Origin of the sequence: Vibrio sp. B1ASS3, from assembly GCF_905175355.1 — a bacterium.
Taxonomy (GTDB): domain Bacteria; phylum Pseudomonadota; class Gammaproteobacteria; order Enterobacterales; family Vibrionaceae; genus Vibrio; species Vibrio owensii.
Window position 1 is genome coordinate 2,133,843 of sequence record NZ_HG992743.1, and the last position, 57,671, is coordinate 2,191,513.

At 46.9% G+C, this 57,671-nt stretch carries 49 protein-coding genes and 1 pseudogene (1 of these 50 only partly in view); 22 read left to right on the top strand and 28 right to left on the bottom strand.

The window, feature by feature from the left end; translation table 11 throughout:
* Window positions 1-77 precede the first annotated feature (77 nt).
* On the top strand, window positions 78-785 hold the full coding sequence (locus tag KJB05_RS27730) for a DUF445 domain-containing protein (protein WP_208444772.1): 708 nt from the start codon (window positions 78-80) through the stop codon (window positions 783-785).
* Between the two features lie 83 nt (window positions 786-868).
* Here KJB05_RS27730 and KJB05_RS27735 read toward each other — a convergent pair whose 3' ends face one another.
* Window positions 869-1,345 carry an Lrp/AsnC ligand binding domain-containing protein gene (locus tag KJB05_RS27735; protein ID WP_033005158.1) on the bottom strand — a complete coding sequence of 159 codons (477 nt, stop codon included), beginning with the start codon at window positions 1,343-1,345 and terminating at the stop codon, window positions 869-871.
* A gap of 322 nt (window positions 1,346-1,667) precedes the next feature.
* Here KJB05_RS27735 and KJB05_RS27740 point away from each other — a divergent pair, with 322 nt between their 5' ends.
* Entirely contained in the window at window positions 1,668-1,835 is a 168-nt protein-coding gene (locus KJB05_RS27740; RefSeq protein WP_009706656.1) for a hypothetical protein, read from the top strand.
* Between the two features lie 7 nt (window positions 1,836-1,842).
* Here KJB05_RS27740 and KJB05_RS27745 read toward each other — a convergent pair whose 3' ends face one another.
* On the bottom strand, window positions 1,843-2,091 hold the full coding sequence (locus KJB05_RS27745) for a hypothetical protein (protein WP_020194154.1): 249 nt from the start codon (window positions 2,089-2,091) through the stop codon (window positions 1,843-1,845).
* Between the two features lie 403 nt (window positions 2,092-2,494).
* On the opposite strand from KJB05_RS27745, the gene KJB05_RS27750 reads away from it, so the two are divergent.
* A complete protein-coding gene (locus KJB05_RS27750) occupies window positions 2,495-3,100 on the top strand; it encodes a histidine phosphatase family protein (RefSeq protein WP_208444771.1) in 606 nt (201 codons plus the stop codon).
* A 7-nt stretch (window positions 3,101-3,107) separates the two neighbouring features.
* Window positions 3,108-3,632: a GNAT family N-acetyltransferase gene (locus KJB05_RS27755; protein ID WP_208444770.1), complete on the top strand. Its 525-nt coding sequence runs from the start codon at window positions 3,108-3,110 to the stop codon at window positions 3,630-3,632.
* 41 nt (window positions 3,633-3,673) lie between these two features.
* Here the strand turns inward: KJB05_RS27755 and KJB05_RS27760 are convergent, their stop codons facing one another.
* Entirely contained in the window at window positions 3,674-3,913 is a 240-nt protein-coding gene (locus KJB05_RS27760) for an RNA recognition motif family protein (protein ID WP_009706659.1), read from the bottom strand.
* 148 nt (window positions 3,914-4,061) lie between these two features.
* On the opposite strand from KJB05_RS27760, the gene KJB05_RS27765 reads away from it, so the two are divergent.
* The gene (locus KJB05_RS27765) at window positions 4,062-4,592 is read left to right on the top strand and encodes a GNAT family N-acetyltransferase (RefSeq protein WP_199481794.1); all 531 of its coding nucleotides are present in this window, start codon (window positions 4,062-4,064) and stop codon (window positions 4,590-4,592) included.
* A gap of 96 nt (window positions 4,593-4,688) precedes the next feature.
* Here KJB05_RS27765 and KJB05_RS27770 read toward each other — a convergent pair whose 3' ends face one another.
* The 5 genes and pseudogenes from KJB05_RS27770 to KJB05_RS27790 form a co-directional block, all read right to left on the bottom strand.
* On the bottom strand, window positions 4,689-5,198 hold the full coding sequence (locus KJB05_RS27770) for a MerR family transcriptional regulator (protein ID WP_038895068.1): 510 nt from the start codon (window positions 5,196-5,198) through the stop codon (window positions 4,689-4,691).
* Window positions 5,199-5,377: 179 nt separating this feature from the next.
* Complete coding sequence (putP, locus tag KJB05_RS27775; RefSeq protein ID WP_208444769.1) at window positions 5,378-6,871, bottom strand: sodium/proline symporter PutP; 1,494 nt, start codon at window positions 6,869-6,871, stop codon at window positions 5,378-5,380.
* Window positions 6,872-7,008: 137 nt separating this feature from the next.
* Entirely contained in the window at window positions 7,009-7,716 is a 708-nt protein-coding gene (locus KJB05_RS27780) for a 1-pyrroline-5-carboxylate dehydrogenase (protein ID WP_009706663.1), read from the bottom strand.
* An 11-nt stretch (window positions 7,717-7,727) separates the two neighbouring features.
* A pseudogene (gene putA, locus KJB05_RS27785) lies at window positions 7,728-10,858 on the bottom strand (bifunctional proline dehydrogenase/L-glutamate gamma-semialdehyde dehydrogenase PutA).
* Between the two features lie 400 nt (window positions 10,859-11,258).
* On the bottom strand, window positions 11,259-12,071 hold the full coding sequence (locus KJB05_RS27790; protein WP_005435788.1) for an AraC family transcriptional regulator: 813 nt from the start codon (window positions 12,069-12,071) through the stop codon (window positions 11,259-11,261).
* 744 nt (window positions 12,072-12,815) lie between these two features.
* On the opposite strand from KJB05_RS27790, the gene KJB05_RS27795 reads away from it, so the two are divergent.
* Window positions 12,816-13,568, top strand: coding sequence for a helix-turn-helix transcriptional regulator (locus KJB05_RS27795; RefSeq protein ID WP_005435790.1), 753 nt, complete (start codon window positions 12,816-12,818; stop codon window positions 13,566-13,568).
* 69 nt (window positions 13,569-13,637) lie between these two features.
* Here the strand turns inward: KJB05_RS27795 and pdxH are convergent, their stop codons facing one another.
* Window positions 13,638-14,273 (bottom strand): pyridoxamine 5'-phosphate oxidase, encoded by a 636-nt coding sequence (gene pdxH, locus KJB05_RS27800; RefSeq protein ID WP_009706666.1) that lies wholly within the window; start codon window positions 14,271-14,273, stop codon window positions 13,638-13,640.
* Window positions 14,274-14,749: 476 nt separating this feature from the next.
* Between pdxH and KJB05_RS27805 the strand changes: the two genes are divergently transcribed.
* Complete coding sequence (locus KJB05_RS27805) at window positions 14,750-15,427, top strand: helix-turn-helix domain-containing protein (RefSeq protein ID WP_005435794.1); 678 nt, start codon at window positions 14,750-14,752, stop codon at window positions 15,425-15,427.
* A gap of 57 nt (window positions 15,428-15,484) precedes the next feature.
* On the opposite strand, the gene KJB05_RS27810 is transcribed toward KJB05_RS27805, so the two are convergent.
* The 3 genes from KJB05_RS27810 to KJB05_RS27820 are packed head-to-tail and all read right to left on the bottom strand — an operon-like array spanning window position 15,485 to window position 19,520.
* Window positions 15,485-17,791, bottom strand: a complete 2,307-nt coding sequence (locus tag KJB05_RS27810; RefSeq protein WP_208444768.1) for an MMPL family transporter — start codon at window positions 17,789-17,791, stop codon at window positions 15,485-15,487.
* Between the two features lie 20 nt (window positions 17,792-17,811).
* Window positions 17,812-18,534: an ATP-binding protein gene (locus KJB05_RS27815; RefSeq protein ID WP_078610127.1), complete on the bottom strand. Its 723-nt coding sequence runs from the start codon at window positions 18,532-18,534 to the stop codon at window positions 17,812-17,814.
* Window positions 18,531-19,520: an AvrD family protein gene (locus KJB05_RS27820; protein WP_038895062.1), complete on the bottom strand. Its 990-nt coding sequence runs from the start codon at window positions 19,518-19,520 to the stop codon at window positions 18,531-18,533. Before KJB05_RS27820 ends, KJB05_RS27815 begins: the two co-directional genes overlap by 4 nt.
* A gap of 184 nt (window positions 19,521-19,704) precedes the next feature.
* Here KJB05_RS27820 and KJB05_RS27825 point away from each other — a divergent pair, with 184 nt between their 5' ends.
* From KJB05_RS27825 to KJB05_RS27865, 9 genes are all read left to right on the top strand, one after another.
* Window positions 19,705-20,475 carry an outer membrane lipoprotein-sorting protein gene (locus KJB05_RS27825; protein ID WP_208444797.1) on the top strand — a complete coding sequence of 257 codons (771 nt, stop codon included), beginning with the start codon at window positions 19,705-19,707 and terminating at the stop codon, window positions 20,473-20,475.
* The gene (locus KJB05_RS27830; protein ID WP_208444767.1) at window positions 20,475-21,647 is read left to right on the top strand and encodes a malate transporter; all 1,173 of its coding nucleotides are present in this window, start codon (window positions 20,475-20,477) and stop codon (window positions 21,645-21,647) included. Before KJB05_RS27825 ends, KJB05_RS27830 begins: the two co-directional genes overlap by 1 nt.
* 47 nt (window positions 21,648-21,694) lie before the next feature.
* The gene (locus tag KJB05_RS27835; RefSeq protein WP_208444766.1) at window positions 21,695-23,593 is read left to right on the top strand and encodes an ATP-binding protein; all 1,899 of its coding nucleotides are present in this window, start codon (window positions 21,695-21,697) and stop codon (window positions 23,591-23,593) included.
* Window positions 23,586-24,812 carry a response regulator gene (locus tag KJB05_RS27840; RefSeq protein WP_208444765.1) on the top strand — a complete coding sequence of 409 codons (1,227 nt, stop codon included), beginning with the start codon at window positions 23,586-23,588 and terminating at the stop codon, window positions 24,810-24,812. The genes KJB05_RS27835 and KJB05_RS27840 overlap by 8 nt, the downstream gene beginning before the upstream one ends.
* 111 nt (window positions 24,813-24,923) lie before the next feature.
* Window positions 24,924-26,315 (top strand): HlyD family type I secretion periplasmic adaptor subunit, encoded by a 1,392-nt coding sequence (locus KJB05_RS27845; protein ID WP_005435811.1) that lies wholly within the window; start codon window positions 24,924-24,926, stop codon window positions 26,313-26,315.
* A 115-nt stretch (window positions 26,316-26,430) separates the two neighbouring features.
* Window positions 26,431-27,114, top strand: coding sequence for a transglutaminase-like cysteine peptidase (locus tag KJB05_RS27850; protein ID WP_020197833.1), 684 nt, complete (start codon window positions 26,431-26,433; stop codon window positions 27,112-27,114).
* A gap of 5 nt (window positions 27,115-27,119) precedes the next feature.
* Window positions 27,120-29,033 (top strand): LapD/MoxY N-terminal periplasmic domain-containing protein, encoded by a 1,914-nt coding sequence (locus KJB05_RS27855; protein ID WP_208444764.1) that lies wholly within the window; start codon window positions 27,120-27,122, stop codon window positions 29,031-29,033.
* 17 nt (window positions 29,034-29,050) lie between these two features.
* Entirely contained in the window at window positions 29,051-31,165 is a 2,115-nt protein-coding gene (locus tag KJB05_RS27860) for a type I secretion system permease/ATPase (protein WP_208444763.1), read from the top strand.
* A gap of 120 nt (window positions 31,166-31,285) precedes the next feature.
* Complete coding sequence (locus tag KJB05_RS27865) at window positions 31,286-32,299, top strand: IS110 family transposase (protein ID WP_213053086.1); 1,014 nt, start codon at window positions 31,286-31,288, stop codon at window positions 32,297-32,299.
* Window positions 32,300-32,565: 266 nt separating this feature from the next.
* Here the strand turns inward: KJB05_RS27865 and KJB05_RS27870 are convergent, their stop codons facing one another.
* The 3 genes from KJB05_RS27870 to yidD form a co-directional block, all read right to left on the bottom strand.
* Window positions 32,566-33,363 (bottom strand): Cof-type HAD-IIB family hydrolase, encoded by a 798-nt coding sequence (locus tag KJB05_RS27870; protein WP_005434797.1) that lies wholly within the window; start codon window positions 33,361-33,363, stop codon window positions 32,566-32,568.
* Between the two features lie 150 nt (window positions 33,364-33,513).
* Complete coding sequence (locus tag KJB05_RS27875) at window positions 33,514-34,488, bottom strand: DUF3137 domain-containing protein (protein ID WP_208444572.1); 975 nt, start codon at window positions 34,486-34,488, stop codon at window positions 33,514-33,516.
* Between the two features lie 31 nt (window positions 34,489-34,519).
* Entirely contained in the window at window positions 34,520-34,870 is a 351-nt protein-coding gene (gene yidD, locus KJB05_RS27880) for a membrane protein insertion efficiency factor YidD (protein ID WP_208444571.1), read from the bottom strand.
* Window positions 34,871-35,115: 245 nt separating this feature from the next.
* Between yidD and KJB05_RS27885 the strand changes: the two genes are divergently transcribed.
* Window positions 35,116-36,795 carry a pseudouridine synthase gene (locus tag KJB05_RS27885; RefSeq protein ID WP_208444570.1) on the top strand — a complete coding sequence of 560 codons (1,680 nt, stop codon included), beginning with the start codon at window positions 35,116-35,118 and terminating at the stop codon, window positions 36,793-36,795.
* Between the two features lie 82 nt (window positions 36,796-36,877).
* Here the strand turns inward: KJB05_RS27885 and KJB05_RS27890 are convergent, their stop codons facing one another.
* The 9 genes from KJB05_RS27890 to KJB05_RS27930 all read right to left on the bottom strand — a co-directional run bounded on the left by KJB05_RS27890 (window position 36,878) and on the right by KJB05_RS27930 (window position 48,011).
* Window positions 36,878-38,218, bottom strand: coding sequence for an MATE family efflux transporter (locus KJB05_RS27890; RefSeq protein ID WP_005434790.1), 1,341 nt, complete (start codon window positions 38,216-38,218; stop codon window positions 36,878-36,880).
* A 210-nt stretch (window positions 38,219-38,428) separates the two neighbouring features.
* Window positions 38,429-39,451 (bottom strand): substrate-binding domain-containing protein, encoded by a 1,023-nt coding sequence (locus KJB05_RS27895; RefSeq protein ID WP_208444569.1) that lies wholly within the window; start codon window positions 39,449-39,451, stop codon window positions 38,429-38,431.
* Window positions 39,452-39,585: 134 nt separating this feature from the next.
* Window positions 39,586-40,680, bottom strand: a complete 1,095-nt coding sequence (gene ugpC / locus KJB05_RS27900) for a sn-glycerol-3-phosphate ABC transporter ATP-binding protein UgpC (protein ID WP_005434785.1) — start codon at window positions 40,678-40,680, stop codon at window positions 39,586-39,588.
* Window positions 40,680-42,029: a GH1 family beta-glucosidase gene (locus tag KJB05_RS27905; protein ID WP_208444568.1), complete on the bottom strand. Its 1,350-nt coding sequence runs from the start codon at window positions 42,027-42,029 to the stop codon at window positions 40,680-40,682. Before KJB05_RS27905 ends, ugpC begins: the two co-directional genes overlap by 1 nt.
* Window positions 42,030-42,052: 23 nt before the next feature.
* Window positions 42,053-42,937: a carbohydrate ABC transporter permease gene (locus KJB05_RS27910; RefSeq protein WP_005434781.1), complete on the bottom strand. Its 885-nt coding sequence runs from the start codon at window positions 42,935-42,937 to the stop codon at window positions 42,053-42,055.
* A 1-nt stretch (window position 42,938) separates the two neighbouring features.
* On the bottom strand, window positions 42,939-43,928 hold the full coding sequence (locus tag KJB05_RS27915) for a sugar ABC transporter permease (RefSeq protein ID WP_208444567.1): 990 nt from the start codon (window positions 43,926-43,928) through the stop codon (window positions 42,939-42,941).
* 60 nt (window positions 43,929-43,988) lie between these two features.
* On the bottom strand, window positions 43,989-45,236 hold the full coding sequence (locus KJB05_RS27920) for an extracellular solute-binding protein (RefSeq protein ID WP_005434765.1): 1,248 nt from the start codon (window positions 45,234-45,236) through the stop codon (window positions 43,989-43,991).
* A gap of 22 nt (window positions 45,237-45,258) precedes the next feature.
* Window positions 45,259-46,263 carry a LacI family DNA-binding transcriptional regulator gene (locus KJB05_RS27925; RefSeq protein ID WP_208444566.1) on the bottom strand — a complete coding sequence of 335 codons (1,005 nt, stop codon included), beginning with the start codon at window positions 46,261-46,263 and terminating at the stop codon, window positions 45,259-45,261.
* 422 nt (window positions 46,264-46,685) lie between these two features.
* A complete protein-coding gene (locus KJB05_RS27930) occupies window positions 46,686-48,011 on the bottom strand; it encodes a carbohydrate porin (protein WP_208444565.1) in 1,326 nt (441 codons plus the stop codon).
* Window positions 48,012-48,458: 447 nt separating this feature from the next.
* On the opposite strand from KJB05_RS27930, the gene KJB05_RS27935 reads away from it, so the two are divergent.
* Complete coding sequence (locus KJB05_RS27935; RefSeq protein WP_208444564.1) at window positions 48,459-49,649, top strand: GGDEF domain-containing protein; 1,191 nt, start codon at window positions 48,459-48,461, stop codon at window positions 49,647-49,649.
* 72 nt (window positions 49,650-49,721) lie between these two features.
* Here KJB05_RS27935 and KJB05_RS27940 read toward each other — a convergent pair whose 3' ends face one another.
* Window positions 49,722-50,003: a hypothetical protein gene (locus KJB05_RS27940; RefSeq protein WP_038894988.1), complete on the bottom strand. Its 282-nt coding sequence runs from the start codon at window positions 50,001-50,003 to the stop codon at window positions 49,722-49,724.
* 139 nt (window positions 50,004-50,142) lie between these two features.
* Window positions 50,143-50,427, bottom strand: coding sequence for a pyrimidine/purine nucleoside phosphorylase (locus KJB05_RS27945; protein ID WP_005434752.1), 285 nt, complete (start codon window positions 50,425-50,427; stop codon window positions 50,143-50,145).
* Between the two features lie 220 nt (window positions 50,428-50,647).
* Here KJB05_RS27945 and KJB05_RS27950 point away from each other — a divergent pair, with 220 nt between their 5' ends.
* On the top strand, window positions 50,648-51,151 hold the full coding sequence (locus KJB05_RS27950; RefSeq protein WP_208444563.1) for a DUF2850 domain-containing protein: 504 nt from the start codon (window positions 50,648-50,650) through the stop codon (window positions 51,149-51,151).
* A gap of 404 nt (window positions 51,152-51,555) precedes the next feature.
* Window positions 51,556-54,096 carry a glycosyl hydrolase family 18 protein gene (locus KJB05_RS27955; protein ID WP_208444562.1) on the top strand — a complete coding sequence of 847 codons (2,541 nt, stop codon included), beginning with the start codon at window positions 51,556-51,558 and terminating at the stop codon, window positions 54,094-54,096.
* 118 nt (window positions 54,097-54,214) lie between these two features.
* On the opposite strand, the gene KJB05_RS27960 is transcribed toward KJB05_RS27955, so the two are convergent.
* Both KJB05_RS27960 and KJB05_RS27965 read right to left on the bottom strand, forming a co-directional pair.
* A complete protein-coding gene (locus tag KJB05_RS27960; RefSeq protein WP_199453065.1) occupies window positions 54,215-55,069 on the bottom strand; it encodes an alpha/beta hydrolase in 855 nt (284 codons plus the stop codon).
* A 122-nt stretch (window positions 55,070-55,191) separates the two neighbouring features.
* Window positions 55,192-55,782: a TetR/AcrR family transcriptional regulator gene (locus tag KJB05_RS27965; RefSeq protein ID WP_199481746.1), complete on the bottom strand. Its 591-nt coding sequence runs from the start codon at window positions 55,780-55,782 to the stop codon at window positions 55,192-55,194.
* 254 nt (window positions 55,783-56,036) lie between these two features.
* Between KJB05_RS27965 and KJB05_RS27970 the strand changes: the two genes are divergently transcribed.
* Entirely contained in the window at window positions 56,037-57,062 is a 1,026-nt protein-coding gene (locus tag KJB05_RS27970; protein WP_208444561.1) for an acyltransferase family protein, read from the top strand.
* Between the two features lie 420 nt (window positions 57,063-57,482).
* Window positions 57,483-57,671, top strand: the 5' portion of a protein-coding gene (gene nhaD / locus KJB05_RS27975; protein WP_005434712.1) for a sodium:proton antiporter NhaD. Its footprint extends 1,242 nt past the window's final position; the window shows 189 of its 1,431 coding nt (coding positions 1-189); the start codon lies at window positions 57,483-57,485; its stop codon lies off the right edge, out of view.

Genomic DNA, 57,671 nt, shown 5'->3' on the forward strand with positions numbered 1-57,671 from the left:
ACCTAGCATCTAGCTGTCGGTTGGGTATAAAATCATGCCCACTTATTACTTCATCAACTCATACATAATCGGTCACTATGAACAAAAGTTTGCTGACTAATATCCTCGCGATCGCCATGATGGGCGCGGGATATCACATTCAAAATGATTACCTTTGGTACGCGGGTCTGTTCGCTTTTTCTGGCGCGATCACCAACTGGCTAGCTATTCACATGCTGTTTGAAAAAGTACCCGGCTTATATGGCTCAGGCGTTATTCCAGCGCGCTTCGAAGAGTTCAAGCTGGCCATCAAAAACCTGATGATGGAGCAGTTCTTTACTGAAGCAAACATCGATCGTTTCTTAAACAAAGAAATGGCAGGGGGTGTGAACATCAATCTTGAACCCGTGATTGAGAAAGTCGACCTAAACCCAGCGTTCGACTCATTGGTTGAAGTCATTGAAGGATCTCAGTTTGGTGGCATGCTAGCAATGTTTGGCGGAGCAGAAGCGCTGCAACCTATGCGCCAACCATTCGTAGAGAAGATGCAAGAATCCATTATCGATCTGAGTAAGAGCGACAGCATCAAAGAAGCGCTAAAAGAACAGATGGAATCGCCAGCAATGATGGATGAAATCAAGCAGAACATCGAAAGCATTATCGATCAGCGCCTTAGCGAACTGACACCAGCTTTGGTGAAAGAAATCGTACAAAAGATGATTAAAGAACATCTTGGCTGGCTCGTAGTTTGGGGTGGCGTATTTGGTGCCCTAATCGGCATATTGACCACTTTCGTCAGCGCTTAATTGATACAAGCTAGATACGAGAATTGAAAAGGAGCCTCCATGGCTCCTTTTTTGTGTCTGTCATGTGAACCCAAACGTGGGTATTAACCAAGCAGCTCTGGATTGACACCAAATCCAGTCTTGTGTTCTTCAATGACCACTTCACTACGAGTTTGTATCACACCTGGTAGCGTCCCTAGCTTACTCGACATAAATTCCTGATAAGCCTTCATATTCTTCACTCGCACTTTGATCATGGTATCGAAGTCACCCGACAGCGAGTAGCACTCTTCAATTTCAGGCATCAACTCGACCGCTTTAGCAAATTTCTCGAAAATCGAGAAGCTAGTTTGATCAAGACGAATATGAATAAAGACCTGCACATCCAACCCAAGCTTTTCGGCATTGAGCTCTGCGTGATAGCCATTGATGAAGCCTTCTTTTTCCAACCGTTTTACGCGTTCAGAGCATGGTGATGTGGTTAAGTTAACCTGCTTCGCCAATTCCACCACTGGAATTCGACCTCGAGAATGTAACACTCTCAAAATCTGTAAATCAATTCTGTCTAGTTGATAACTCATTAACCACATCCTTGTAACAACTCAGGAATCACCAGATTAATAGTTACTATTCAGTTTGCAAATAGTGAAATGAGCAACGTGTGAAACTCGCAGGCATTTAACGTTTGCCCTGAACAAAAAGTCGTCAAATATTCTAAAAATGAAAACATTCATGCGTCTAATTTATAAATAGGACAAACAATATAGGTGACTTTATTAATAAGATAATTTTGTTAACGAAAAAATGGAATGATGAACTTTGAATAGAAAAACATGAGCTTTTAAGAAAAGAAATGAGCCAAATGGTAAGGCAATAATAGGCAAAAATAATGAGGAGAAAGCAATGTTAACCCTACAACTCGCGTACAAGCCATTTGGTGTTGGTGAATGGACGTACACGACCGTTTCACACGAAGTGGCAAAATCTCTGGCGTCTGAATATGCCTCTTACGGCTGGCCAGTTATGATCGATGGAATGCCATTTGCAGCAGAGAAAGAACTGGCTGCTTAAACATCGATTACATGATTGCTGATGTCTGTCGCGCTGGATGTTGAACCACTTCACCGATAGCGCGATGGTTACAGCAACGGCAGTAGTACTGCGGTTCCATTTCGTAGTAATGCTCACCTGATACAAACTTTGCCATCAACTGAGTAAAACTCACGACTTTGCCAGTTAGCGTAGCGATATGCTCTGGTTCACAACGCTTCATGATCACTTTATGCTGCGTTGTTCTTTTGCAAACTGAGCAATAAATATTAGGCATTTCCTTTCTCCCTGATTTCCTGTGCTACTGACAATTGACATATTTTGTTCAAAATAATTCCACAATAAAAAAGCCCCTTTGCTTTTTTGTGTTCCACATCCAAAAAATGACACCCAAGAACTCAAAAACTGAGACCTTGGTCAGACCTCAATTTTTCGACCAAATTATGAAAAATAACACCTATGTATGTAATACTACGAGACATCATACATAACTGATTGTACGTACTTATTTTTTACATTCGGTATTGCCCATATTGCTCTGCTTGCCTACGAGAGAAGACGGATTTATCTCTCCAAAACGGCTTCAATTTACAGTGTGAATTGTGTGCAAAATAAGCAGTGGAGCTGACTCCCTCTTCGTACAGAACATGCCGTTCCAAAGAGATAAACAAGGAAGTAAGATGATTCATATAACCTTCGTCCGCCATGGACGTTCACTTGCAGATGATTTGCGCGTTCATGAAGGACGATTCGACAGTCCACTCACCGAAATTGGGATTCGACAAGCCAAAAATCGCGCGAAACAATTTGCTGAAGAAGGGCGAAAGTACGATGCGATTTTGAGTAGCTCAATGCAGCGTGCACGTCATGTTGGAGAGATATTTTCTACACACCTAAATGTCCCTATGACCACGCATGATGAATTGATGGAGCGTGATAACGGCCCGTTGCAAGGGCTACCTTTTAGCGAATCTCAACACAAATACCCTATGGCTGATTTCGTCAACCCGTACCAACCTTGCGTCGTCTCTGCCAATGAAGGGGAAAGCGGTGTTGAGCTTTACGCCCGAGCAAGCCTTGCCCTTCAATCTATCATCAGACGTGGCAGTGGCCGCTACTTGGTGGTCTCCCACGGACGCTTCCTCAGCACGATGTTTAATGTGATTTGTGGCAACCAACCAAGAGCCAACGAAACTGGCGTCCGATTTGCGTTCGATGATTTGGGCTACTTCGACACAACTTACCGACCTGATCTCGATGTGTGGGTCATTCAATCTGTAAGGTGATTCCGTTATGCCAACACAACCAAAACTCTTTACTGAGCGACTCATTCTGCGCCCTTTCCAGCATGAAGATAGCGAACGCGTCGCTTTACTCGCGGGTGAAAAAATCATCGCAGATATGACCGCGAACATTCCGCATCCTTATGAGCTGCCTATGGCGAAATCATGGATTGACGGACATGCGCCAATGTACGAAGAGCGCAGAGGTGTCGTCTACGCGATTACCTTGCGTGAGTCAGGGGAGTTATTAGGTTCCGTGAGCATACCAAGAGTTGAGGATGGCTATGGCACTTTAGGTTATTGGCTCGGTGTCCCTTACTGGGGGAAGGGTTACGCGTTTGAAGCAACGAGCGCCCTCATCGATTTCGCACGTGTCGACTTTGAGTTAGCCGGAATTAAGGTACTGCACTTAGTGGAAAACCAACGTTCCAAATCGGTGATAAATAAACTCAATGTACCTTACGTCGAAAACACTTGGGTTGGTCCTAAAGGGGCAGAGCGTGAAGTTTGTGTTTATCAAAAAACGTTCGTTTGAAGGGACAAAAAAGCCAGCGATGATGCTGGCTTTTCTCTCTCTTAGTCTTGAGCGACTTTCACGCGAATCTTGCTTTTCGCTACGCTGGTCAAGTTCAGCGCTTCCAGTGCAGCAATCGCCTCTGCTTCATCTGGCATGATCACAAAGCCGAAGCCTTTCGATAAACCGGTTTCTTGATCAAGAACCAGAGTACAAAGTTCTACTTTGCCGTGCGCTGAGAAGAGTTTACGCATCTCTTGCTCGGTTGTTTCACGAGCCAAGTTTCTTACTAAAAGTTTCATAATGAACCTAGTTGGTTTAATAACCGTACGATTCTCTCAGGTTCTTCCAAGCAAACCAAGCGAATAATATTGTACGAACGACTAGATCATTCTAAGTACATCTGATTAAATGATTTTTCGTTCATTTTTCACCCAAAGGAGAGCCGATATGGAAACGAAACGTCTAAAGCTAATCCCCGCTTGTTTGGAACGTGCAGAGGAAGCACATCAAGTCGTGGTACGTTGCCAGAAGACGCTCGAAACGTACCTTCCTTGGGTGCCACATGTGCTCACACTAGAAGCCATGATTGAGGGAACAGAAAAAGCCATCGCCAACTTTGAAAACTTCGAAGAGGAATTGCGTTACTTCATTATCGAGAAGGAAAGCGATCGCTTAATTGGTGCCGTTGGCTTGATGATTAGAGACCAAGAAGTACCAGTATTTGAGATTGGCTACTGGTTAGATGATATCGCTGTTGGTAACGGCTACATTTCCGAAGCGGTGTTAGAACTAGAGCGCTACGCGTTTGAAGATCTTGGTGCGAGGCGCATTGCGATTACGGCAGATTCAACCAACCTAAAAAGCCGTGCCGTCGCAGAGCGTTGTGGTTATGATTTTGAAGGTGAGTTGAGACACGACCGCCTCTCTACCTCAGGGGAATTGAGTAACACTGTGGTTTACTCAAAAATCCGTAACTAGGCCGTTTATGATTAAGTAAACTGCTATAAAAAAATAAGCCTCACGAAGAGGCTTATTTTTATTTAACCGGTTTTTAATACGCTGCTTAGGCGCTAATTATAGAGCACGAATGCGCACAATTTCGTCTTGCTCAATCCCCAAAGATTCAAGGAATTTTTGGTGCTCAGCAGGCTCCATCTCTTCAAATTTCTGGTGCCATGTCACCATATCGTTTTCAGAGAAACCCGCAGCTTGCATGATTTGTACCCAACGTTCTTTAGTCACAATATTATCCTCTATCAGTTGTGGTTCTTGTAATAGCACCACGATCGCTTTTTGCTGCGCTCGTAGGTTTTGAATCTCACGTTCGAGTTCATTGAAATGGTCTTTCAAGATCTCCGCTTGAGATTTGCCTTTCTGTGCCAACAAAGTGCGTATGCTGGAAATCGGTAACCCATAAGAACGATAGGACGAGATGGTTTTTAAACGCTGAATCTCTTTTTCTCCATACCAGCGATAACCGTTTTCTGAACGATGTGCAGGTGCTAACAAGCCTTCACGTTCATAGTAAAGAATCGTAGTACGAGAGAGTCCACACTCTCTGGCCAGTTGGGTTACGGTTAGCATAGTGGCTCCTTTTGTCGGTACAGACATAGCATCAGCCCTACACTGATAGACGGGTCAACACGTTTTTCACTATACCTCAGAAATTCTCTAATTGAGGTATTACGGGTCATTCAAATCACCATCGAGTAAGCACAAAAAAGCCCGCGACGAACGCGGGCTTTGTTTGCACTTGAGAATGATTAGTCTAGCTCAACCAATTTCTTCTCGTATTCTTTGTGTTGCTCAAGCACTTCTGCTGCTGCACCACCAGTCATTTTGCTCACTACCACGATAGCGATAGTAGAGAAGATGATGCCCGGTACGATTTCGTACACATCGAACCAACCGCCTGTTAGCTGTTTCCAAACCACGATAGTCACACCACCGATTAGGATACCTGCTAGTGCGCCGTTACGGTTCATGCCGCTCCAGTAAAGGCTAAGTACAACTGCTGGACCAAACGCAGCGCCAAAGCCAGCCCAAGCGTAAGATACAAGACCTAGAACAGAGCTGTCTGGCGTCATTGCTAGGAATAGCGCGATAAGAGAAATCACGATAACGCCTACACGACCAATCATTACCACTTCTTCAGACGTTGCATCTGGCTTAATCACTTGCTTGTAGAAGTCTTCTGCAAGAGCTGATGAAGATACTAGAAGCTGTGAATCCGCAGTACTCATTACCGCCGCTAGGATTGCCGCCAATAGGATACCTGCAATCACTGGGTGGAATACTGTGTTCACCAATAGCATGAAGATTTTCTCACCGTCATCTAGCTGTGTACCAGGGTGACCTGTTACCCACACTAGACCAACAAGACCAACTAGCATTGCACCTGCCATAGAAAGCGCAGTCCAACCCACAGCGATACGACGCGCTGTTGTTAGGTCTTTGTTTGAACGAGAAGCTTTAAAACGCGCTAGGATGTGTGGCTGACCGAAGTAACCTAGACCCCATGCTACCAAAGAGATGATCGCGATAGCCGATAGAGGCTCGCCTTTCACGTCGCTCCATAGCGTTAGTAGCTCTGGGTTAATGTTGTGCATGTCCGTCGCTAGTTGACCTAGACCGCCGTCCATTACTGCAACAGGTACAATCATAAGTGCTGCCGCCATCAATAGGCCTTGCACCAAGTCCGTCCAAGATACCGCTAAGAAACCACCGAATAGCGTGTACGAAACCACACACACCGTGCCAATGATAACGGCAATGCTGTAATCCAAGCCGAATACGGTCTCAAACAGTTTACCCCCTGCTACCAAGCCTGAGCTGGTGTAGAAAAGGAAGAATAGAAGAATGAAGAACGCAGAGATTGTCTGAATCAGTTTCGACTTATCGTTAAAGCGACGCGACAGGAACTCAGGCAGCGTTAGCGCATCAGTTTGGATGCTGTACGTGCGTAGGCGTTTTGCACTGATTAACCAGTTTAGCCATGTACCTACAAGCAGACCACCTGCTAGCCAAAACGCTTCAATACCTGCTGCATACGCATACCCCGGAAGACCAAGTAGCAACCAGCCACTCATGTCTGATGCGCCTGCAGATAATGCCGCTGGCCATGGACCAAGGCTACGACCACCTAGGAAGTAGTCAGATGAATTGGAAGTCCTCTTATACGCGTAAACGCCAATGGCAACCATAATTAGTAAGTACGCCACAAAAGTGGTCGTGATAGCAAAGCTATTTTCTATCATTTGATAGTCCTCGTTATAATTATTTCCTTCCTTGCCCGCTTTGATATTTTGCCATCGCAGCAATACATCAAAGTAAGAGATACCAACCCGAGTAAGCTCTCAGGCTCTTTTGATTCAGATTGGTATCACAAGTCAGGTTAGTGGGAGTCGCTTCCCAACTCGAGTAGAGTCGCGTTACCGCCCACTGCTGTAATATTTATCGTTCGAGTACGCTCGGTAATGAAGCGCAACGACAGATGAGGATCATGAGTCAATGTCGGTGACTCTAAATCCGTTTCAGAAACTAAGCCGACGATGGCACCGTCACGCTTAGCCAGTTGCAGGTTAAGCGCATGCTCAACCTGTGAATGCCCAACATAACCCACACTACGTACGTCGCTGTCTAACAACGGGGAAGACGCATCGTACGCAACCACTTGGACTAAGTTAGATGGGAAGTTTGCTGACGCTACAGCCTGCTTAACCAATTGAGTAAGCTCTGTATTGTCACTGCAAATCACCACGCTGTTGCCTGCAATCAGAGCACAGGTGATCATTGCAAATGTGCTGTACAGAGCGTTCTCGGTATTTGCTAGGTTGTTTTCACAAACGACCAAAGCCACACCGCGACCCGCTGCGTACAGCTCGTTAGTTTCGCCCGTAGGCCCCACTAACTGATGAGTTTCTGCCAGCAGAGCAGACGCTTGCTGCAAGTGGTAAGACACCACTTTGCCCACCACGCTATGCTGCTCTTCAATCGCAGACTTAAATGCCAGCAAATGCTCACATTTGTAATCAAAATCGGTCAGATTCCACTGCTCCCACGCAGAGAATGCATCTTTAAAATACGTGATCTGATGAACCATAATGCGACTCCTTACGCCTTCTCTGCTTGAACAAGATGTTGTTTAGTAAAGCGGTATAGGTAGTGAGGACCACCTGCCTTCGGACCTGTACCAGACAAACCTTGACCACCGAATGGCTGAACGCCAACCACCGCACCAACCTGATCGCGGTTGATGTAGCAGTTACCCACGCGAGCGTGTTTTTCAATCCAACGATAAGTGGTTTCGTTACGGCTGTGGATGCCCATTGTGAGACCAAAACCAGTTTGGTTGATTTGCTCAACCACGTTTGGCAACTCAGACGCTTTAAAGCGAACAATGTGCAAGATAGGACCAAATTGCTCTTCTTTCAGAACATCAATGCCCGAGATTTCGAACGCACTTGGCGACACAAAATCACCGTGCTGACACGCTTCATCCAATTGCAACTGAGCAACTTTGGTTTGCGTGCTTGTCATGTGCTCTAGGTGAGCAAGGAGTTTATTCTTTGCATTGCTGTCGATAACCGGACCCACATCGGTTTTGTGTAGGTAAGGAATACCAACATGCAGTTCATTCATCGCACCTTGGATAAGGTTGATGATGCGATCCGCAACATCTTCTTGAACAAATAGAACGCGCAGAGCGGAACAGCGTTGACCTGCAGAAGCAAAAGCGGAACGAATCACGTCACGCACAACTTGTTCTGGTAGTGCCGTACTATCCACAATCATGGCGTTTTGACCGCCAGTTTCAGCGATAAACGGTACTGGCTTCGCGCCACGCTCGGCAAGCGTCACATTGATGCGCTGCGCTGTTGCTGTCGAACCAGTAAATGCCACGCCTGCAATCGCATCGTGAGACGTTAATGCATGACCAATTTCACCACCACGACCCGGCAATAGCTGAATCACACCCGCAGGGAAGCCGGCTTCTAACATCAATTCAATCGCGCGCGCCGCAATTAAGCTGGTTTGTTCAGCAGGCTTAGCCACAACGGTGTTACCTGCAACCAATGCAGCAGTTACTTGACCAAGGAAAATCGCGAGTGGGAAGTTCCATGGGCTGATACAAACGAATACACCCAAACCTTCACGGCTTGAAATGCGCTTCACACCATCAAAACCTTCTAGCTCAAACGGCTGAAGATTTTGTGCTTGTTTCGCGTAGTAACGACAGAAGTCGACCGCTTCACGCACTTCATCAATGCTGTCATGGATAGTCTTGCCCGCTTCTTGGTGACAAATCGCCACCAGCTCAGCCAAGTTCTCTTCCATCAGATCCGCAAGCTTGTCTAGGCACGCCGCTTTTTGTTCAATTGCGGTGCCTTTCCACTCTGGGAATGCAGCATCAGCCGCTTCGATTGCAGCGGAAACATGATCAAGGCTTGCGAAAGCCACCTGACCCACTTCAATACGACGATCGTAAGGGGCAGTAATGATCTCTGCTGAGTTTTCCTTGATCATGCTTTCGGCATGTTTCACGCCGTTGATGATCGGACCCGCAGTCCACTTCTGGTTTAGGAAACTTTCTACCTGCGCTTCAAACGGCTTCGCTTCGCTGTCGATATCAACGTTCACACCGTATGAGTTTTTACGCTCTGGGAAAATGCCAGTTGGCATTGGAATTTGACCGTTGTGCAAGGTATCAAAAGAGGTCAACACATCAACAGGGTGATGCGTCAGCTCTGAAATTGGACAACGCGCATCGACCAAACGGTGCACAAACGAGCTGTTCGCGCCGTTTTCTAGTAAGCGACGAACCAAGTAAGGCAGTAGATCCGCATGGCTACCGACTGGCGCGTAAATACGTACTGGCTGACCATAAGTGTCCATTACATGGTTATAAAGCGAATCGCCCATACCATGCAGACGTTGGAATTCGTAATCTTTGTGCTCTGCCATTACAGCAATAGCCGTAACAGTGTGCGCGTTGTGACTAGCAAACTGCGAGAAGATATTACCGCGCACGCCTTCACTCAGTAGGAAGCGCGCACACGCTAGGTAAGCAACATCCGTCGCTTCTTTGCGCGTGTAAACTGGGTAGTTCTCGTAACCCGCTTGTTGTGACCACTTGATTTCGCTGTCCCAGTACGCGCCTTTTACTAGACGCAGTGGGATCAGATCGCCCTGCTCTTTCGCTAGACCGTTTAGCCACACGAGCACAGGTAGTGCACGTTTCGAGTAGGCTTGAACTACTAGACCAAACTTGCCCAACCTTTCACTAGGTCGCTGCGGTACAGTTTTTCAAACAGTTTGAGTGACAGCTCAAGACGGTCCGCTTCTTCTGCGTCAATCGTGATTGCAACATCGACTTCGATAGCGCGTTTGAGCAGCTGCGTTAAAGTGTCATAAAGCTCTGTCATCACGCGTTCTTCATTCGCCACTTCGTAACGTGGGTGAAGTGCAGAAAGCTTGATAGAAACCGAAGGCGCAGGGCTCGTATCACTGCCGTAGGTTTCACGACCTACGGCTTCAATCGCCATTAGGTAGTCTTTGAAGTACTTGCTTGCGTCTGCCGTAGTCAGCGCCGCTTCACCCAACATATCGAATGAGTAAGTGAAACCTTTGTCGCGCATTGGACGACCATTCTTCTGCGCTTCTTCAATCGTACGACCACGTACAAACTGATGACCCATGATCTTCATTGCCTGATACATGGCTTTACGAATCACAGGTTCTGAGAATTTGTTTACCAGACGGTTTACAGCCTGACCTGGGCTCTGGGTTTCTTGCTCACCAAGACCAATCACTTTACCCGTTAGCATTAAGCCCCAAGTTGAAGCGTTAACGAACACGGAATCAGAACTCTTAAGATGAGATTTCCAATCCGCTACGCTTAACTTATCTTTAATCAGTGCATCCGCCGTTGCTGAATCAGGAATACGCATCAATGCTTCTGCAAGACACATCAGCAAGATACCTTCTTGGGTATCAAGGCTGTATTCCAGCAATAGCGCATCAATCATCTGGATTGACTTCTTATCCGCACGGATAGCTTCGATAAGCTGGGTTGTTTGGGTCGTGATTGCCGATTTTTCTTCCGCTGTCGGCGTTGCTAGTGGCAATAGTTGCTCTAGCCATTGAGACTCGTCCACCATGTACAATGGCGAGATCAGTGACCATAACTTATCAAGCGGCTGCTCGATAAATTCTGGTGTTAACACGTTCGTTGCAGTAAACATGCGTTTTCCTCAATCTCTCTCCTCGAAAACCGCTTCGAGGATCATCAATGGTTGGCAGTGTATTTTGAGGGCGAGAAGAATACTTGTCAAAAACTCCGAGCTTTTTGCTAAAAACTCGCTTTTATAACAAAACATCTACATAGTCACATGCAAATAGATAATATATTGTGTTGTAAAAATTCATCTTTGCATGTCATTTACAACAAAAGTAGACAGGTTTTCGACAGATTTTGTTTGAATAAGAAGGATTTAGATTGTGCTTTTGTGAGAAACGAACAAAAACGCTGAAAACTTTCGGAGAATTACGCAAAAAAATTTGATTTTCCTGTGCAAAATGCAAGCACAAAAAAACCGCGACTCATGCGCGGCTCTTTCCAAATAAGCAACTAAATGAATAAGATTAACCAACCTGTTTCTTATACTGAGAAGGTGATAATCCTTGTAAACGAGTAAAAGTATGCGTGAAGGTACTTTGGCTCGAAAAGCCAGTGAATTCGGCAATTTGCCCCAAGGTTAAGTGGCCTTGTTCAATCAAATCGCGCGCCATGTCGATGCGTTTGCCTAGCACGTACTGATGCGGCGTAATGCCCATCTGATCTTTGAACAAGCTATGGAATTGGCTTTCACCCAAAAACACACTGCCTGCCAACTGCGCCACACTGATTTTATGACTCAAATGCTGTTCGATGTAGCGGTCAATGGCGTCCAAATCAAAGCGAGATTCTTTCTTCGACGTTTCAAATGCAGAGATATGACGCTGCATAAGAGCGATCACGGTATCGTTACATGCGCGGCTAAGCAGTAAATCGTCTGGGTGATTACGCATCTCTTGCACCAACATTTGAATCAGCTTTTGGATTTGACCGTCCAATTGGAAATAAAGATGAGAGCGCTCTAGATTGTTGATTTTCTGCAGCATCTCGGGATCATCGTTGGCAGGCTTTGGCATGTTGAGCACCAAAATGTCTGATTGATGAATCACGCCACCGAAAGCATGATCAGAAGACGCTGTTACGATGCAACCTTGCCCTGGCCCCACTAAATTTCCCTGACCACGAACCTCAAATTCGGCCTGTCCTTTCAAGCCGATCACGATCTGCGTGTAAGCATGATCATGGCAATCCATATAAGACGGAAGCGTGATCAACTCTGCTGGTTTAGGCAGCATGATCTCTTTATATGGCGGGGCTTTCGGGTTATCTGAATCACTCATTTCGAACAGTCGTCTTTATACAGTCGGCTTACACCTTGGCATCATATACCTTCTCGGTTGGGTTGCAAATCTTCCCCCTTCCAATCGCACAAGATCAAACCAACACGATCAAGGCGTTCTACATGATCATAGTTCCGGAACGATGATCATGTAAGAGTAACTTACGGTCAATGTGCAACCAATTTTTTTAACAAAAACGGACAGATAGCCAAAATTACCAAAGATGAGACAAGCCGTTCACAAAGATCCTTGCCGTTGAAATGCAAACCAATGTAAGCCACGAGGTCAAAATTACGATCAAAAGCGTGTGAAATGCCCGAAAAACAGGGAGATAGAGGGATTTCCCCCCTTACCAATATGCTCACAATTCAATACATTAGACCTCGAGCTCTAGGATGCATACGACCCTGAGCTCAACGGTATCTACTTGATACCTCTAACTTACTTAGCAGACCCTCGCTATGTAATTTAGAACCTCTTCTACACGTCGACAAGATTATATCTTGTGTTGCCAGCCCGTCTTCAGGCTGGCTTTTTTTTGCCTATCGCCAATGAAAACAATGGCATAAGCTGATAATATATCGGCCATCTCACCGTATCCTGACGTTAATCATCACGCTGAGTTATCTTGCTCGACCTTCTCTCTTCCAGTTCTATCTGGCGCGATTCTCGAAAGCATGATCAAGGTGGTGGTTGTGATTCAAAAACGTAGGATAAACGAAGTGAGAATACCGACCTGCAATCATGCAGGCGATGAGTAGCAGTAGTGAGTCCATTGTGAATATTCCAGTCAATACCATAGAACAGTCGCTCCTTCGACAGCTACCGGGTTGTTGGGGGTGCAAAGATAAAGATTCGGTATTCCGCTATGTGAATCAGGAATACGCAGAGTTAATTGGGTACGATTCACCTGAAGCCTGTATCGGTAAAACAGACTTTGAAATGGCTAGCCCTACCACGGAGTGCGCGCAAGAGTTTCGAGAACAAGATAAACACGTGATTGAAACTGGCGAGTCGCTAAAGATCCTTGATATACACCCTTATCCAGATGGTCATTGGCGCGCGCATATCTTTACCAAGACGCCTTGGCGAGATGACGATGGCAACATCATTGGCACCATATTTTATGGTCGTGAACTGACTGATACTGCCGTCATCGAAGTAGGCTATTGGGTTTGCCGAGCCATTGGCGGCTCACCGAATCAGCAGTCGATCTTCCGATTCGCTAACCTTAAGCCCGAGCCAGAGAAACTAACCTGCCGTGAGCAAGAAACTTTGTTCTTGTTGCTGTATGGCAAGAAGCCGCAATTCATCTCTCAGGTGATGGGGATTTCAACCAAAACCGTAGAAGGGCATGTGGCTCGTCTACGTACTAAGTTTGAAGCCAACAGTAAAAACGAGCTCATCGATAAAGCGATGGAAGCTGGTTATGGCTCTATTGTACCAAAGACGTTGCTGAAACATCAGCTTTCAGTCGTGCTTAACGGTGAACGCTGATTCTTGATTCTGTTCAAACAAAAACACCGCCAATTTCGGCGGTGTTTTTTTATCTCTTCATCGAAGTGGCTACGGCGCAAGGCGGTCGATGTCCCATTCACCTTCTTGATTTGAGAACAAGAAACGATCATGCAGACGATGTTCACCACCTTGCCAAAATTCAATGCTTTGTGGCTTAACGCGGAAACCACCCCAGAAAGTCGGCATCGGGATTTCACCTTTGGCAAACTTCTGCTTCAGTTCGAGGAATTTACCCTCTAGTACACCACGCGCTGAAATACGGCTACTTTGTTTGCTCGCAATCGCAGCCAGTTGGCTGTCTTTCGGGCGAGAAGTGAAGTATTTCATGTTTTCCATGGCGGTGAGTTTTTCAGCCACACCTGTAATGTGAACCTGACGCTCAAGCGGGTGCCATGGGAAATGCAGGCTGATGTTGCTGTTGTGCTCAAGCTGCTGCGCTTTACGGCTGCCCAAGTTGGTGTAGAACACAAAACCATCTTTATCGACGCTTTTTAGCAACACAATACGTTGAAACGGCATGCCATTTTCGTCGACTGTCGCGACTGTCATCGCCGTCGGGTCAGTCAGACCAGCTTGTACCGCTTGTTCTAACCACAGGTTAAATTGATCAATCGGATCTGCTTTTAAATCTTTACGACGCAGGCCACCTTTTGTGTACTCACGACGAATATCAGCAAGTTCCATCTTCACTCCTTCACTCGTTTTTGTCGATTGTGCGCCCGATAATTTCGAAATACAAGGACAGCACACATGGATGTTTAAAGACCTAGTACGACTCTTACGGTTGGAGTACTACAAAGATCCATCGCATGGGATGCCGAAGCGTAACAAACAAGCCCAGACTTCACTGTGATTTATGTCGTTAGGTTGATGAAAGTAGGGTGAAAACCAACAATGTGAAGTCATTCCAAAATAATATTGCTCGTTTTTGCTCCACTAAAGACAATAATTGCTACCCAGTGGCCTCAAAAAACTCAGTATTTCAGGTACTAATGCTGGTGAGTCGTAAGTTTATTAGCTTATTCACCTACCTCAATTCGCTCTGAAAACCGGACTCTCAATCCCTTTTTTGAGGCCGCTTGGGTATACTAAAAGACATGCATAATAAAAGTGGATAACCACAACACATTAAACAACGTTGCTAGGAAAGACATTTGCTTATGGACAAGCTAAGACTGTTCGAACTCTCCAACCAGCTCAGATGCGCCGAAAGCTCTGACGCTATTCACGCTTGGTTTGGAGAACTACAAAACGAAATTGATTTTGAATTCAGTATCCTCGGTTTATTCGGTGATGATTACGCTCCAGACCCTGTCTGTTATGGTTTCTCTCCCGATCAATTTGCCAACTGCTTTAGCAAAAAAACCGCCGAAAGTGACCCATTAATCGCGGCATTACAGCAATCCAATCACGGCATCATGGCTCTGATGGACTCACATACCCATCCAGATTACGGTAAGCGCTTACTGCTGGCCGGATATCATGGCGACAAGAAGGCCATTTACCTCACCTCCTTTGGTGACCGCCAACCTTCCAGCGAAGAAATCGACGCGTTGTATCTTTTAACGCCCCACCTCTATATGGCTTCGAGCTACGTTTGTGATCGTAACATCCGAGTGGAAACGCTCCCTGCTCCAGAGAGCCAACTAACGACTCGAGAATGTGAATTGCTTCCTTGGTTAAAACTGGGCAAGAGTAATTGGGAAATCAGCCGCTTACTCAACATCAGTGAACGTACTGTCAAATACCACCTACAAAATATTTACCGTAAGTTGGACGTACATAACCGAACACATGCCGTGTCAAAAGCGATCGAGTTAGGCTGGTACGAGGATTAAAAAAGGCTTAGGACGAATATCCTAAGCCAAGTGGTACAAGCCAAGAGTGTCAGTAAATTAGGCGGTTTGTGGTTTGTGTTGTGCTGCTTTGGCAGATTTCCCTGTCACTTTGAGCAAGGCGGGAATCAACAACAAATCAAGCACAAGCGCGATAATGATGGTGATTGCGGTCATCAGGCCCATGTCCGCATTCATCTTGAAGGAACTGCTCGCCAACACAAAGAAGCCTGCACTGAGCACTATTGTAGTACCTATGATTGCCACGCCAGTCTCTCGAACGGCGGTAACAATCGATTCTTCTTCCGACTTCCCTTCCTTACGAGACGTGTGATAACGATAGAGCAAGTGAATGGTGTCATCCACGACGATACCTAGCGTCATACTCGCAATGACGGAAAGACTCAAGCCAACTTCACCAATGCTCAGTCCCCACAAACCAAAGGCAATGGAGGCCGGCAAGATGTTTGGCAAGATGCTAATCACACCAAGGCGAACGGAACGCAGAATCAAACCAATAAGGAAGGAAATCACCAATAGTGCCGCGGCAGACGCCGTCAACATGCTCACGTTGTTGCGATAACCAATGTGCGCAAACATGATGTCAGCGCTCACTCCAGGACTAACACTACTTTCAGGAAATAAGCCTAACAACTGGCTGCGTAACGTCGACTCCAGAGCAATCAAATCATTGGACGACATCTTCTTCGCCGTCACGATAACGCGCAGTTCTTTTTTATCCAACGCGACTTGGTTGCTGAGGTTCAATCCGTATGGAAGCGACATGTCATAAAGCAAAAGTGTTTGAGCAGACAACTCAGGATCACTGGTGAGACGATATTCACCCGCTTCATCGTTATGCAAGCTGCTGTTCAAGCGCTTCATGATGTCAGTCAGCGATTGAATGTGATACACGCCTTCGGTTTGGCGAGCCTGTTGAACAAACTGATCCAACTTATGCAGGAAATCAGGAGAGGTAATCAGTTCACCTTGTTCTGGTCGAATCGCATATTGAATACTCGCCACACCCGTTAAGTTCGCGTAGGTGAAGTCGTTCGCTTGGCGCACCGCATAGGATTCATCGAAATATTCAAACAAGGTGTCATCTATATCGTTTCGAACCAAGTTTGCAGCAATGACGCCACCACCAAGTACAACGACAGCGATCTTTAATCCAGGCTTCACCATTGCCCAGCGAGCGATGGCTTCAAGTGGCTTGGCAAGCCCTGAGCGCTTCACTACTTTACTCTTTCTTGCTGGTAACACGGCCAAAAGCGCAGGTACGAAGAACAACGTCAGGAACATAGCAGCAATCACGCCCATCGCGGTGATGTTGCCCAAATCGTTAAACGGAGGAGAGTCACTGAAGTTCATCGACAAGAAACCAACCGCAGTAGTCAAACTGGTCAGAATAATGGGTAGACGATGCTTCTCCATCGATTGCTGCAACGCCACCAGCTTGGTTTCGCCTTTGTTTAGCGCATGTTTATAGCCTTGCAAATAGTGAATGCAATCGGCAACCGCCATGGTCAGAATGATAAGCGGTGCAGATGCAGACGGAGAGGTAATTGCCATGCCGAGCCAACCTGCAGCACCAAGCGCGATGAAGATTGAAGAGATGATGGTTAACGTCACTACAACCGAACTCCACAAGCTACGCAGATAGATGCCCGTGCCGATGACAATCAGCAGCAATGCGCCCGGCACCAAACTGCCCATATCTCGCTGTGTCGCCTCACCAAACGCGTCGTTTTGCATCACCTGACCAGTGAGATAAAACTGCACGTCAGGGTAACGTGTCTGAGTTTCAGCGATCTTGTCTTGCCAGAACTGTGCGATTTCACGCACTTCTTCGGACTGACCCTCCGTCGTCAAACGCACCAACACATTAATCGCCGTCGATTTCGCGTCTTGAGCTAAGTAACGATTAACCAGCTCAGGTTGTTTAAGCGCATAGGCTTTCTTCTCCGCAAGTAACTGGGTATTGCTCAGTTGGTTTGCGTTCACAAAATCTTCGACGATCAGATCATCATTTTGAGCATGGGTATATTGATAGTTGGTCAAAGAATCTACACGGTATGAGTGAGGTGTTTGCCACGCATATTCCGTCAGTTCCATGACTGCTTTCAGCACATTTTCCTGAAAGACATCGCCCGATTTCGGGTGCAAGACAATCAATACGCTGTCATTGCTGTTGTATTTTTCTTCGATGCTCTCAAACGCGATCAAATCTGGATTGTCGTCGCTAAAGAACACTTTATAGTCATTGTTTAAGCCGAGTTTCCCTAAGCCAACAAACGCTAGGGCCATGATGCAGAGCCACCCCACAAGGGCGAGCAAGGCTCTGGGTTTTGTCCATTTTTTCATTATTCGAGACTTCCTTTGAATTAAGCCTGCTGAGTCGCCAGCACAGACAGGCGGTGGTTTTCTATTTCTATCGCCTCTGCTTTCACCTTGTTCACCGCTTTTTCGATCGCCTCATCTGGATCAACATATAAAGGCAACTCAAAGTGTTCCGCGATGGTAATCAATCGGTGACGCAAATCACCGCCAACCGTGATGTAAGGGATGTTGAGTTCTTTCACAGTAGAGAGCAGAAGATCATTGGAGAGCGTTCTAAAACTTTCAGACACAGGACGGTGGCCATCTTCCACCAAATCAAATTCAATCGGCAGGTGCACAAACTTGCTGTAAGTCTTTTTCGCATGACGCTTTGCAACGTTGCCAAAAGCATCAATGTAACCACGGTGAATTGACGCATACGGTTTGCCTATCAGTCTTTTCATAGTCAAAACCAAGTCGCTGTCATTTGGGTTAATCCCAGTTTCCAAGCGCGCAGCCCCATACACCCATTCATGCAAACAAGAACCATCAGAGAAAAAGCGATCACCACATCGCTCTTCATTCACAACACGCTCACTCAAACGACTAAGCCCCAAGTTCAGTAGCTCCGCAGGATTACACTGCTCTAAGGTTTTACCCGGCACCGCATCAGGCAGAATCTCACGCATGGTGCGCGCTTGTGTTCTTGGAACTTGAGTCGCGATCGCCAGCGCTTCTGTTAATGTCGTTTTTCCGGTTGAGTAAGTTCCTGAAATGGCAATTTTCACGCTGGTTCTCCTTGTGGTAATTGATGGCATAGTTTTGCAGTTAGATTGAATTCTGGATGGCCGGAAACCGAGCCGTTTACGGTGGCAAGTCGCCATGAGGAGTCTTTCTTTTTCACTAAAGAATTCTTCATGCTGCGAAGTGTGAGTGTGTGTTTACGACGAGGGATGATTGGATACGGCGTTGTGACCGTGACAGAGCGCATCCACAAGTTGTGAGTCTCATTACGATCCAACTTATCGAGGCGATACATCACCAACTGCGACAGCTGAGCAAAACACGTCAGCCAATCGACCATCATCAATGCATTGGGGTAATGCCCCATCGCGCCCGTTGATGGTTTGCCTGGGCATTGAAACAGCAAGTCACTGGAGACAGCACAAATGGCGTCACAAAAGGTGTTGTTCGCAAGGTGGCAATGACGCAAACGGAAATCGCTGTTGAAGTACTCATCGTCATCCGAAAATGACACGACAGATTGGGAGTGATCCGCTTCCGCCTCATGATCGATGATCACTTCAATTTCCATACTATCTAGCTTGGTTTTGACGCGAGTTAAGGTGCCAAACAAACTGTCTTGTGAACTGCTGGTATCAAGTAACTGGGCGGAAAGGCGTACCGCATCAAGATCCTCTAACGCTTCTGCGCCAGCTTTAATAGATACATGTCGGATCCACGCTTGAGACGACTGGTGGGCTGACAACTGATAATGGCGTTTGATGATCGCGTAGGAGACACGACCAGCAATAAGAAACGCATCAATCGTACTGAGATGAGGACGACGAGATTGCGTCTTCTTTTGTGACCAATCTGTTCGATACGCAACACTTACTAATCCTTGTGCGGAATCCGTGTCGTAATTGATGTTGCATTCATATTGAGTGCGCTTGTAGCCTTCACCGAAGTAGCGCTGTTCCGAGGGACCCAAAATGTCATCAATACTGGTGACCACCTCGTTAATTTCCTTACCTGAAAGATTAAGCTCCATAAAAACAAATACTCCTTGTGCGAATCACATTGGTTGCGGAGTTTTTTATGCTACCTCCTGTGTTTCTATTTTTATCCTGTCCGAATACCCGCTGAAACTGTCCACTCGTACAGGTTCAACCCTGTCTAATTTCTTGTAACTTGCACAACAAAACTCGTCCTTCAACAAGGAGTTAACTATGAGGATGTTTTTCGGATTGCTCATGACACTCTCAGCAACGGCCGCCGCTGAGGGTGTCTCCGGGTTCGATGTAGCAAAGGAAATGATCAGTCGAGATACCGGATATATTTCCTATACATCAGACGTGGAAATGTCGATCGTCGCAGCCAATGGCGACACAGTGCGCAGACAATTGACGATCAAAGGTATCGAGCAAGAAAACGATGGCGATAAGATCATCACTTACTTCCAAGCGCCACGAGATATTGCAGGAACCGCCCTTCTTACGTTTAGCCACGCCATTGAAGCGGATGATCAATGGCTGTTTTTACCTTCCATCAAAAGGGTTAAACGCATTTCTTCGAACAACCGTTCAGGGCCATTTATGGGCAGTGAGTTTGCTTATGAAGACATGAGTTCGTGGGAATTGGACAAATATCGCTATGAACTCATCGAAGAAAAAACACAAGATGGGCAAAGTTACTGGCTGTTGGCTTGCTTCCCTCGCTACGAAAATTCGGGCTACTCGAAACTTGTCGCTTGGATTGATCAAGACATTTACCAACCACGAAAAATCGAATACTACGACCGAAAAGGCACCTTGTTTAAGCAACTCACCCTCTCCGATTATGAGCAGCATAACCAGCGCTACTGGCGTCCGAAGTTCGCTCAAATGGACAACTTAAAAAGCAAGCGATCCTCTTCATTGTCATGGAAAAACATGACGTTAGGTGTGGATGTTCCACAAAGCCAGTTTGAGCCCAAACAACTCCGTAACGCATACAGGCACAACTGATGAGGAAAGCGCGCACCTTACTATTCACCAGTTTGTCTCTTTCCTTCTCATCGGCAGGATTTGCCGATTGGCAAACGGAAGGTTTTGTTGGGTTAACCGCAGACCTCTACAAAGACGAGGCACAAACGGGGCAATGCTGTGACACACTCGCCAATCGAGCTCTTATTGCTCCTCGTCTACTGTGGTGGAACGATTCTGGCTGGGCAGCAACCTTCAGTCCTTATGCGGAATATGAGTTTCAGTCCGCACAAGGGTTCATCAATCTGCGCGAAGCCAATATCATTTATGCAGGAGAAACGATCGAATGGCTGCTTGGCTATGGTGTGGTTTACTGGGGTGTCACTGAAGTCTACCAACCCGTCAACGTAGTGAATCAATATGATGGACGCATCGCTTTGGGGTATGAAGAGAAAATGGGTCAACCCATGCTTCAAGCGCGTTGGTTGCCTGACTGGGGAGATGTGCAAATGCTGTTATTGCCATTCCACCAGCCTCGTAAGTTTAGAGAACCAGATCAACGGCGAACCCTGATTAAGCCTGTCGACGATGATGCGATCTATTCTGATGGGGAGAACGCACTCGATAGCGCGATACGGATTGGCTTTTGGCAGGATGCATTAGACGTTGGCATTAGCGCTTTTTACGGCAATAGCCGAGAACCTTTGCTCGTCGAACGTCCTAATGACTGGCAAGCCTCATACGCACGAATATTCCAGCTCGGCACCGAGTTACAATGGACGCAAGATGACCTCTTGCTCAAATGGGAAGGGACGTTTAAATCTGGGGAGGGCAGTGACTACTTTACCTTAGTCACAGGGTTTGAATATTCGGTGTACGGTTTTTCCTTTAGCCAAGGCACTCTCGGTTTAATTGCCGAATACGCATGGGATAATAGGGATACATACGCACCACCGACTATCTACAACAACGATGCTTTTCTTGGTTTGCGTTGGCAAGCGAATGATGTCCAAGATACCGAGTTTTTGCTGTCTGGATTGTTCGACTTAGAGCAGACTTCACCCATCTACAAACTGACCGCCTCTGGGCGCATCAATGAACACTGGAAATGGATAGCAGAAGGTTACTATCTTTCCTCCATGTCCAGTAACGAACCCATTGCTTACCTAGAAAACGACAGTTACTTCTCTATAGGCGCAGAATACTACTTCTAAAAAGCGGATCGATTTCTCGTTGTCGCGGCGGCTCACAACATCGTTAAATGCCTTTTGATAACATGGCGTTAAAAACTGGTGAGCCAATCGTGAACTTACTGAACCCTAAAGCCCTGCGCCATTTTCTATTGATACTGTTTGCCATCGGTATGGTCGGGCTTGTTTTAACTCATCATTACGCGACAAAGTACCAACATCAGCAATGGCAATCGGATCTCAAACAGCAAGCCTCTCAGGTAGCACAAGAGATCGACTATGAGTTGGCTAAGTTTGAACAAATTCCTAATCTACTCAGTCACGATCCAAGATTGCTTGAAGCCGTTAAAGTGGGCAAGCGTTCTGAGTCCCTCAATAAATTGCTTGCCGAATGGCTAACGCAGAGCCTTGCTGACACCATTTATGTGCACGACAGCACCGGCTTAGTTATCGCATCGAGCAACTACCAGCAAGACGACAGCTTTGTAGGTTCTAACTTTGCCTTTCGCCCTTACTTTCAGCACGCCCTAAATGGAGAGAAAGCTCAGTATGTTGCACTCGGCGTACGCTCAAATAAGCGCGGCTATTTCTTCTCGTCCCCTCTTTGGGTTGAAGGCAAAGTCGCAGGCGTGATTACCGTTAAAGTGAACCTAGAGCAGTTAGAACAAAGATTGGCACAAAACGATGGCGGCTTGCTAGTTACAGGTGTGCACGATGTCGTCTTCATGAGTAACTTGCCCGATTGGCGTTATCGTGCACTTTTCCCGTTATCCGAAGCTGCGAAAGAAGAACTCAATCAAACTCAACAATATGGCGATACCCTGCCGCAATACCGAGGCGAGTTAACCGGACAAAGTGGCGCAACGCAGTTTGAGAACAATCAGCTACTGGTTTCCCCTAACTACCTTGCTTACGCGACCAACTTATTCGACAAAGGCTTTCGTGTCGTCGCACTGATTAGCCAACAAGAAGTCCTTACCGCGGTATTGCAGGCGGACGTGGTTTACCTGTTGCTCTACGCGCTCGTGGGTTTAATTGCTTTGGCGTGGTTTCAAATGCTCGTCAACAAGGCACGCCTCGCGAATGTGAATGCCAATTTGGAAGAAAAGGTGACAGAGAGAACCTTAGTCCTCAGCCAAGCCAACCACAAATTACAGCAAACCGTGCATCAATATGAACAGAGCCAACAAGAGCTCAAACAGACTCAACAAGAACTGACTCAAGCGGCCAAACTCGCGCTGCTTGGTGAGCTATCCGCTAGCATCAATCACGAAATCAACCAGCCGCTTGCAGCGCTGCGCACTTACACCGAAAACTCTCAACGCTTGATGGTGATGGAGCGCTACCCGATGGTGACAGACAACCTCGATAAAATGCTCTCTCTCAACAACACCATCGCCGAAGTGATTGCACGCTTAAAGGTGTTTACACGCAAAACGGACGACAACCCACACAACGAAGTGGCGGTCTTACACGATGCTGTGCACAACGCGACGAGAATCCTAAGCAGCAAACTCATCAAACAAGGCGTCACACTGAAAGTGCCAACCATCGAGTACAACGTGAGATTAGCGATTCACAGCGTGGAGCTTGAACAAGTGCTGATCAACCTCTTCCACAACGCTGCTCAAGCAATGGAAGGGCATTGTATCGATCCACAAATTTCAATTGCCGTGCAATGCGACGAAACCAACTGCGATATTTTAGTTTCCGACAATGGACCAGGCATGTCAGAACAAGCATTAGCAAGAATATTTGACCCATTTTTCACCACAAAACCGGAAGGACTCGGATTAGGTTTGACCATTTCAAAACGGATTTTGGAAAGCTACCAAGGCTCACTCAGTGCTTACAATCATAGCGCTAACCATTCCATGGATACGCACTCTCAACCATCTGGCGGCATGACTTTTGTCGTCAGCGTGCCTTTAGTGTCATCTCATAGCACAGAGGAAAATTCACATGCATAGTCCTGTTTTCTTTGTCGATGATGAACCACACATCCGTGATGCCGTGACTCAAGCCTTGTTGATTGAGGGCATCGACGTGACTTGCTTTCCTAATGCAGTCGAAGCCTTACATGTGATTGACCCAAACTCGCCAGCACTGATCATCACTGATATTCACATGCCAGTGATGAACGGTTTGGAGTTCATGAGGAACCTGCTTGGCAAAAATAGTCACTTTCAATTTATTGTATTAACCGGCCATGGCGATGTGAAGACGGCAGTTGAGGCGATGAAGAGCGGTGCGTATGACTTTCTTGAAAAGCCGTTTTCGACAGAGCAACTACTCAAGTCCCTCAATAACGCAGGTGACAAGCTGACCTTGCTGCAAGAAAACGTCTGGTTAAAGAAAGAACTCGACATGCAAACCCATGTCGGACCGAAAATGATTGGTCACAGTCAAGCCATGGTCGACATTCGCCGTGCGCTAATCAGCGCCCCACTCCACCAGCCGCTGATTTTCGTTGGTGAGGACGGTACTGGACGAAGGCTTGCTGCTCAATTCGCACACGACATTCATGCCACACCAGAAAGTGAGCTGATTGTCGCATCTGGTGAGGACTTATATGAACTCTCACTCGATGCCTTAGACAAAGCCATACATCATCTTACAGACGGCAAAAGCCAATGTAGTTTGTACTTACACAGCGCAGAGCACATCTCGACGAAGCAATGGCAATGCTTATTTCAGCATACCAAGTTACAACGTGTATTTGGCGCGGCCAATAGCGTCGATAAAGGAATAGAAGAACGGGTGATGCTGATTCGCATGCCAAATTTGAATGAACGCAAAGAAGATATCGGTCCTTTATACAAACACTTTGTGCGCCACTCCGCCAGTCGTTACCAACTGCAACCACCACAGATAAGCCTTGATGAGGTGAGAATGGTCACGGAACTCGATTGGCCAGAGAATATCAAACAGCTGCGACAGTTTGCGGAATTGAGAGCATTAAAACCCGATGCGTTTCGTATGGAAGATTGGAACAATGAGAAAAGTATTGAAATCCAAAGTATGACTCAACGCACAGAACACTTTGAATATTGCTTGTTGTTTGACGCCTTGCAACGACATAGAGGCAGACTCAAAGAGGTTCAACTAGAATTACAAGTGTCGCGCAAAACCTTGTACGACAAACTAAAAAAACATCAGTTGGACAAAACAAAGTTCAAGGCACAGTAAATAAGGGGCACTTACCCCTTTCACACATTTTTATTCACCGAGCATGCTGACATGGTTGGCTAATAATAATAAGATCAAAAAGATAAACCGTCTTTATAAACAAGGAATGTGATGAGCCGAGACAACTACAACAAACTTAGCAACGATGAGTTGGACTTTGTCGATGACAAGACCGCCGCATTGCTCCTAAACACGCCGAGTAGCGCCCGCTTAATGCTGTGGGTCATGGTGCTGTTTTTTGTTGCAGCCATTGGTTGGGCGTCTTGGGCGCAAATCGACAAAGTCACCGTCGGCCAAGGCAAAGTCATTCCATCTTCTCAAATCCAAGTGGTACAAAACCTTGAAGGTGGCTTGGTCAAAGAGATCTTAGTTAAAGAAGGCCAACAAGTTGAAAAAGGTCAGCAACTATTGCTGATTGATGACACACGCTTTCGTTCTGACTTCCGTGAACGTGAACAACAAGTAGCGAACTTAACCGCTTCTGTATTGCAACTTTCCGCCTCAATCAGCAGTGTGGAAGTTAACCGCGAGTTTGATAATAGCAACTGGGAACAAAACGTGGTGCTGGATTACGGCAAACTGACTTTCCCACCAACTCTAGAAGAAAACCAACCTCGCCTAACCCAACGTCAAAAAGCGGAATACCGTGAAGACTTGGACAATTTGCGTAGCCAAATTTCGGTTATCGACCAACAGGTAAAACAGAAACAACAAGATTTAGTAGAAATCCAAGCGCGTGTAAGCAACCTGCGCCAGAGCTACCGTTACGCGAAGAAAGAGCTGGATATCACCAAACCGCTCGCAGATGAAGGTGTGGTACCTCGTATCGAACTGCTGAAACTTCAACGCCAAGTTAACGATACCCGCCGTGAAATGACTTCTAGCGAACTGAAGATTCCTGTGCTCAAATCCGCCATTCGCGAATCCATGCTTAATCGTATTGATGCTGCATTGAAGTTCCGCTCTGAACAACAAGAGAAACTGAATAGTACTCAAGACCAACTCTCTTCTTTAGTTGAATCGGCGGTTGGCCTAGAAGACCGTGTAAATCGTACTGTTGTCGTATCTCCGGTAACAGGCACCATCAAAACATTGAACGTCAACACGGTAGGTGGCGTTATCCAACCCGGTATGGACATTGTCGAAATCGTTCCGACCGAAGACACCTTATTAGTTGAAGCGAAGATCGCACCGAAGGACATCGCCTTCTTGCGCCCAGATCTTCACGCCATCGTGAAATTTACCGCTTACGACTTTACGAAGTACGGCGGACTTGAAGGGGAATTGGAACACATCAGTGCCGATACTACGCAAGATGAAGAAGGCAACAGCTTCTACATTGTTCGCGTGCGCACCGATAAAACCAATTTTGGACAAGATGCAGACTTGCCAATCATCCCAGGTATGACGGCATCAGTCGATATCATCACAGGGAAGCGAACCGTTTTGGAATACTTACTCAAGCCAATTTTGAGTGCCAAAACCAACGCACTGAAGGAGTAAGTGTCAGCAAGGTATGCCCGATGTGTCGTTTAGCGTTGATAAGTGGTTAAATAGAAAGCACTTATTTCTCACTGACGAGCCCGTTGGAAGAGTACACTTGTGATGTGAGTCGAATATGCCACCCAGATTGAAGCGTAAAGTTACATTATTAATCAGCATCGGTTGTCTTTCGTTCCAAATCGGTGCGTTAAACAGCAAAGAACAACGATGGGTCGATACGGTCACTTCAGTCTATGGTGAGCGCGCAGGGATGCGCGTGAAAACTTGGCGAGACAACATCGACTTTTTCAAAACATTGGAGACTCATGAGAAGCTTGCAGGCGTTAACGACTTTTTCAACCAACTTTACTTCGTTGACGATATAGACCTGTGGGGTAAAAAAGACTACTGGGCAACACCACTCGAGTTCTTGGGCAGTAATGCCGGCGACTGTGAAGACTTTACCATCGCCAAATACTTTTCCCTACTTGAGCTCGGTATACCGGATTCAAAGATGCGTTTGATCTACGTTAAAGCCATCGAACTGAATCAATTTCACATGGTATTGGCCTACTACCCAACCCCAAGTTCGGAGCCTCTCATCCTCGACAACCTCAACCCAGAGATTGTTCGAGCCTCCAGACGTAGCGACTTGCTACCGATATACAGTTTTAACGGTTCAAACCTATGGCTTATGAAGTCTTCTGCTGGCGTTGGAGAGCTAGCAGGAAAAGCCTCACGTTTGAGCCTTTGGAATGACTTACGCTCGCGCGAACGTAAGTTGCAGTTAAAAAAACCTAAAATTAACTATGACGAGTGAAAAACATGACCCTATATAAGAAGCTTGTAGTGGGAATGGTTACGGTCTTTATACTCTTGATGGCATCAGTATTCGTAATCCAGTTCAACACTACTCGAGACAGCTTAGAGCAGCAGCAACGTTCAGAGGTCAACAACACCATTAATACCGTTGGTTTGGCGCTAGCACCTTATTTGAAAGACAAAGATAAGGTCGCGGTCGAATCTGTGATTAATGCGTTGTTCGATGGCAGTACTTATTCTGTCGTACGTCTCACCGCGTTAGATTCGGATTACCAAATCGTACGCTCGTACCCAGTCAAGCCAAGTAACGTTCCGCAATGGTTTATCGACTTGAATCTATTCAAGGCAATTCACGACAAACGCGTGGTAACCAGTGGTTGGATGCAGCTTGCAGAGGTGGAAATCATCAGCCACCCAGGCGCAGCCTACGAGCAATTGTGGCAAGGCTTTATTCGCCTGCTATCGGCATTTGGCGTTATCTTCCTAGCCGGTCTAGTGGCAATTTCTTACATCCTACGTCGCTCACTCAAACCTCTAGCGGCCATCGTGAAGAAAATGCACGAGATTGCCAACAACCAGTTTGGTGACCCACTGGCTCGTCCTAAAACGAAAGACTTGATTGCAGTTGTTGACGGCATTAACTCGATGTCGGCACAAATCGAACTGTCATTTAAAGAACAGGCAAAAGAGGCGCAGCGTCTGCGTGCTCAAGCTTACCTAGATCCAATCTCCAAGCTAGGTAACCGCTCGTTCTACATCAACCAAGTTGACCAATGGCTAGCAGAACAAACGCAAGGGGGTATCGCGCTACTCCATGCTGAATACATTGGTGATATCTACGAGACAAAAGACTACCAACGCGCTGATGCCCACGTGAAAGAGTTGTCTCAACGTTTGAAAAACACCATCGATGTTCCGGGAGCAACCATTGCTCGTCTATCAAGCGACGAATTTGGTCTTCTATTCCCGCACATGGATGAGAGCGAACTGCGCATTCTGGCAGACAGCATCGTCAACTGTGTAAACGGTTTGAATACCGACCCAACCGGCCTTGCTAAGCCAAAAGCATCACTGGGTGTGGCACACAGTAAAGATCAGAAAACGCGAACTGAAGTCCTATCGATGGTGGACAACGCGCTATCGAAAGCGAAAGCGCAACCTGACAAAGCGTACGGCTTCGTGGGTGGTGAAAACACTTCTAACCTTATGGGTAAACAGCAATGGAAAGCGCTGGTTGAAGAAGCGATTCACAGCGATTGGATTAAATTCCGCTTCCAGTCTGCGAAGAATACTTGGGGTAAAGTGTTCCACAACGAGGTGTTCTCAAGCATCGAAAAAGATGGCGAGACCTACCGTGCGAACCAATACCTGTTTGCTCTTGAGCAGCTAGACGCAACCAACATCTTCGACCAATACGTTATTGAGTCGATGATCAAGATGCTAGAAAGCGGCGAGCTAAAAGAGCCAGTGGCAATCAACATTGCGCAAAGCAGCTTGTCTCAACCATCGTTCATTCGTTGGACCACCAGCATGCTAGAGAAGCATTCGAAAGTTTCCCCAATGCTGCACTTCGAGCTTCCAGAAGCGTGTTTCATTGACCACCCGCATCACACAGCGCTGTTGTGTAACGCGATTCGTCAAGCAGGTGCGGAATTCGGTGTTGATAACTACGGTCGTAACTTCCAGTCACTTGAGTACATTCAGGAATTCCGCCCGAATTACGTGAAGTTGGATTACCTATTTACGCACAACTTGCACGATGAGAAACAGAAATTCACCCTGACTTCAATCTCTCGTACCGCTCACAACTTGGGTATTACGACGATTGCATCGCGTGTTGAAACACAGATTCAGTTGGATTTCCTCACCGAGCACTTTGTTGAAGTCTTCCAAGGCTTCATCGTCGACAAGGAATAAGAAAAGGTATACCAAGGATGAAAGACCCTTTACTGAACTCGCTTATTTACGTTAGCCGATACTACGGGCTAGCCAACTCACCGGAAGCGCTGATCAACGGCCTTCCGCTCTCTGATGGCAAGCTTACCCCGTTTCTGCTACCAAGAGCGGCGGAAAGGGCCGGATTGGTTGCCAAGGAAAACCGTGCAGAGTTAGACCAGATCTCGAGTCTGATTCTGCCGGCTATCTTACTTCTAAAAGGTGGCGATTCTTGCGTTCTCAACAGCATCAACGTTAAGAAAAAAGAAGCTGAAATCACCACCCTAGAAAGCGGAATGGTACCTATCTCCATTCCTCTAGAAGACCTACTTGAGCAGTACACTGGTCGCTATTTTTTAGTTAAAAAACAATTCCGTTATGACGAGCGCTCTCCCGAAGTGCTCAAAACCAAAGAAGGTCACTGGTTTTGGTCAACCTTGTGGCAATCGAAACGCATCTACCGCGATGTGCTTATCGCTTCTATCCTCATCAATATCTTCGCTATTGCTGCACCAATGTTCACTCGCTTGGTGTACGACAAAGTAGTCCCTAACCTCGCGTTTGAAACCCTATGGGTGCTGGCAAGCGGTATCTTCGTGGTGTTCTTATTTGATTTCTTGCTCAAATCACTGCGTAACTACTTTATCGATGTCGCGGGTAAGAAATCCGACATCCTGATTTCTTCAAAGCTGTTTAGCAAAGTCATGGGCATCCGAATGGAGTCCAAACCACCTTCAGTGGGTGCGTTTGCTCGCCACTTGCAAGAGTTCGAATCGATTCGTGAGTTTTTCACCTCTGCAACCGTGAGTGCGCTGATCGACTTACCTTTCGCGATTTTGTTCCTAGTCATCATCTGGCTGATGGCGGGCGATCTGGTTTACGTACCAATGATTGGTGTGGTGATTCTGATGATTCACTCGGCGCTGATTCAAGGTCCACTGCGCCGCTCGATTGTAGAAGGTTCTCGCCTTGCTTCACAAAAGTACGCCAACTTGATTGAGAGCTTATCTGGCTTAGAAACGGTGAAAATGCTGAGTGCACAAAGCCAATTCCAATACCGTTGGGAAGAGGCAGTGGCGCACATGGCAAACTGGAACATCAAGAGCCGTCGTATCACCGACAGCATTCAAAATGCAGCGGGCTTTGTTCAGCAAAGTAGTAACGTCGGCATGATCATTCTGGGGGTGTATCTCATCTCTAATGGTGATTTGACGATGGGTGGCTTGATTGCAGCAACCATGTTGAGTGGCCGCGCTATTGGCCCTATGGTTCAGCTTTCATTGTTGTCTACACGCTATAACCAAGCTAACTCTTCAATGACCATCATTAACCAAGTGATGGAAATGCCAGACGAGCAAGAAGAAGGGAAACGCTACATTCACCGCCCTATCGTGCAAGGTAAGATTGAGATTGACCGTGTGACCTTCCATTACCCAGATGCGCCAGTGGCATCGATTCGTGATTTGAGCCTAACGATTAATCCAGGTGAAAAAGTCGCAATCATCGGTCGTATTGGTTCGGGTAAAACCACGCTAGAACGCCTGATAATGGGCCTATACAAGCCGACAGAGGGGCACGTGCGTATTGATGACACGGACATCGAACAACTTCACCATGTGGACGTACGACGCAATATCGGTTGTGTACCGCAAGATTCGAATCTGTTCTTCGGTTCTATTCGCGACAACATTACCCTAGGTCGTCCGCTCACCGATGATCGCGACGTATTAGACGCCGCCAACCGCGCAGGTGTCACCGCCTTTACTCAATCGGATCCTGCGGGTCTAGAGCGCCAAGTGGGCGAAGGTGGCGGCATGTTGTCTGGTGGTCAACGTCAAGCTGTGACGATTGCACGAGCGTTTTTGGGTCGCCCTCCAGTGCTCTTAATGGATGAACCAACCAGTGCAATGGATAACCGTTCAGAGATGCACATCAAGCATCAATTAGCGCAGTTAAAACCGAGTGAAACACTGATTTTGATTACGCATAAGACCTCAATGCTCGACATTGTTGATCGTGTGATTGTGATGGAAAAAGGCAGCGTGATTGCTGATGGTCCGAAATCGCAAGTGCTGAATGACTTGAAGCAAGGTAAAGTTCGCGCCGTGAGCTAAAAACACACAAACAGAAAATCAAAGCCCCGTTGAACCCAGTGTTTCGCGGGGCTAATTATATGGTCCGCCTCACTCTCAAGCCCTACGCTTAGAGTAGGCTCTCAGAACGAGGTGAACCATATGTCTACCATTCACATCTTAGGTATCGATTTAGGCAAGCACTGCTTTCATGCGGTTGGTAACAATCACACTGGCAAAGACGTTATTCGCCGTAAGTTTAGTCGAATCCAACTACTTCGTTTCTTATCTGTACTTGAACCTACCATCATCGCTTTTGAAGCCTGTGGTGGTGCTCACTGGCTTGCGAGAAAGTGTGAAGCCTATGGGCATCGAGTTCGACTTATCCCGCCTCAATATGTAAAACCTTACGTCAAAGGTAACAAGAACGACTTTATTGATGCAGCTGCGATAGCAGAAGCAGCGAGTCGACCAAGCATGAGATTTGTCTCTGCCAAGTCAGAGGAAGCTCAGGTAATCGCAGCTATCCATCGAGTGAGGGATGGTTATATCAAAGAACGAACGGCTTGTATGAGCCGAATTGGAGCAATACTACTTGAGTTTGGGCTGAGTTTTCCTAAAGGCCATGCCAAGATGAAAGCGCTATTTCAGTGGTTGGCCGAGCAAGATATAAAACTACCACCGAGTCTGGTCGCTGAGTTGCTCTCGATTCATGAGCACTATAAATACCTAAATGAGCAAGTATCTACTCAAGATAGAAAACTGAAAGCAATTACTGAAAATAATGAAAATGCCGAGCTTTTGAAGAGTATTCCTGGTATTGGTGATTTAACAGCAACGCTGTGTGTGGCTAATATCAGTTCTCCTTCAAACTTTGGTGGAGGTCGCGAGATGGCTGCATGGCTAGGACTCGTTCCAAGGCAGTATTCAACGGGTGGCAAATCAAAGCTATTAGGCATGAGTAAACGAGGGAACAAACACCTTCGCGCTCTATTTATACATGGAGCGAGGTCCGTGCTATCTAGGATAGAAACAACAGGAAAAGTGTTTGGAGATTGGTTAGTCAATTTACGAGCAACAAAGCCGTTTAATGTAGTGGTAGTCGCACTTGCCAATAAGCTAGCAAGAATAGCTTGGGCGGTGTTGTACCACCGCCAAGCTTTTAAGGCTGTATAGCCATAACCAAGTTTGCAACGCCAATGAACGTGATGACAAAAACGGTCGATCGGCCAGATTAGTAACCTGATACAAAAAATAGCACCTAGTTGCTTTGGGGCTTTTAAGGATAATCTGGCGCGGATATCATCGTGGAGCGGGAAGTTAATGTTCCCAACGTGGACTCCGAATACATTAGCGCAAACCAACTCCGTTATTACTAAATTGTAGTTGCAATAACGGGGCGGACCATACATTTTTTATGTTCGAAACTGACGAGGCAGAGATTAAAGCACTTTCTCTTTGATCACTTTCATTACGCCAGAGTCACGATTGCTTGGTGCTGAGAAGCGTGCGATTTTCTTCACCGCTTCGTGCGCGTTTTCCATCGCGTAAGAGTGCTCGCTCACTTGTAGCATCTCTAGGTCATTCAGGTAATCACCAAAGGTCATGGTTTCTTCCGGACCAAAACCCATGGTTTCTTGAAGGTGTTTGATCGCTGCGCCTTTAGACGCTTCTGCGTTCATCACGTCTAGCCAAATCTTCGCACTCACCACAACTTGATGGCTGTGACCAAACTTCGCACTCATGGTTGGGAAAACCAACTCTTCAGAACCACCAAAGTGACAGATCGCAACCTTGATAAACTCATCGTCAACGGCCAGTAGATCTGGCACGTATTCACAGCGATGGTAGTACTTCTGGAACTCTTCCAACGCTTTAGGATCTTTAGTTTCAATGTAAGCCGAACGCTTGCCACACAGCACTAGGTGCGTACCTTCAATCTCACGAGCCGCTTGGATGATCGCATCAATTTCTGTTTTTGGAATGGTGCAGCTGTATAGCTCTTTATCTTGGTACATCACCAAGGTGCCGTTTTCCGCTACATAAATCATGCGGTCTTGGATCGGTGCAAACGTATCACGCAGGCTGTAGTACTGACGACCAGATGCCGCCGAGAACAGAATGCCCTTCTCTTCAAGCTGTAAAAACAGGTCAAAGAACTCAGGGTCTAGACGACCGTATTGGTCAAGCAAAGTGCCATCCATATCGGTGGCAATAAATTTGATGCTAGCTTGTGACATGACTTTAACTCAAAAGTGAAGCAGCGCAGGTCACTCTGTGAATGAAAACAGGCTGCAAAAAAGAATCACGCTAAGGTACAGGATCTTGGATGAATCTCAAGCTGAAATAATAGTGCATCAATTGAGTTTCAGCTTGAGATATTAATGGGATTAAGCGATAGCTGAGGTGCTCTGCTTTGTCATGGGCTGAGGCATTGGTTTGGTCAGCCCCAGACTGTGAATGGTGCCAATCAGAAAATCGAGTTCGCGATAAATCTCAGCAACGGCTTCAAACTCCCCCGCTGGCTCGTCCAATTTTGGCTCAAACAGTGCTTTCCAATGTGAAATGGCGATATAGAGCTTTCCGTTCACTTGAGAAAGCGACAAGCTAGAGAACTCACTCTCACGACGAAAAGTCAGCACACGCTCGATCAATTCATCCGTCAGCAATTGCTTTGCTGTGTCTAAATCGTCGCTGTACACCTCATACCGTTGGTCAAACTCTGGGTGACCCATTCGTACTCGTTTACCTATCTGAATCTTGAAGAAACGGTCCCACAGCTTTTCACGAAGCGTTGGCCCGTCGTCGCGGTCACTCAAAACAAAGGTGCAAATGTCCTCATTCATCGGAACGTCGATTTCGCAAAACAGCCCCGCAAAAAATACGTGATGCTTACTCGAACTGTCGCTTCCTGAACTGATGAGCTTCGACGCTTCTATCTCAGACATCACCACCTTCGCTTCACCAATGGTGCCTGAAATGAAGTCATCACTCTCGAAACCATCACAACGGTCTAAATACAAGCCGCTGCGCTCGAAGGTCTCTTTGGGTAGCTTACGATTTGGGTCCCAAGTGAGTGAAGGCTCAATGTGCGCTAACAAGCTTTGCATGATGTGCTGCTTGTAGGTGGTGCGAAACTGATTGTGCTTTTGATTGAAGTACGCCCACCCGCCGATCATCAATGCCAAAAGAACAAACACCGTGGCAGAGGTGGTGAGATCAAACACGACGGCGCCAAAGAAGCCCAGTACCGCCAAACCTAGAAACTTCCGTCGACGCAGTGCTTCTAAACGCAAGGCTTCAAGAGGTTCGAGTTTGTGCCTTAAGTCATTTTCAAACAGCGTTTTAAGTTGATCAGTCGTCATCGCTTCCCTTTCATTTTTAGAGTTGAGTCCATTACCAACAATGGCAAGATGAATCGCCGCTACCGCTACAAGCGTCACTCGGAACGCAATCCAAAGAGCTGCATCCCATGTCCGTTACACAAGATGAGTCGTTGTTCTTACGCCTTTTTCGGTTACGGGAAGAATCCCCATTTTGCAGACGTTGATGCGCATGTCGACAGCGTTCGAATTGGTTTTGAACGCTGCTATAGCTAGAGATCACTCCCTTGCGTTGAATCATTTTACTGATGGCAGCAGAACAAGAATCCGTGCCGTAATACACCGCATGAGCACAACGGAATCCTTTGTGTGGGGATAAATAGCGCTGATAAAATCGTATCAATGCCAACACCAGTTTAGACATGCTTTTCCTTTTGCATCTAATAAGTCATTCGAGAACTACGCCTTAGTTATCAATCAAAACAGTACATCACTCAAATTAATCATTTCAAACGCAATCCTAATTTCTGCGCTCTAAGCGATGAAAATCATTGAGATAGGGAGTGATGGCAAGCCGACACAGCTAGCCTAGAAGCGCCTTCGAATAGCAATCACAGCCAAAACAGGTACAATCCGTGCTCGATTTTTATTTCGCGCGGACTCACTCTCATGCACTCGCCTGAACAATGCTTTACTCGATTTACTGCGGATATTTCTGGCTACGACTTGCCAGCGCAGTTTACGTTTCCGTTCTACTACACGCCTCACCCATTGTGCGTATTGGCTGCAGAGCAATTGCAGCAGCACCTAATGACACAAACTGATTTCGAACACGATTTCGGTCTTGAGGATGAGCAAAACGGACGCGGTAAAATGTTCGGTGTTTTGCTAGTACGTAACCCGCAAGGTGAGCTTGGCTACTTCAGTGCTTTCTCTGGCAAGATTGCCGATCAAAACTTGCTTCCAGGTTTTGTTCCACCCGTATTCGACATGCTGACAGAAGAAGGTTTCTTCCGAGGTGAGACAGATGCCATCAATGCTGCGAACGCGGAATACAAAGCCTTTGCTGCCAACCCAGAATTGGCACAACTGAAAGCAGAAATCAAAGCCGACCGCGAAACGTATCAGCAAGAAGAGAATGCCCATCGCCAAGTGATGATTGCCGGTCGTGCAGAACGCAAACAGCAGCGCAAACATGGCGAACAAACACTGACCCCAGAAGAATTGAAAGTGCTACTGGATGATTTGGGGAAACAGAGTGTGGCTGAGAAGAATGTCCTCAAGTACCTCAAACAAGCTTGGGACGAAAAGCTGGCAATCAAAGAAGCGCGCTTAACCGAGTTAGAGCAAAAACTGGCGGAACTTAAAGAGCAACGCAAAGACTTTTCTAATGCGCTACAACACAAGCTGCATAAGCAATACCGCTTCTTGGATAACCTCAGCGCAGAGCGCGATTTGGTAGATATTTTTGCTCCTACCACCAATCCAGTACCACCAGCAGGTGCAGGTGAATGTGCAGCGCCGAAACTGCTTCAGTTCGCATACAAACATGGTTATCAGCCACTTGCCTTGGCGGAGTTTTGGTGGGGCGTATCGCCGAAATCTGAAGTACGTCAGCACAAGAAGTTCTACCCATCTTGCAACAGTAAATGTCAGCCTATTTTGGGGCACATGCTGCAAGGCTTGGATGTGGAACCAAACCCATTAGCAGAGAACTGGGCGGAAGATAAAGAACTGGAAATTCTCTTCCAAGACGAAGCCATGGTGATCGTCAACAAGCCATCGGGTCTGCTTTCCGTTCCGGGCAAAACCATCAAAGATTCGGCATATACGCGTCTACAAACGATGTTCCCAGATGTCGAAGGGCCGTTCGTGATTCACCGCTTAGATATGGCAACGTCGGGGATTCTCGTATTTGCTTTAACCAAACGCGCCAACAAAAGTCTGCAAAAGCAGTTCATCACTCGCGGCGTACAGAAGCGCTACATGGCGCTATTAGAAGGTGTGTTAACCGAACCTGAAGGTAAGATCTCGCTACCGATGCGCGGCGATCCGGATGACCGTCCACGTCAACTGGTGTGCTTTGAACACGGTAAACCTGCAGAAACTTACTGGCAGCTGATTGAAGTAAAAGACGGACGCAGCAAGGTGTACATGTACCCGAAAACAGGACGAACCCACCAGCTGCGTGTACACAGTGCTCACCACATGGGTTTGAACATGGCGATGGTTGGCGACGGCTTATACGGCGAAAAAGCCAACCGTCTGCATTTGCACGCTGAGATGTTGGAGTTGGATCATCCATACAGCAAAGAGCGCATGTCTTTCCAAGCAGAGTGTGAGTTTTAAACGACTTATCAATGCAGAATAGATAGCAAAAAGGCACTGAATTTCAGTGCCTTTTTACGTATAGAGCGGGTAAAAGATAAGGTTAGCTCACCTTAAACTTGGTCCATACTTGTGAGCGCCAGCGTCTTGCCATGATGATGCCGCGTACCCATTCATCCAAAGCAATCGCCATCCACGCACCAATCACGCCGTAGCCCAAGTGAATACCCAAGATGTAAGAGAACACCACACCCAAGCCCCACATGCTCAGAATACCCATCTGTACTGGGAACTTGATGTCACCAGCGCCTTTCAGTGCCGAGATGAAGATCAGGTTAAACACGCGGCCAGCTTCTAACACGATGGAACCCATCACCAATGCACCCGCCAATGCCAAGATTTCTGGCTGATCGGTAAACACGCTCAGAATCTCTTCGTGGAACAGGTAGATTAAGCACGTTGCCGCCGTTGATGCCGCAAAACCGACCAAGAAGTAGATCTGCACGCGTTTCAGAATACTGCTTACCCAACCTTTACCAATGTAGTAACCCGTTTGGATTTGAGCCGCTTGACCAATCGCCAGTGCAAACGCGAACGAGAAACGTGCGATGTTTTGTGCATAAGTAAATGCCGCAAGCGAAGAGGTACCCATTTGCACCACAAAGTAGACAATACAGATCTGCGCCATGTTGTATGACAGCACTTCACCCGCATTCATACCACCGATTTTTAGGATCTTCTTGAACACGTCTTTCGGCACTTGTTTGAGCTTGGACATTGGCAGTTCAATGCTGCTGCGTTTCAAAATCACGCCCAACAATAGCGTACCGATTACTTGGCTCACGACTGTCGCCACTGCAACACCTTCAACGCCATACACAGGCAAACCAAACGGCTGGTACAGCGCAATGTAGTTACCGATGATGTTGAACACACCAGAGATTAGGTTAACCACCATTGGCGAACGTGAATAACCGTGGCTACGCAGAATCGTGGTAAAGACGATACCGATAGTGACGTTGAACGTCATCGCACCGCTGATCAGCAAGTATTCACGCGCATACTGCTCAACTTGAGCCTCTAGCCCGTAATACGGCAAAAAGAACACCGCGCCAATCACGGCCAACACACTCAAGAAAGCACCTACAATCACCGACAAAGCGATACTGGCAACACCGACATCAACGGAGTCTTTTTCACGCCCTGCGCCATTGTATTGCGCAATCAAGATACCCGTGCCGCTGCTGACAAAGGTAGAAACGATGATCAGGAAAAACGTTAATTGTGTGATTACCCCAACCGCAGACACGGCTTTGTCTGAGTAACCACTCAACATGAATACGTCACTGGTTCCTAAAGCCGTCCGTAGCAAAATTTCGACAAGTATCGGCCAAGCCAATGCCACGATGGACATACGTTGGTTGATATTCTGGCTTTTAGGCATGTGTTTTGGACCTTTCCTACAACTAAAACTGCCCCACAGATAACTGTGAGGCAGTTCAAAAAATTAGATTTCTTAGAATTTGGCTATTTTGATAATTGTGCACTTAATCACCAAAATGCAGGCGCGAATTCTAGACGGAGTTTGGTCACAAATACAACAAGATTTCGTCGAGTTTCGGAAAATATTTTCTAATGGGTTTGGCGACTTATCTCAACTTGATTGACGGAACTTAGACACCGTTGATTGGCGGACAATCAGATCGATCGGCGGTAGACGTACTTCATGCCTTTCACCACTCAATAAATTGAGAATGGACTCAGCACAAATGGCTCCAACTTCTTCAATCGGCTGTCTCAGTGTGGTAAGCGCAGGCGTGAAATATTGTGAGGTCGGTAAGTCATCAAAGCCGATCACAGACACATCCTCTGGCACACGAATGCCGTGGTCATGCAGAGCCTTGATCGCCCCATAAGCCGTTTGATCATTGGCAGCAAACAACGCAGAGAAATGCACTTTAGATTCGAGCAACTCCACCGTTTTTTGATAGCCAGACTCACTACTGAAATCACCTTGCTTGACTAATTTTGGCATCACCTTTATGCCGGCCTCTTGTAGAGCATTCTTGTAACCAACAAAGCGAGCCACCGCATCTGGTTGATTCAAAAGCCCTTTGATATGAGCGATGTTCACGTGGCCTTGTTGCATCAAATGCAGTGTCGCCATGTATCCGCCCAATACATTATCTATATTTATGGATTTAACCTTATCCCCAATGACATTGTATCCAACCGCGACAACAGGAATTCGCTCGGCATATTCCAAAATCTGCTCTTCCGTCAAACTGCCCGTCACGATGATCACCCCATCCACGTTACTTTTCGCTAAATACTCCAAAGCGTGTGATTCGAGTGTGCGCTGCCAGTGTCCGGTAGCAATCACCAATGAGTAGCCCTGCGCATTAAGCACCTTCTCCATATCGTTCAGGATTCGACTGGTATGTGGACTCTCAGGATGTTGAATAAGCACGCCAATGGTCATCGAGCGCGTGTTGCTACCCTGATCCATTTGATAATTTGGCTTATAACCCAGTGACTTGATCGCTTTTTCTATATTTTGGCTTTTATCATCAGAGACAAAGGTCGTGCGATTGAGGAAGCGTGATACGGTGCTCGGTGACACACCCGCCAACTTGGCAACATCATAGATGGATGCCGCTCTTTTTTTCTTTTTCATTGTAGGAATTTTCCCAGCAAGCTAATAACAAAAATATAAGTTGCAGCGGGGGACGCGACAACATTTTGATATGGGAAATGAGAGCTAGATAAGTCGCCAGTACGCAAGCGCGCACTGGCTTTCATATCGGGGATTTAGAATGTCGCGAGCGAGTTTTCACTCAGTGCATCAAATAGGTGAATCGCATCCAAATCCAAGTACAGAGTCAGCGTATCCACATCCACTTCTGCCGCTTGTGTTTCAACCATAAGCGGCTGACCTGCGATTTCTGTTTTCAGTAGGATACTCGCGCCCAATAGCTCCTTGTCTTTGATTTTGACTGGAAACGGCAACACGCGGTCATGGTCGACTTGTTCGGCACGCAAATGAATGTCGGTAGGACGAACACCAAAGTGCAGCGCTAAATTCTTCGAAGCGTGTGCTTTGAAGCGCTCTGGCAGAGGAATACGAACATCACCCAGTTCGACTTCCCAATTGCCCTCTTCACCAATCAGCTTGGCGTCCAACATGTTCATCGATGGGTTACCAATGAACTGCGCCACGAACTTGTTTGCCGGACGTTGAAACACTTCTGTCGGTGTGCCGACTTGAGCCACGTAACCATCTTTAAGAATCACGATTCGATCCGCCAATGTCATCGCTTCAATCTGATCGTGAGTTACATAAATTGTGGTGGTTTTCAGCTCGCGATGCAGTTGCTTGATCTCTTCACGCATCACGCCACGTAGCTTGGCATCTAGGTTCGATAGTGGCTCATCAAACAAGAACACCTTCGGCGTGCGAACCATAGCTCGTCCCATGGCAACACGTTGACGTTGGCCACCAGACAGCTCTTTTGGTTTGCGATCCAACAGTGCGTCCAACTCAAGCATCTTCGCCGCTTTACGCACTTCTACGTCGATTTGGTCTTTTGGCATGCCTTTTAGCTTAAGAGCAAAAGCGATGTTCTCGTAAACCGTCATATGTGGGTAAAGCGCGTAGCTTTGGAACACCATGGCAAGGTCGCGGTCTTTGGCATCGATTTTGTTCATCAGCTTATCGCCAACGTAAATCTCACCGCCAGTGATGCTTTCCAAGCCCGCCAGCATTCGTAGCGTAGTCGACTTACCGCAGCCCGATGGACCAAGGAAAACCACAAACTCACCATCTTGCACTGTGAAGTCGAAGTGTTTCACGACCTCGACATCATCGTAGGATTTCTTGATGTTTTTGAATTCGACTTTTGCCATTACTGGTTCTCCTCTGCTCGGTCTAGCAGCATATTACGGTAAGCAATTGCGCTCGCTTTTAAGGTGCGCTTTTGCGTTTGGTAATCCACGTGAACAATGCCAAAGCGCTGCTTATAACCGTAAGCCCACTCGAAGTTATCCATTAGGCTCCAAGCGAAGTAACCATCCACATTCACACCTGCTTTAATCGCAGCATCCAACGCTACTAGGTGCTGCTGGAAGTAACGCACGCGCTGCTCATCATTCACTTCACCATCAATGCAATGGTCATCACCTGCTGCGCCGTTTTCAGTGATGTAAAGTGGTGGCAAGTTCGGGTAACGGTCGTTCAAACGCAGAAGCAAATCTGTCAGTGCTTGAGGGTGAATCTCCCAACCAATGAATGTGTACTCTTGTTCTGGTTGAGGTACCGTTTCAATATCGCCATGTTCGTTGTAGCGCACGACACAACGGGTGTAGAAGTTAATGCCGATAAAGTCCAAATCGGTCTGGATGATGTCGAGATCGCCTTCCAGAATCATTGGCATGTTGTGCGATTGGCGCTCTAAGACAAGCTGCGGATATTCCCCTTTCAATACCGGATCCATAAACCAGTGGTAACCTTCTGCATCGCTGTACTCTGCCGCACCGATGTCTGCTTCGCTGTATGGGTAAGCGGGTGTCGCGTTGAACACACAACCGTGCATCGCATTTGGTGCGTTCTTGCGCATGTGTGGAATCGCCAGACCATGTGCCAGCATCAAGTGGTGCGCAGACAAGAAACCTTCACGCTCGCCCTTAAGGCCAGGGGCATGCTCACCCCAACGGTAGCCAAGATAAGCAGAGCAGAACGGTTCGTTCAATGTCGCGTATGAATCAATCTTATCACCGAAGTAAGCACTAACTACCTTAGCGTATTCCTCAAACTTGTAAGCCGTTTCTCGGTTTAGCCAACCGCCTTTGTCTTCTAGGTATTGCGGTAGATCCCAGTGGTAAAGCGTAACGAAAACCTTCAAACCGCGAGCGTGACACTCATCGATGATTTGCTCGTAAAACTTCAAACCTTCTTCATTCACTTTGCCATCTTCAGGAATGATGCGCGGCCACGCCATCGATAGACGGTAAGCGCCCACACCTAAGCCTTGAATCATCTCGATGTCTTGCTTCCACAAATGGAAGTGATCACATGCCACGTCACCATTGTCTGCGTTATCAACTGCGCCTGGCTTATTGCAAAACGTGTCCCAAATCGAAGGCGTACGACCACCTAGCTGAGCACCGCCCTCAATCTGATAAGAAGAGGTTGCGACACCAAATAAGAACTCTGGGCTACGTAATTTTGAATCTTGTGGTAGTTGGAATTTATTCATTGTTATAAAACCTTTTGTTTCGCTTAGCCCTTGACGGCACCAGAGGTCAAGCCGCTGATCATCTGTTTTGAGGCAAATAAGTAAGTAATCACTAACGGTAAAATGGAGATGGTGGTTCCGAGCATCACCGCTCCCCACGGCGTATTCGGAATGCCCTGCACGCTTCGCAGTGCCTGCGTAATCACGTAGTTTTCTGGCGTTGTCAGTACCACAAGTGGCTGCATAAACATGTTCCAGAAGAAAACAAACTGCACGATAGCTAGGGTTGCGAGCGCCGGTTTCATCAGTGGCAATACCACGCTCCAGTAAGTTCTAAATTCACCCGCACCATCGAGCTTCGCCGCTTCTAACAGCTCTTTCGGAATCGATGCCACTACGTGCTGACGCATCAAGAAGATGCCAAATGGTGTGGTCGTGAACGGTAACCAAACGGCAAGGTGGTTATCGAGCAAGCCGAGGAATTTCACGATCATGAAGTACGGGATCAAGCTCAGTACAGGTGGAATCATCATCGAGCCAACCAGCATGCCAAACAGCAAGTTTTTGCCCTTGAACTTGTACACCGCAAACGCGTAACCGCCCATGCTGCAAAACAGCAGTGAAATCGTGGTGCCTAGGAAAGCAATGTAGATGGAGTTAAACATCGCCTGCCAAAACGGCATGATTTCCAGTAGCTTTGCGTAGTTCACCGCGAGGCTGTCACCAATCGCAAAGCTGATGCCTGTGCCGAAGATTTCAGTACGGTCACGCGTCGATAGCAACGCCGACCAAATGAACGGGAATACGGTCATGATGGCAGACACCACCAACACAGTGCCGAGCATCACCATCAGTATCTTGGTAAAGATCTCGATGCTGCGATCGCTTGGACGCCAACGCTGCGCCGCAGGTAAGGTAGTAGTGTTCATCTTATTGCTCCCCTAGACCTTTCTTACCGAAGAAGAAGAATTGAATTGCTGTACAGCCTGCAATCAAGGTAAACAGCAGCCATGAAATCGCTGACGCTGTGCCCATCTCTAACCATTCCCAACCCACTTTGTAGAGGTACATAGAGATGGTTAAACCAGACTGACCTGTACCACCCGTACCGCGTGTTAGGACGAAAGGTTCTTCGAACAGCTGCAAGTTACCGATGATGGTCATGGTGACCGCAAAGAAGATGAATGGACGAATCATTGGCAACGAAATGCTCCAGAAACGACGCCATGCGTTTGCACCGTCCATGCGTGCCGCTTCTAAGATGTCTTTAGGAATCGTCATCAAGCCCGTGGTGTAAAGCACGATGTTGAAACCGGTGTATTTCCAAAACACCATGATGGCGATAGAAGGCTTCACCATGGTGGCATCATCTAACCAACGGATTGGTTGGAAATCGTTAACCCAAGAGAATGCCCAACCCAAAAGCGTGCTGTCCGCCAGCGCCATCAAGCTTTGGTTGATGATCCCTGAGTTTGGTGAGTACATGTTGAAGAAGATAAGCGACGCTGCCACCGTAGATGTGATGAACGGTAGGAAGTAAGCCGACGTTAACCAGTGGCGGAAACGATCACCCAAAGACACCAAAATGTACGCCACAGGCAGAGCAACCAAGTGCTGCGCCACGCCCGATGTAATCGCTAGCCAAAGCGTGTTCTTCAGTGAGCGCCACAGCCACGGGTCAGTCAGAGCGATGTGGTAGTTCTCTAGCCCGACGTAATCCATCGCACCCAAGCCTTCGACTGGGTTCCACTCATGGAAAGAAAGAAAAATAGAAAACAGTAACGGGAAGATCCCGAAAACAGAAAAAATAATCAAAAACGGCAGTAGGAATCCATACGGTGTAAGCGCTTTCAAACTTAGACGAGAAAAAATGCTCTCACGCTCTGATGTTTCCATAACCTTGCTCGCTGCATGATTCATAGTAACGACCTCTAATCAGGAGGGCACGTCGCCCTCCTTGCTTACCAAATGGCGAATTGCTTACAAATTACGGGTGCGGCGCTTAATCATGCGTTCCGCTTCTTTCAATGCCGTTTCAATGTCTTTGCCTTCATCCAGCACTTCCATCAGTGCGTTTTCTAGGATGATGGAGCGAGCAACGTGGTCGCCTTTTGCTGGTGCCACTGGCTTGATATTTTGTGCCACTTCAGCAAACAGTAGGCGCGCTTGCTGACCACCTAGGAATTCGATTTTCTCTTCGAACATTGGGTCGTCGTAAGTCGTCGTGTTTGCAGGGAATGCAGCAATAGTTTCGAAATGCTTAAGTTGAATATCACGCTTCGTTGTCATGTATTCGATCAGCTTCCAAGCCTCGTCTTGATGCTTAGATTGGGTTGGAATCGATAGGAATGAACCACCCCAGCTACCGTAAATGCCATCAGGAAGGTTAGATACGCCCCAGCTGCCTGCAGTTTCAGGCGCAATCCAGTTGTTTAGGTGGCCAAGTAGCCAAGCACCAGAAAGCTGAGTGGCGAATGTGCCGTTACGGAAGCCTTCGTACCATTCGTTTGACCACGCAAGGATGCGGCCATCCAAACCTTTGTCACGGATCTCTTTCGCCACTTCAAACGCGTGAACAAAGCGCTCAGAGGTCACAACTGGGTTGCCGTCTTTGTCGAAGTATAAGCCTTCACCTTCAGGTACTGTGGTGAAGATGATCGCTTGTGCCACATCCGCTGCCGACGCGATCAATTGAACGTTTTGTTGTTTCAATTTTTCACCCGCCGCGATGTAAGAATCCCAATCTTTGATCGCTTCGTTGATATCAATGCCCGCTTTTTCAAAAATGTCTGTGCGGTAGTACATGACACCCGGACCTAGGTCGACTGGCATACCATACACATCACCGTCAGCACCTTTACCTTGTGCCCATGCATAAGGCGCAAAGCTTTCTGCGTATTTGTCTGCGCCGTATTTTTCAGACAGATTGACTAAGCCGCCCGAAGCAACGAATGGACCAATTTTTTCTACATCAACAACAATCACATCCCCTGCGCCAGAGCCCGTCGCCAAGTTAGTGGTCAGCTTCGTGTGGTGGTCACCGTGGTTATTCATCAGGTAATCCACTTTAATGCCGGTTTCTTTCTCGAAATCCGGTAGCAGAACTTTCAAGCTGCTATCGAAATCAGGGAAACCATCGAAGCGAATTTTGGTTTCGTCAGCCGCGTTTACCGTTGCAGCAACACCCAAGGCAGCGGTCATCGCAAGCGTCAAAGTTTTCAGTTTCATGTTGTTGTCCTTAATTATCGTTTTATAGGGTATGCAGTTCCTTGACTGAACTTCGAGGCACCAAGTTCGGCGACAGTTTGAAGTTCACATCTCGTTTGTTTTTATTGAGAATTTGAATCACGAGCTGGACAGCCTCAGCACTCATTTGCTCAATAGGGAAGTTAACTGTGGTTAGGGCTGGCGTGAGGTAACGCGCAAACAATATGTCATCGAACCCCACAAGGGAGACTTGCTCTGGAACGTCAACACCATGAGCTTTCAGCACTTCATAAGCACCGAAAGCCATGTGATCGTTACAGGCAAATACGGCAGTAAAATGACAATCGCGCTTCAACAGCTTGCGCATTGCGCTTTCCCCAGACTCTTCGGTAAAACCGGCCTCGGACACCAACGCTTCGTCATACTCGATTCCCGCTTCTTCAAGAGCCTTGCGGTAACCTTGTAGACGCCCCCGTGCGTCAGATTTGTCCAGAGGACCGGTGATACACGCTATGTTGCGATGCCCCATTCGCAACAAGTATTCGGTTGCCAACTGGCCACCAAATTCGTTATCAATCTCAATACAGCTTTGCGCCATTTCAGGGATGAAGCGGTTAACTAACACCACTGGAATGCCCTTCTCTTTTAGATCGATGAGATAATCATCAGTCAGGTTTTGTGCGTGCAAAATCATGGCATCGACACGACGTCCAAGCAGGAACTCCACAGATTCACGCTGGCTTTGCTCCGAGTTAGAACCTGCCGTCACCACAACGTGATAACCAAAACGACGCAGACGTTCTTCCATGCTGTGCAAAATGCCAGAGTAAAAAGGACCACCAAGCTCCGGCACGATGATGCCAATGCTGCCGGTGCGGCTAGACGCTAATGCCTGAGCGATCGAGTTCGGACGATAGCCAAGTTCTTGAATCGCTCTCTCGACTTTCAGCTTCTTATCGTGACTCACTCGGCTGGTGCCGTTGATCACGCGAGAAACCGTTGCCTGAGAAACCCCTGCGTATTCAGATACATCTTTAATCGTCGCCACAAGAAACCTCTTCTACCTGAGCCTCAAGATTCAATTCTGCTTCGAGATAACCTGCTCGAAACCGCTTTCATGGCAGCTAGTATTTCTGATCCACTTAGGGGTTATCGTGAGAGAAATCACACCGAAATCCCTTTAAATACGGGCAATATCAGAAAGAATGAAGCGGTTGGCAGTTTCGTTTCATGCCATGAAACTGTTTCATGAGGTGGTTATTTTACGCTCAAATGAAACCAAGCAAAGGCATTGATTTCACAACTCTTTAATATCGATTCATGAATCAAAAACGGCGAGCGAGAAACAAAAAAAGAGCCGCAAATGCGGCTCAAAATAGGGTTAAGAATGGACAGTTTGGCGCTCAACTGGCTGCAATGAGCGCCATGACTAAATAGAGAGAGTTAAGAGTGTAGTTTGAGATGGCTGGCTTACCACCAAGCTTCCCACATCGCACCTAGGCTAACGGTGTCTTGCTTAGGATCGTTGTTGGTCGCTTTGTTATCCACTTCACCCACTGTTGCGTAGAAGCGCAGCATTGGACGAGCACCCGCGCCCCAATCAAACGCGATGTTTTGAGATAGCGTCACTTTCCAACCTGTGTTGTCGTCATCAGCACGCGCGTAATCAACCATTTGGTAACCCGCTTCTAGCCACGTTGAGTGCACATCATTCCAGAAGTACATAGGACGTACGATGGCACTGTAGTTGGTACGCTCGTCTTCCAAAGCATTTGAGCCGTCAATTGAGTAATCGTGGTACGCCAATAGGTATTCAACCGCAGCACTTTCACCGATGTCTGCGTTACCTTCGAAACTCGCGTAGATGGTTGTTAAGTCTTCTGTTTTCCAGAATACGCCGTTGTCGGCATTGTCAGAGTAACGCAACACTAAGCGGTTTGAACCACTGTCATGTGCACGAGAAATCACCGCACCCAATTGGTATGCGTCAATGTGTTCAGAGCTTTCAATGGCTTCAGAATCAAAACCATAGTTCGCGTAAAGTTCTAAATCAGCAAAGCCCATATCAATGCCGTGCAACTTAGAAGTGAATGCATAAGCGCCGCTGTCACCCGTTCCTGCACCACCCGTACATGAGATAGAAGGGTTCGCTCCCGGAGTGATTTCAGGACTACAACTGTCAACCGACCCCACCACACCAAAATCAAGTTTAACCGAGCCAAGTTCAAGGTTGTTGATACCACCGCCTTGACCATCATGCATCATCCAGAAGTAGTCATTGATGCCTTGTTGTGGACGTTGGTGGAAATCACGACCCGCCCAGATGTAAGCATTAGGTTGGCTTTCAAGCACATTGGTTACGCCGGCGTACGCTTTTTTCACGTTCACTTCGTCACCCCAATGGTCGAACATCACCACCACATCCCAGATCGCGCCGCTGTCGCTCTTGAATGCTTTACCAAACTGGAATTCGCCGCCGTTGCCTTCGTTACCCAAACGACCAATTGCCGATGATCCGTTGAACGAACCATCCACGATTACGTACTTCTCATCGCCAGCTTGGTAATGTGCGCCATAACGCGCATAACCGGAGAAAACAACGCCAAGTGGAATCTCGATTTCTGGAGTGAGAACAGCAGGTTGCTGGTTGTCCACATAAGTTGGGTCAATACGATTTTCCAACTCCTGAATTCGTTTTTCCAAAGCTTCTACATCAGAATCGGCAGCAAAAGTTGAGAGAGAAGCAAGCGAAGTGGCCACTGCAAGAGCGAGAGGTAAAACCTTTAAGTTTTTCATGTGATTTCCCTAAGTTTTTTGTAGGTGTAATTATTTCAATAGGGATCTTAAGGAATGAAACGTTTGAAAAGCCGCTACCGCTTCACATGGCAATCGTGTTCAAAATGACATGAAACAACGCATGAAACTCAACATGATTTTTCTTACTTCAAATCATGCACTTATAAACAACCATTTTGTCGTTCACATTTTGAAATCGCTTTCATTTCACCGAATTGTTTAAGTGCTATCACGTAAATCTGTTCAAAATAAGCGCAATTTATGCCTGATCGTATGAAACGTTTCATAATCCTGAAAATTTTCACACACCGTAAATTTCTTACAAATTCAATAACTCACACCAATAGTAAACATGACTCATATCACATTTAAACGCTTTGCTATTCCATATAGCACTAAATTACCACCTAGAATAGGCACTAAGTAATTCTTAAGTAGGGAAACATAATGTCGAAATTGGCCGGAGCACGCCTAGAGGAAATGGCGGATATCCGATCGACAAGAAAGAAGAAGATCGTATTTCTCTGTTCTAGCATTGCCACCGCATTCTTAGCGTACGGGTCCATCGTGCACTATCTGCAAGGGAACTGGGGACTCAGCTTGTTAATCGGGCTGTGCTCTTTTGCGTGTCTCACCATCAGTTATCTGATCAAGGTTCGAGGTCATCACCAATACGCCGACTTGTTGCTCACAGGTGTGTTGATGTTCGATGGTCTTCTGTTGCTGCTTTATAACGACGCGCCATCGGGTCGCCTGTTGTGGCTTTACCCCATTGTTGCCGCCATCATTCTGATTAACGAATTCAAAGTCGGCTTGCTGTTCAGTGTCACCTACACTCTCATCATCTTTTTCGGTTTAACCTTTTTAGAGAGTGTGCCAACCGCCAGCGAAATGACCGAACGCCGCTTTATGTTCACCCTTGTGGCGATTTGCTTTGTTTGTCATACCTTCTCTTACTACTACTCAAAAGTAGTGAACTACATTCAGACCCTTTATCGCGAAGGGATTGAAGAACTCGCCTATCTCGACCAATTAACGGGCCTTGCCAACCGTTGGAGCTTTGAAACCTGGGCGCGCGCGAAACTGGAAGAATTAGATCAAACTCAAAGCAATACCGTCACTGCTTTGGTTTTCCTCGATATCGATAACTTCAAGCACATTAACGACAACTACGGACACGATGTCGGTGACCGCGTGTTAAAACACTTTGCGACACGCTTGAAAAACAACATTCGCAATAAAGACAGAAAGACGGATAAACACGACTACTCTATTGCGCGCTTTGCTGGGGATGAGTTTGTGTTGATGCTTTACGATGTGCGCAGCAAAAAAGATTTAGACCGAATCATGGATCGCATCGTCAACTTGTTCCAAAAAGGCTACCACTCGGAAGACAACATCAACGAGTTGACCATGAGTATTGGGGTCGCGATTTACCATCAAGATGCCAATGACCTATCTGAGCTAACACGCTGCGCCGATAAAGCCATGTACGCAGCCAAGCACACAGGCAAAAACCAGTACGCATATTATGAGCACTGTTCACACGCAGAAGAGTTGCGCCATCAAAGGCATTCGTTGGTTGGAGCAATGGGCAGTGAAAACGTCACGTCTCTTCAACGTGACGCAAGCTTGTAAGAAATCTTGATTGACGTGTATTTGCGAACTGGCTTGTACTTGCGAATAGAGGAAAGGCAACGACCACTTACATTAAGCGAACATGTACATCGCCCACAAACCGCCAAGTAGAAAGGTGAGCAGCCATATCACTTGACGCGTTTTACTCGGTTTGTCTTCTTTTGGTGGAATAACAGGCTTGAGCGCTCGCTCTTTTATTTTACCGACCAAGCTGTTTTCGATCGCCCGCTTATAGAAAGCACGGCGTTTTTGAGCTGCATTCGCCACTTTCGTAAAGCGGTGTCTCTGTTCTGTTGTAAATTCTGTCGCCTCATAGCGAGGAGGGAGATCAGAATGTTTAGGTTGTACTGCCATCACTTCCTCCTTGTTGATGGGTGCACCTATCTTAAGTATATACAAAGTTATCAGTTTGTTGCTAAAAACCTTTGCATCTGAACAAGATGCATGAAAAAAGCCACCCGAAGGTGGCTTTCATTTCAATTCTGTTTGTCTCTTATAGGTACTCACACAGGTACGCCGTTGCGTCTTTTACTTGCAGCTCAAATGATGAGTTGCCTTCTACCTCAAAGAACTCACCGCTGTTGTAAGTTACCCAATCAACGTCGCCGGCTTTCTTTACGATCAATGCACCTTTGACAACGCTCATGCGCTCTGGCGCTTGAGTGCCAAACGTATACTCACCTGGCAACATCACACCAACACTTACGTCCTGTCCTTGTTGGTTAAAACCCAGTGACTTTACGCCACCAGCAAAATAACTGTTTTCCTTAATACTCATTATTGGTTTCCTTATCAAAAATCAGCTCTTTTTTACCTTGTTTCGGTTTACGACTCAAGTCTCTACATTGACCTTTCGTTAAAGGCTAAATTCTCAATAACTGTGTTTCGGAATGTAAAAGTGGACATCAGATCATAATTTCACCGTCTCAAAGGCAAGATTGTTTGTTTTTGCGGCTCAAGCTTCTCACCATAATAAAAAAGGAAAGTAAGCAGGGATCATGACCACCACACCGCGCCGTAAACGCAATCAGAAGCCAGAACCGCAACCCTCATTTTGGGCTCGTCATCAGTTCAAGATCATCAAAGGGGGCTTTGCTCTGTTCGGCTGCGCATTGGCTGGTGTGATTAGCTATCAGCTTTATACTTCTTATTTGGATTACATTGATCCGGATAAAGTCTATGGGGAATGGATTGAGATTGGTGCGCCACCATATCAAACCGAGCAGCTTTCTTTTACACCCGACGGAGTTTTTCGTAACCATCGTCTCATCGCAACGCAATTCGAGTTTGACGGCAAAGTGGTCACCCTCAACACAGGATTGGGGATGACCGAATATCAGCTGTCCGGCTCCCACCTCTCTCCACAAATTCGCCGCATTGAACCACGCTTGCCCGATCAACGTTTTATTCTCAAAGGCTATGAACACACTGTTCAAGGTTCAGAAACAGGAGCAGCGTCGAAGCGTCGCGCCGCTCTGAGTGAACATTTCAGCCGCAAATAGCTTTTGGCCTATCAATTAGCCTTCGTCTACAAATCGCTTTTCCCAACAAAACATCTTCTGTATACGAAACAAGCACTTTTGCTCGTAACTTGCTCTATTGCATAATAAAAATTTAATTTCACTCGCAAAATAACGCATGTGGACTGAGTAAGCGATTAATTAAATACATGCAAAATATTTATAAAATCTTGGCTCGATATTGAACTTTCACTGCAAAAGTATGTTTCTTGTAGTGAGATTTAGGTAACACGGTCGAAACTTGATTTATTTTTTTTTGAAAAAAATAAGCCTCTGAAATGCTCAAAGGGATGCTTTTGCACAGTGTGTGAATTGGTTGTCTTTTCTGTCGCAGGAGCAGCTTATGTTCGTCAATGAACATGAATTCAAGGATTGAGAGAGAAGTTATGATTCGATTTAACCTATGTGCAGCTGGGGTTGCCCTAGCATTATCTGGCGCTGCAAACGCGGCTCCTACCGCACCAAGTATCGATATGTACGGTTCCAACAACCTGCAATTTTCTAAAATTGAGTTGGCAATGGAAACCACATCTGGCTACAACGACATGGTTAAGTACCATGAACTGGCCAAGATCAATGTGAAATTCAACCAGTGGAGCGGCACATCTGGCGACACTTACAACATCTATTTTGATGGTGTTCAGGTTGCAACTGGCCCTATCACTGGTAGCCAAACCACAGCGTCGTTTGAGTACGGCCAAGGTGGTTTGTACCAAATGGAAATCGAAGCGTGTGATGCAACAGGCTGTGCTAAGAGCGCTCCTGTAGAGATTACTATCGCAGATACCGATGGTTCTCACTTACCACCTCTAACCATGAATGTTGACCCGAACAACAAAACCTACAACACAGACCCAAGTGTCGTGATGGGTACGTACTTTGTTGAATGGGGCATCTACGGCCGTGATTACACTGTCGACAACATGCCAGTCGACAACCTGACGCACATCCTTTACGGCTTCATTCCAATTTGTGGTCCAAACGAATCTGTGAAATCGGTTGGTGGTAACAGCTTCAACGCACTGCAAACAGCGTGTCGCGGCGTGAACGACTACGAAGTGGTTATCCATGACCCATGGGCAGCGTACCAAAAGAGCTTCGCGCAAGCAGGCCATGAGTACAGCACGCCGATCAAGGGTAACTACGCAATGCTAATGGCGTTGAAACAACGTAACCCTGATCTAAAAATCATCCCATCTATCGGTGGTTGGACACTGTCTGACCCATTCTTCGACTTCGTTGATAAAGCCAACCGTGACACGTTTGTCGCGTCAGTTAAGAAGTTCCTGAAAACGTGGAAGTTCTACGACGGTGTGGACATCGATTGGGAATTCCCTGGTGGCGGCGGCGCTGCAGCTGATAAGGGCGACCCAGTAAACGATGGCCCAGCATACATCGCATTGATGCGTGAACTGCGTGCAATGCTTGATGAACTAGAAGCAGAAACTGGCCGTACTTACGAGCTAACTTCAGCAATCGGTGTGGGTTACGACAAGATTGAAGACGTTGATTACGCAGATGCAGTTCAGTACATGGACTACATCTTCGCGATGACATACGACTTCTACGGCGGTTGGAACAACGTTCCTGGTCACCAAACAGCACTTTACTGTGGCTCATTTATGCGTCCTGGTCAGTGTGACGGCAGCGGTGTTGATGAAAACGGCGAACCGTACAAAGGCCCAGCTTACACGGCTGACAACGGCATCCAACTACTACTAGCGCAAGGCGTTCCTGCGAACAAACTGGTTCTAGGTACAGCAATGTACGGCCGTGGTTGGGAAGGCGTAACTCCGGATACGCTAACCGCTCCAAATGACCCGATGACAGGTACTGCAACAGGTAAACTGAAAGGCAGCACAGCTCAAGGTGTTTGGGAAGATGGCGTCATTGACTACAAAGGCATTAAGTCATTCATGCTAGGTGCGAACAATACGGGTATCAACGGCTTTGAATATGGCTACGATGCTCAAGCAGAAGCACCTTGGGTGTGGAACCGTTCGACTGGTGAGCTGATCACATTTGATGACCACCGCTCGGTATTGGCAAAAGGTAGCTACGCAAAATCTCTAGGTCTAGCAGGTCTATTCTCTTGGGAAATTGACGCAGATAACGGTGACATCCTGAATGCAATGCACGAAGGTATGGCAGGCAGTGTCGTTCCTCAACCAAACCGTAAGCCAACGGCAGCAGCAGGTGCGGACCAAGCAGTAACAGGTCCTGCAAGTGTTGTACTTGATGGCAGCAACTCAGCAGACTCTGATGGCACAATCGCAAGCTACGCTTGGGAACAAGTATCTGGTACTGCAGTGGCTCTATCTGGCGCGAACGCAGCGACAGCAAGCTTCGATGTAGCAGAAGTGACCGTTGAAGAGCAGCTAACGTTCAAGCTAACTGTCACTGATAACGAAGGTGCAACCGCTTCTGATCTTGTTGTAGTAACGGTTAAGCCAGCAGGCGTGATTGATCCACCAAACACTGCGCCAGTTGCACAGGTTTCTGCACCAGCAACAGCAAACGCAGGTGATGTGGTTGTGATTGACGCTTCAGCTTCTAGCGATGCAGACAACGACACGCTAACGTTCGATTGGACGCTACCTCAAGGTCTAAACGCAACGGTTAACGGTGCAAAAGTTACGTTCACAGCAGCAGAATACCCACAAGACACTAGCCTAAGCTTCACTGTAAGCGTAAGCGATGGTCAAGCAGCATCTACAGCGACAGCAACCGTTGTTGTTGCAAAACACACCACAGGCGGCGGTACATGTACTAACGCTTGGGATGCTGGCACAGTTTACAACGGCGGTGACCAAGTGACACACGCTGGTAAGACTTGGGAAGCGAAATGGTGGACTCAAGGCCAAGATCCTAGCCAATCTGGCGAATGGGGTGTTTGGAAAGAAGTTGGTCCAGCTAACTGTAACTAAGCACTGCTAAAAGCGTTGTGATTCAACATCACTCGCTTTCAATAGAGTTATAAAAGAAAAGGACAGCTTCGGCTGTCCTTTGTTGTTCTATCAGAATCTAGGGAATCCTTTTCAATAATCAGCTTGCTTCAATTAAACGATCGAAGCTCTGGAATACCTCATCACACTTCATCACGCGTCCATGGCCTTGCCCTTGGGTCGTCACCAACTCCACTCGCTCAATCTCACTTGCCGCCTGTGCGGATACGCTGTGCTTAGTAAACTTGTCTTGCTCATCGTGAACAATGATGGTTTTCGCTTCACGTTCGGCTAAGCGTCTCTCTGGGTCAATCGACTGCAATGGGTAGTTAAACTGATCTTCCACTTCCGAAACCACGGCTTTGAACAGCTTCATTGAATAACCCGAACGAGCAATGCTGCCAAACAGGTTTTCAACGTAATTCAATACTGGCGCAATCAATAGCAAAGGCTTGTTTTCTAATTTGCTGTGACGGCACTCTAATGCCGACGCCGTTCCCATACTGTGTCCAACCAAACCGGCCACGTCTTCCACCGAATCCAACACATCCTCTAGGCCACGAACAAACGCAGGGATGTGCCCATACTGACCATCACTCTCACCATGCGCAGGATGGTCATATGCGAGTGCGGTGTAACCCGATGCGGCAATGTGTTCCATCAGTGGGTAAAACTGGCTTGCTGTCCCCGACCAACCGTGAGTCAACACCCATACCGGACCACGACCAAGCTGATAGGTTTTAATTGCCCCAGCATGGCCTTGGATTTCACTTTTGATAAGCCCTTGTGGCTCGGCATTTTTTGGCTGCGTACGCGCAGGAGTAAGCAGCAATTTTCGCGCAGTCTTTTTTGCGTGTGACGGTGCTAGCGTGTGGTGCAAACGCGTGCTGATGTTGATTAAACTGCGCTTTACACTGAATTTCTGCGAAGTATTGAAGTAAATTTTCTCACTCATGATCGTTTCCTTAGCTATCAGCTTTGCACAAAATAGAACGGTCGTGCTTTTTAAGCTGATAAGAAAGAGCGCTCTCCGTCGCCCTTTGTTATGAATCTCTTACTATGCCCGTTACCGCGGGGCTAGCGCTTCCATCGAGTAAACAAGTTATCGATGCCTTGCCAGAACAATCTCTGGCTCTCTTCTTCCCCTTTGATCGAGTAAAATACGTGTGCACTTAAATACTGCCCGTATAGATCAAAGGTCGCTTGTCGCGTATCTAAGTCCGCCACAAACTCTTGGTTTTCTTTGCCTTTCTTGATCTGAATTTCTAGGTAATTCAACCAAGTATCAATTGATTTACGCAATGCTGCTTGCAACGCACAACCTTCTTCTGCGGTGTCGTTCCAAGCATCGAGGAACATGCAACTGCCTTGAAAAGAGTGGTTCCACGTCATCCAAGCATCCAACAACCCACGAACTTTACGCTCGATGTTGCTATCACCCAACTCACGCGCGGGCGCAATTACGCGCTCAGCAAACACTTGGTTGGCAAACTCCAATACCGACAGCTGTAAGTTCAGCTTGGAATTGAAGTGAGCAAATAGGCCGCTTTTCGACATACCACACTGCTTTGCAAGCTCACCAATAGTGAGGCTTTCCAACCCGTTTTCACTCGCTAGTTGGAATGCACGCTGCAGTATCAGCTCTTTGGTTACTTTTCCTTTTTTCATAAATACAGTTTTAGCACGGTCGTACTTTTTTGCAAATCACCAATTTACTGGTCTAACCATCCTATAGCCATCCGCACACTCTCGATCGCAATACATTGAGTAATCTTATGAATATGAATTTTCGAAATTTGAGATGGGTCTGAATTTCGAAAACTGGTTGTCTTCAATTGCACATGAGTTGATTTTTTACCGCGAGAACTGAGCTGTTACCTGCTAATTTCGCAGCGATTTTTCACTTTTTTAGGTAAGCACTTATGGCAACCACAAAGAAAATTGCCAGTTTAGAATTTGCCCGCATCATCGCGATGTTTGCGATCGTAGGGCTTCACTGTCAGATGGCTCTCACCTATTGGCAATGGGATGAGGTACCTTGGGTCGGGTACATGTTCAACCAGTTGGCTCGTTTTGCCGTGCCGCTGTTTTTCCTCATCTCCGGCTATCTTATCCAACCAAAGCTCAGTACGAACCCAGTGGAGACACTTAAAAACTACACCAAGCCATTGCTTAAAATATGGTTAGTTTGGAGCTCGATTTGTCTCTTGGTGCCTTTCCGTTGGCCAGTGGTTGCAGAAGCGGGCTATCTCGCCGAGCGACAAGGTTATTGGGGTTACCTAATGTCGAACCCAATTAACTCGCTGTTGGAAGGTGGTTTGGTGCACTTGTGGTTTATCCCAGCCCTGATCATTGCAGTAGCCATCATTGCGTTTCTGGTTCGTATTGGCATGGAGCAGTTGCTGCTACCAACAGCGGTATTGCTATACATCTACGGAGTGTTCGCAGGCAGCTACATCACGCTTACTGAGCTACCAGCCCCATTCTTCACTCGTAATGGTCCGTTCTTCAGTACCTTGTTAGTGGTGCTTGGTTACTTAGCGCGACAACACCAGTGGCAATGGTCTCGCAATAACACTATTCGCTTGATTTTGATCGGTATGGCGCTGCACTTTGCCGAAGCCTATTACTTGATGAACTACGAGATCGCCTTTAATTCGCACGACTTCTTGTTCGGCACTGTGATCTGGTCTTTAGGTGTATTCATGTGGCTTCTTGCCCATCCAAACTTCGGCAATATGCCGTGGGTGTTTAAGTGGTCTCCGAGCATTTTAGGTATCTACGTCAGCCACCTATTGGTGATCATCATCATGATGAACGTCGCAGGCATGTTGGGGTTAGAAAACTTGGCGAAAGACGCTTTCATTTACCCAGCAACCATTGTGGTTACCCTGCTGCTTGTGAAGGGCATTGAAGCCACTCCGCTGAAAAAACTATTGCTGCGCTAAATCCATTCAGCACTATGTATGGCTTGCTCTAACACTTTGGGGTTATAGCAAGCCTCTCAAAAATGAGAGCTCACTCTCACTCATCAAAATTATCATTCCTAATACCACGTAATTTGCTTTCTCTCACAAAAAACATTGTTCATTTCCATTAGATTCATTCGACATCAACAAAATGCTCATTAAACGGAGGCGGTATGTGGGCAGGTCAAGGACTCGTTCCTTTTTTAGAAATTAGCCATTGGCTAACTTATGGTTTATACGCTGCAGTAATCCTATTTGGCGCAGCGAGCATTGCGTCACTCAGAAAGTAGTGGCGCAAGCTACATCAATTCAAAACTCCTACCGTTAATTCGAGCTTACTCACACTTAACCTATTAATATGTGGCTAAAATTTCTCCAGTCAGACAAGGAGAAATGTCTATGCCAATCTATCCAATTGTCGCGTTTTGCTGTTTGATATTTTCTAGCTCCGCACTTGCAGCTGCGACCAGTGAACTTAATCTCATCAATTCCACCGTCGGTTACGCCGCGCTGATCTTCTTCACCATTGCCTACATTCTGGTGATGCTGGAAGAATACCTACACATGCGAAAATCCAAGCCTGTGTTG

What these genes read in the sequence shown, in the direction of transcription:
- KJB05_RS27730 (WP_208444772.1), top strand. Translation starts at nt 78, where the DNA reads ATGAACAAAAGTTTGCTGACTAATATCCTCGCGATCGCCATGATGGGC.
- KJB05_RS27735 (WP_033005158.1), bottom strand. Translation starts at nt 1,345, where the DNA reads ATGAGTTATCAACTAGACAGAATTGATTTACAGATTTTGAGAGTGTTA.
- KJB05_RS27740 (WP_009706656.1), top strand. Translation starts at nt 1,668, where the DNA reads ATGTTAACCCTACAACTCGCGTACAAGCCATTTGGTGTTGGTGAATGG.
- KJB05_RS27745 (WP_020194154.1), bottom strand. Translation starts at nt 2,091, where the DNA reads ATGCCTAATATTTATTGCTCAGTTTGCAAAAGAACAACGCAGCATAAA.
- KJB05_RS27750 (WP_208444771.1), top strand. Translation starts at nt 2,495, where the DNA reads ATGATTCATATAACCTTCGTCCGCCATGGACGTTCACTTGCAGATGAT.
- KJB05_RS27755 (WP_208444770.1), top strand. Translation starts at nt 3,108, where the DNA reads ATGCCAACACAACCAAAACTCTTTACTGAGCGACTCATTCTGCGCCCT.
- KJB05_RS27760 (WP_009706659.1), bottom strand. Translation starts at nt 3,913, where the DNA reads ATGAAACTTTTAGTAAGAAACTTGGCTCGTGAAACAACCGAGCAAGAG.
- KJB05_RS27765 (WP_199481794.1), top strand. Translation starts at nt 4,062, where the DNA reads ATGGAAACGAAACGTCTAAAGCTAATCCCCGCTTGTTTGGAACGTGCA.
- KJB05_RS27770 (WP_038895068.1), bottom strand. Translation starts at nt 5,198, where the DNA reads ATGCTAACCGTAACCCAACTGGCCAGAGAGTGTGGACTCTCTCGTACT.
- putP (WP_208444769.1), bottom strand. Translation starts at nt 6,871, where the DNA reads ATGATAGAAAATAGCTTTGCTATCACGACCACTTTTGTGGCGTACTTA.
- KJB05_RS27780 (WP_009706663.1), bottom strand. Translation starts at nt 7,716, where the DNA reads ATGGTTCATCAGATCACGTATTTTAAAGATGCATTCTCTGCGTGGGAG.
- KJB05_RS27790 (WP_005435788.1), bottom strand. Translation starts at nt 12,071, where the DNA reads ATGAGTGATTCAGATAACCCGAAAGCCCCGCCATATAAAGAGATCATG.
- KJB05_RS27795 (WP_005435790.1), top strand. Translation starts at nt 12,816, where the DNA reads ATGCAGGCGATGAGTAGCAGTAGTGAGTCCATTGTGAATATTCCAGTC.
- pdxH (WP_009706666.1), bottom strand. Translation starts at nt 14,273, where the DNA reads ATGGAACTTGCTGATATTCGTCGTGAGTACACAAAAGGTGGCCTGCGT.
- KJB05_RS27805 (WP_005435794.1), top strand. Translation starts at nt 14,750, where the DNA reads ATGGACAAGCTAAGACTGTTCGAACTCTCCAACCAGCTCAGATGCGCC.
- KJB05_RS27810 (WP_208444768.1), bottom strand. Translation starts at nt 17,791, where the DNA reads ATGAAAAAATGGACAAAACCCAGAGCCTTGCTCGCCCTTGTGGGGTGG.
- KJB05_RS27820 (WP_038895062.1), bottom strand. Translation starts at nt 19,520, where the DNA reads ATGGAGCTTAATCTTTCAGGTAAGGAAATTAACGAGGTGGTCACCAGT.
- KJB05_RS27825 (WP_208444797.1), top strand. Translation starts at nt 19,705, where the DNA reads ATGTTTTTCGGATTGCTCATGACACTCTCAGCAACGGCCGCCGCTGAG.
- KJB05_RS27830 (WP_208444767.1), top strand. Translation starts at nt 20,475, where the DNA reads ATGAGGAAAGCGCGCACCTTACTATTCACCAGTTTGTCTCTTTCCTTC.
- KJB05_RS27835 (WP_208444766.1), top strand. Translation starts at nt 21,695, where the DNA reads ATGCCTTTTGATAACATGGCGTTAAAAACTGGTGAGCCAATCGTGAAC.
- KJB05_RS27840 (WP_208444765.1), top strand. Translation starts at nt 23,586, where the DNA reads ATGCATAGTCCTGTTTTCTTTGTCGATGATGAACCACACATCCGTGAT.
- KJB05_RS27845 (WP_005435811.1), top strand. Translation starts at nt 24,924, where the DNA reads ATGAGCCGAGACAACTACAACAAACTTAGCAACGATGAGTTGGACTTT.
- KJB05_RS27850 (WP_020197833.1), top strand. Translation starts at nt 26,431, where the DNA reads ATGCCACCCAGATTGAAGCGTAAAGTTACATTATTAATCAGCATCGGT.
- KJB05_RS27855 (WP_208444764.1), top strand. Translation starts at nt 27,120, where the DNA reads ATGACCCTATATAAGAAGCTTGTAGTGGGAATGGTTACGGTCTTTATA.
- KJB05_RS27860 (WP_208444763.1), top strand. Translation starts at nt 29,051, where the DNA reads ATGAAAGACCCTTTACTGAACTCGCTTATTTACGTTAGCCGATACTAC.
- KJB05_RS27865 (WP_213053086.1), top strand. Translation starts at nt 31,286, where the DNA reads ATGTCTACCATTCACATCTTAGGTATCGATTTAGGCAAGCACTGCTTT.
- KJB05_RS27870 (WP_005434797.1), bottom strand. Translation starts at nt 33,363, where the DNA reads ATGTCACAAGCTAGCATCAAATTTATTGCCACCGATATGGATGGCACT.
- KJB05_RS27875 (WP_208444572.1), bottom strand. Translation starts at nt 34,488, where the DNA reads ATGACGACTGATCAACTTAAAACGCTGTTTGAAAATGACTTAAGGCAC.
- yidD (WP_208444571.1), bottom strand. Translation starts at nt 34,870, where the DNA reads ATGTCTAAACTGGTGTTGGCATTGATACGATTTTATCAGCGCTATTTA.
- KJB05_RS27885 (WP_208444570.1), top strand. Translation starts at nt 35,116, where the DNA reads ATGCACTCGCCTGAACAATGCTTTACTCGATTTACTGCGGATATTTCT.
- KJB05_RS27890 (WP_005434790.1), bottom strand. Translation starts at nt 38,218, where the DNA reads ATGCCTAAAAGCCAGAATATCAACCAACGTATGTCCATCGTGGCATTG.
- KJB05_RS27895 (WP_208444569.1), bottom strand. Translation starts at nt 39,451, where the DNA reads ATGAAAAAGAAAAAAAGAGCGGCATCCATCTATGATGTTGCCAAGTTG.
- ugpC (WP_005434785.1), bottom strand. Translation starts at nt 40,680, where the DNA reads ATGGCAAAAGTCGAATTCAAAAACATCAAGAAATCCTACGATGATGTC.
- KJB05_RS27905 (WP_208444568.1), bottom strand. Translation starts at nt 42,029, where the DNA reads ATGAATAAATTCCAACTACCACAAGATTCAAAATTACGTAGCCCAGAG.
- KJB05_RS27910 (WP_005434781.1), bottom strand. Translation starts at nt 42,937, where the DNA reads ATGAACACTACTACCTTACCTGCGGCGCAGCGTTGGCGTCCAAGCGAT.
- KJB05_RS27915 (WP_208444567.1), bottom strand. Translation starts at nt 43,928, where the DNA reads ATGAATCATGCAGCGAGCAAGGTTATGGAAACATCAGAGCGTGAGAGC.
- KJB05_RS27920 (WP_005434765.1), bottom strand. Translation starts at nt 45,236, where the DNA reads ATGAAACTGAAAACTTTGACGCTTGCGATGACCGCTGCCTTGGGTGTT.
- KJB05_RS27930 (WP_208444565.1), bottom strand. Translation starts at nt 48,011, where the DNA reads ATGAAAAACTTAAAGGTTTTACCTCTCGCTCTTGCAGTGGCCACTTCG.
- KJB05_RS27935 (WP_208444564.1), top strand. Translation starts at nt 48,459, where the DNA reads ATGTCGAAATTGGCCGGAGCACGCCTAGAGGAAATGGCGGATATCCGA.
- KJB05_RS27940 (WP_038894988.1), bottom strand. Translation starts at nt 50,003, where the DNA reads ATGGCAGTACAACCTAAACATTCTGATCTCCCTCCTCGCTATGAGGCG.
- KJB05_RS27945 (WP_005434752.1), bottom strand. Translation starts at nt 50,427, where the DNA reads ATGAGTATTAAGGAAAACAGTTATTTTGCTGGTGGCGTAAAGTCACTG.
- KJB05_RS27950 (WP_208444563.1), top strand. Translation starts at nt 50,648, where the DNA reads ATGACCACCACACCGCGCCGTAAACGCAATCAGAAGCCAGAACCGCAA.
- KJB05_RS27955 (WP_208444562.1), top strand. Translation starts at nt 51,556, where the DNA reads ATGATTCGATTTAACCTATGTGCAGCTGGGGTTGCCCTAGCATTATCT.
- KJB05_RS27960 (WP_199453065.1), bottom strand. Translation starts at nt 55,069, where the DNA reads ATGAGTGAGAAAATTTACTTCAATACTTCGCAGAAATTCAGTGTAAAG.
- KJB05_RS27965 (WP_199481746.1), bottom strand. Translation starts at nt 55,782, where the DNA reads ATGAAAAAAGGAAAAGTAACCAAAGAGCTGATACTGCAGCGTGCATTC.
- KJB05_RS27970 (WP_208444561.1), top strand. Translation starts at nt 56,037, where the DNA reads ATGGCAACCACAAAGAAAATTGCCAGTTTAGAATTTGCCCGCATCATC.